Source organism: Bifidobacterium subtile, assembly GCF_000741775.1.
In the GTDB taxonomy this organism is placed as follows: domain Bacteria; phylum Actinomycetota; class Actinomycetes; order Actinomycetales; family Bifidobacteriaceae; genus Bifidobacterium; species Bifidobacterium subtile.
Window position 1 is genome coordinate 230,687 of the sequence record NZ_JGZR01000007.1, and the last position, 56,275, is coordinate 286,961.

General features: G+C 61.0%; 56 protein-coding genes, 3 tRNA genes and 2 pseudogenes (2 of these 61 cut by a window edge). 44 read left to right on the plus strand and 17 right to left on the minus strand.

The genetic code is table 11. The features are described from left to right. The 3 genes in view from BISU_RS07880 to BISU_RS07890 are tightly spaced (each overlapping or abutting the next) and all read left to right on the plus strand, a layout consistent with a single transcriptional unit that may run on beyond the window. On the plus strand, positions 1-262 hold the 3' portion of the coding sequence (locus BISU_RS07880; protein WP_024464010.1) for a GntR family transcriptional regulator. The gene continues 191 nt to the left of window position 1, outside the view; 262 of the gene's 453 nt are visible here — the last part of the coding sequence; the start codon falls outside the window, past its left edge; its stop codon occupies positions 260-262. Continuing rightward, complete coding sequence (locus tag BISU_RS07885) at positions 249-1,157, plus strand: ABC transporter ATP-binding protein (RefSeq protein ID WP_024464011.1); 909 nt, start codon at positions 249-251, stop codon at positions 1,155-1,157. Before BISU_RS07880 ends, BISU_RS07885 begins: the two co-directional genes overlap by 14 nt. After that, complete coding sequence (locus BISU_RS07890; RefSeq protein WP_024464012.1) at positions 1,154-1,849, plus strand: ABC-2 transporter permease; 696 nt, start codon at positions 1,154-1,156, stop codon at positions 1,847-1,849. Before BISU_RS07885 ends, BISU_RS07890 begins: the two co-directional genes overlap by 4 nt. A gap of 520 nt (positions 1,850-2,369) precedes the next feature. Here the strand turns inward: BISU_RS07890 and thrC are convergent. After that, complete coding sequence (gene thrC, locus BISU_RS07895) at positions 2,370-3,872, minus strand: threonine synthase (RefSeq protein ID WP_024464013.1); 1,503 nt, start codon at positions 3,870-3,872, stop codon at positions 2,370-2,372. A 298-nt stretch (positions 3,873-4,170) separates the two neighbouring features. Here thrC and BISU_RS07900 point away from each other — a divergent pair, with 298 nt between their 5' ends. From BISU_RS07900 to BISU_RS07940, 9 genes are all read left to right on the plus strand, one after another. Next, positions 4,171-5,523, plus strand: coding sequence for a glutamate-5-semialdehyde dehydrogenase (locus BISU_RS07900; RefSeq protein WP_081672763.1), 1,353 nt, complete (start codon positions 4,171-4,173; stop codon positions 5,521-5,523). A 38-nt stretch (positions 5,524-5,561) separates the two neighbouring features. Further along, a complete protein-coding gene (locus BISU_RS07905) occupies positions 5,562-6,140 on the plus strand; it encodes a hypothetical protein (protein WP_024464015.1) in 579 nt (192 codons plus the stop codon). A gap of 104 nt (positions 6,141-6,244) precedes the next feature. Then, positions 6,245-6,904, plus strand: a complete 660-nt coding sequence (gene nadD / locus BISU_RS07910) for a nicotinate-nucleotide adenylyltransferase (RefSeq protein ID WP_024464016.1) — start codon at positions 6,245-6,247, stop codon at positions 6,902-6,904. A 109-nt stretch (positions 6,905-7,013) separates the two neighbouring features. Beyond that, positions 7,014-8,033, plus strand: a complete 1,020-nt coding sequence (locus tag BISU_RS07915; protein WP_024464017.1) for a ribose-phosphate diphosphokinase — start codon at positions 7,014-7,016, stop codon at positions 8,031-8,033. A 161-nt stretch (positions 8,034-8,194) separates the two neighbouring features. Further along, a tRNA-Gln gene (locus BISU_RS07920) sits at positions 8,195-8,265 on the plus strand. A 97-nt stretch (positions 8,266-8,362) separates the two neighbouring features. Beyond that, positions 8,363-9,748, plus strand: coding sequence for a bifunctional UDP-N-acetylglucosamine diphosphorylase/glucosamine-1-phosphate N-acetyltransferase GlmU (gene glmU / locus BISU_RS07925; protein ID WP_024464018.1), 1,386 nt, complete (start codon positions 8,363-8,365; stop codon positions 9,746-9,748). Between the two features lie 109 nt (positions 9,749-9,857). Next, a complete protein-coding gene (gene rsfS, locus BISU_RS07930; protein WP_024464019.1) occupies positions 9,858-10,274 on the plus strand; it encodes a ribosome silencing factor in 417 nt (138 codons plus the stop codon). Positions 10,275-10,331: 57 nt separating this feature from the next. Continuing rightward, positions 10,332-11,045, plus strand: a complete 714-nt coding sequence (locus tag BISU_RS07935) for a histidine phosphatase family protein (RefSeq protein WP_033502475.1) — start codon at positions 10,332-10,334, stop codon at positions 11,043-11,045. A gap of 277 nt (positions 11,046-11,322) precedes the next feature. Continuing rightward, a complete protein-coding gene (locus BISU_RS07940; RefSeq protein WP_024464021.1) occupies positions 11,323-11,559 on the plus strand; it encodes a DUF883 family protein in 237 nt (78 codons plus the stop codon). 132 nt (positions 11,560-11,691) lie between these two features. Here BISU_RS07940 and BISU_RS07945 read toward each other — a convergent pair whose 3' ends face one another. Continuing rightward, on the minus strand, positions 11,692-11,991 hold the full coding sequence (locus BISU_RS07945) for a hypothetical protein (protein WP_024464022.1): 300 nt from the start codon (positions 11,989-11,991) through the stop codon (positions 11,692-11,694). A 6-nt stretch (positions 11,992-11,997) separates the two neighbouring features. Between BISU_RS07945 and BISU_RS07950 the strand changes: the two genes are divergently transcribed. Further along, a complete protein-coding gene (locus tag BISU_RS07950) occupies positions 11,998-14,280 on the plus strand; it encodes a sulfatase-like hydrolase/transferase (protein ID WP_024464023.1) in 2,283 nt (760 codons plus the stop codon). Between the two features lie 274 nt (positions 14,281-14,554). Here BISU_RS07950 and BISU_RS07955 read toward each other — a convergent pair whose 3' ends face one another. Together BISU_RS07955 and BISU_RS07960 are read right to left on the minus strand one after the other, a co-directional pair. After that, the gene (locus tag BISU_RS07955; RefSeq protein ID WP_024464024.1) at positions 14,555-15,307 is read right to left on the minus strand and encodes a TIGR03943 family putative permease subunit; all 753 of its coding nucleotides are present in this window, start codon (positions 15,305-15,307) and stop codon (positions 14,555-14,557) included. Further along, positions 15,304-16,410, minus strand: a complete 1,107-nt coding sequence (locus BISU_RS07960; RefSeq protein WP_161787725.1) for a permease — start codon at positions 16,408-16,410, stop codon at positions 15,304-15,306. Before BISU_RS07960 ends, BISU_RS07955 begins: the two co-directional genes overlap by 4 nt. A 191-nt stretch (positions 16,411-16,601) precedes the next feature. Between BISU_RS07960 and BISU_RS07965 the strand changes: the two genes are divergently transcribed. Further along, positions 16,602-17,561, plus strand: a complete 960-nt coding sequence (locus tag BISU_RS07965; protein ID WP_033502476.1) for an aldo/keto reductase — start codon at positions 16,602-16,604, stop codon at positions 17,559-17,561. Between the two features lie 226 nt (positions 17,562-17,787). On the opposite strand, the gene BISU_RS07970 is transcribed toward BISU_RS07965, so the two are convergent. The 4 genes from BISU_RS07970 to BISU_RS07985 form a co-directional block, all read right to left on the minus strand. Next, a complete protein-coding gene (locus BISU_RS07970; RefSeq protein WP_024464027.1) occupies positions 17,788-18,465 on the minus strand; it encodes an HAD-IA family hydrolase in 678 nt (225 codons plus the stop codon). Positions 18,466-19,569: 1,104 nt separating this feature from the next. Further along, positions 19,570-20,361: an SOS response-associated peptidase gene (locus tag BISU_RS07975; RefSeq protein WP_024464028.1), complete on the minus strand. Its 792-nt coding sequence runs from the start codon at positions 20,359-20,361 to the stop codon at positions 19,570-19,572. Between the two features lie 463 nt (positions 20,362-20,824). Continuing rightward, positions 20,825-21,229 carry a pyridoxamine 5'-phosphate oxidase family protein gene (locus BISU_RS07980; RefSeq protein WP_024464029.1) on the minus strand — a complete coding sequence of 135 codons (405 nt, stop codon included), beginning with the start codon at positions 21,227-21,229 and terminating at the stop codon, positions 20,825-20,827. Positions 21,230-21,416: 187 nt separating this feature from the next. After that, positions 21,417-22,256 (minus strand): DUF1287 domain-containing protein, encoded by an 840-nt coding sequence (locus tag BISU_RS07985; RefSeq protein ID WP_081672767.1) that lies wholly within the window; start codon positions 22,254-22,256, stop codon positions 21,417-21,419. Positions 22,257-22,503: 247 nt separating this feature from the next. On the opposite strand from BISU_RS07985, the gene BISU_RS07990 reads away from it, so the two are divergent. After that, positions 22,504-23,655, plus strand: a complete 1,152-nt coding sequence (locus BISU_RS07990; protein WP_024464031.1) for a hypothetical protein — start codon at positions 22,504-22,506, stop codon at positions 23,653-23,655. Between the two features lie 225 nt (positions 23,656-23,880). After that, positions 23,881-23,953 (plus strand) — tRNA-Ala (locus BISU_RS07995). A 283-nt stretch (positions 23,954-24,236) separates the two neighbouring features. Here BISU_RS07995 and BISU_RS12110 read toward each other — a convergent pair. The 4 genes from BISU_RS12110 to BISU_RS08010 all read right to left on the minus strand — a co-directional run bounded on the left by BISU_RS12110 (position 24,237) and on the right by BISU_RS08010 (position 26,573). Continuing rightward, positions 24,237-24,410, minus strand: coding sequence for an SDR family oxidoreductase (locus BISU_RS12110; RefSeq protein ID WP_202805571.1), 174 nt, complete (start codon positions 24,408-24,410; stop codon positions 24,237-24,239). Positions 24,411-24,762: 352 nt separating this feature from the next. Next, positions 24,763-25,371 carry an HD domain-containing protein gene (locus BISU_RS08000; RefSeq protein ID WP_024464032.1) on the minus strand — a complete coding sequence of 203 codons (609 nt, stop codon included), beginning with the start codon at positions 25,369-25,371 and terminating at the stop codon, positions 24,763-24,765. Positions 25,372-25,373: 2 nt separating this feature from the next. After that, positions 25,374-25,556 (minus strand): hypothetical protein, encoded by a 183-nt coding sequence (locus BISU_RS08005; protein WP_152599033.1) that lies wholly within the window; start codon positions 25,554-25,556, stop codon positions 25,374-25,376. Positions 25,557-25,619: 63 nt separating this feature from the next. After that, a complete protein-coding gene (locus tag BISU_RS08010) occupies positions 25,620-26,573 on the minus strand; it encodes a GlxA family transcriptional regulator (protein ID WP_202805573.1) in 954 nt (317 codons plus the stop codon). A gap of 939 nt (positions 26,574-27,512) precedes the next feature. Between BISU_RS08010 and BISU_RS12950 the strand changes: the two genes are divergently transcribed. Continuing rightward, on the plus strand, positions 27,513-27,656 hold the full coding sequence (locus BISU_RS12950; RefSeq protein WP_202805574.1) for a hypothetical protein: 144 nt from the start codon (positions 27,513-27,515) through the stop codon (positions 27,654-27,656). A gap of 15 nt (positions 27,657-27,671) precedes the next feature. After that, positions 27,672-28,907: pseudogene (locus BISU_RS13200) on the plus strand (cation:dicarboxylate symporter family transporter); the annotation flags it as partial. A 368-nt stretch (positions 28,908-29,275) separates the two neighbouring features. Here BISU_RS13200 and BISU_RS08020 read toward each other — a convergent pair. Beyond that, positions 29,276-29,764, minus strand: coding sequence for an LURP-one-related/scramblase family protein (locus tag BISU_RS08020; RefSeq protein WP_024464034.1), 489 nt, complete (start codon positions 29,762-29,764; stop codon positions 29,276-29,278). Between the two features lie 139 nt (positions 29,765-29,903). Then, positions 29,904-30,911 (minus strand): CobW family GTP-binding protein, encoded by a 1,008-nt coding sequence (locus tag BISU_RS08025; protein ID WP_024464035.1) that lies wholly within the window; start codon positions 30,909-30,911, stop codon positions 29,904-29,906. 383 nt (positions 30,912-31,294) lie between these two features. Between BISU_RS08025 and BISU_RS08030 the strand changes: the two genes are divergently transcribed. The 4 genes from BISU_RS08030 to leuS all read left to right on the plus strand — a co-directional run bounded on the left by BISU_RS08030 (position 31,295) and on the right by leuS (position 37,623). Further along, positions 31,295-32,122, plus strand: coding sequence for a histidine phosphatase family protein (locus BISU_RS08030; protein WP_024464036.1), 828 nt, complete (start codon positions 31,295-31,297; stop codon positions 32,120-32,122). A gap of 574 nt (positions 32,123-32,696) precedes the next feature. Continuing rightward, positions 32,697-33,650 carry a magnesium transporter CorA family protein gene (locus BISU_RS08035; protein WP_024464037.1) on the plus strand — a complete coding sequence of 318 codons (954 nt, stop codon included), beginning with the start codon at positions 32,697-32,699 and terminating at the stop codon, positions 33,648-33,650. Between the two features lie 99 nt (positions 33,651-33,749). Next, complete coding sequence (locus BISU_RS08040; RefSeq protein WP_033502588.1) at positions 33,750-34,592, plus strand: transporter substrate-binding domain-containing protein; 843 nt, start codon at positions 33,750-33,752, stop codon at positions 34,590-34,592. Between the two features lie 61 nt (positions 34,593-34,653). Continuing rightward, a complete protein-coding gene (gene leuS / locus BISU_RS08045) occupies positions 34,654-37,623 on the plus strand; it encodes a leucine--tRNA ligase (protein ID WP_024464039.1) in 2,970 nt (989 codons plus the stop codon). Positions 37,624-37,874: 251 nt separating this feature from the next. Here the strand turns inward: leuS and BISU_RS08050 are convergent, their stop codons facing one another. Together BISU_RS08050 and BISU_RS08055 are read right to left on the minus strand one after the other, a co-directional pair. After that, complete coding sequence (locus tag BISU_RS08050) at positions 37,875-38,723, minus strand: diacylglycerol/lipid kinase family protein (RefSeq protein WP_024464040.1); 849 nt, start codon at positions 38,721-38,723, stop codon at positions 37,875-37,877. Continuing rightward, complete coding sequence (locus BISU_RS08055) at positions 38,720-39,256, minus strand: phosphatase PAP2 family protein (RefSeq protein ID WP_024464041.1); 537 nt, start codon at positions 39,254-39,256, stop codon at positions 38,720-38,722. The genes BISU_RS08050 and BISU_RS08055 overlap by 4 nt, the downstream gene beginning before the upstream one ends. An 862-nt stretch (positions 39,257-40,118) precedes the next feature. Here BISU_RS08055 and BISU_RS11670 point away from each other — a divergent pair. From BISU_RS11670 to BISU_RS08095, 8 genes and pseudogenes are all read left to right on the plus strand, one after another. Then, a complete protein-coding gene (locus BISU_RS11670) occupies positions 40,119-41,009 on the plus strand; it encodes a ComEA family DNA-binding protein (RefSeq protein WP_161787726.1) in 891 nt (296 codons plus the stop codon). A gap of 635 nt (positions 41,010-41,644) precedes the next feature. Next, complete coding sequence (locus BISU_RS11675; protein WP_161787727.1) at positions 41,645-43,120, plus strand: ComEC/Rec2 family competence protein; 1,476 nt, start codon at positions 41,645-41,647, stop codon at positions 43,118-43,120. Between the two features lie 55 nt (positions 43,121-43,175). Beyond that, complete coding sequence (holA, locus tag BISU_RS08070) at positions 43,176-44,156, plus strand: DNA polymerase III subunit delta (protein WP_024464044.1); 981 nt, start codon at positions 43,176-43,178, stop codon at positions 44,154-44,156. A gap of 35 nt (positions 44,157-44,191) precedes the next feature. Further along, on the plus strand, positions 44,192-44,890 hold the full coding sequence (gene tsaE, locus BISU_RS08075; RefSeq protein ID WP_152599057.1) for a tRNA (adenosine(37)-N6)-threonylcarbamoyltransferase complex ATPase subunit type 1 TsaE: 699 nt from the start codon (positions 44,192-44,194) through the stop codon (positions 44,888-44,890). Further along, on the plus strand, positions 44,887-45,849 hold the full coding sequence (gene tsaB, locus BISU_RS08080) for a tRNA (adenosine(37)-N6)-threonylcarbamoyltransferase complex dimerization subunit type 1 TsaB (protein WP_024464046.1): 963 nt from the start codon (positions 44,887-44,889) through the stop codon (positions 45,847-45,849). The genes tsaE and tsaB overlap by 4 nt, the downstream gene beginning before the upstream one ends. After that, positions 45,849-46,535 (plus strand): annotated as a pseudogene (gene rimI, locus BISU_RS08085) (ribosomal protein S18-alanine N-acetyltransferase); the annotation flags it as partial. The gene tsaB and the pseudogene rimI, both read left to right, overlap by 1 nt. A 146-nt stretch (positions 46,536-46,681) precedes the next feature. After that, complete coding sequence (gene tsaD / locus BISU_RS08090) at positions 46,682-47,725, plus strand: tRNA (adenosine(37)-N6)-threonylcarbamoyltransferase complex transferase subunit TsaD (protein WP_024464048.1); 1,044 nt, start codon at positions 46,682-46,684, stop codon at positions 47,723-47,725. A gap of 174 nt (positions 47,726-47,899) precedes the next feature. Next, positions 47,900-47,972, plus strand: a tRNA-Asn gene (locus tag BISU_RS08095). Here the strand turns inward: BISU_RS08095 and BISU_RS13565 are convergent. Beyond that, entirely contained in the window at positions 47,934-48,287 is a 354-nt protein-coding gene (locus BISU_RS13565; protein ID WP_081672773.1) for a helix-turn-helix domain-containing protein, read from the minus strand. The two genes, BISU_RS08095 and BISU_RS13565, sit on opposite strands and share 39 nt — an antisense overlap. A 135-nt stretch (positions 48,288-48,422) precedes the next feature. Here BISU_RS13565 and BISU_RS08100 point away from each other — a divergent pair, with 135 nt between their 5' ends. The 14 genes from BISU_RS08100 to BISU_RS08175 form a co-directional block, all read left to right on the plus strand. After that, positions 48,423-48,632, plus strand: a complete 210-nt coding sequence (locus BISU_RS08100) for a hypothetical protein (protein ID WP_033502479.1) — start codon at positions 48,423-48,425, stop codon at positions 48,630-48,632. A 172-nt stretch (positions 48,633-48,804) separates the two neighbouring features. After that, positions 48,805-49,224, plus strand: coding sequence for a hypothetical protein (locus tag BISU_RS12815; RefSeq protein WP_152599034.1), 420 nt, complete (start codon positions 48,805-48,807; stop codon positions 49,222-49,224). Next, entirely contained in the window at positions 49,221-49,481 is a 261-nt protein-coding gene (locus BISU_RS08110; RefSeq protein WP_024464051.1) for a hypothetical protein, read from the plus strand. Before BISU_RS12815 ends, BISU_RS08110 begins: the two co-directional genes overlap by 4 nt. Next, positions 49,481-49,876 carry a hypothetical protein gene (locus BISU_RS08115; RefSeq protein ID WP_024464052.1) on the plus strand — a complete coding sequence of 132 codons (396 nt, stop codon included), beginning with the start codon at positions 49,481-49,483 and terminating at the stop codon, positions 49,874-49,876. Before BISU_RS08110 ends, BISU_RS08115 begins: the two co-directional genes overlap by 1 nt. A 313-nt stretch (positions 49,877-50,189) precedes the next feature. Then, the gene (locus BISU_RS08125; protein WP_024464054.1) at positions 50,190-50,369 is read left to right on the plus strand and encodes a hypothetical protein; all 180 of its coding nucleotides are present in this window, start codon (positions 50,190-50,192) and stop codon (positions 50,367-50,369) included. A gap of 187 nt (positions 50,370-50,556) precedes the next feature. Next, positions 50,557-50,913 (plus strand): hypothetical protein, encoded by a 357-nt coding sequence (locus BISU_RS08135; protein WP_024464056.1) that lies wholly within the window; start codon positions 50,557-50,559, stop codon positions 50,911-50,913. Next, complete coding sequence (locus BISU_RS12965; RefSeq protein WP_051246206.1) at positions 50,910-52,082, plus strand: helix-turn-helix domain-containing protein; 1,173 nt, start codon at positions 50,910-50,912, stop codon at positions 52,080-52,082. Before BISU_RS08135 ends, BISU_RS12965 begins: the two co-directional genes overlap by 4 nt. Next, positions 52,082-52,606, plus strand: coding sequence for a WhiB family transcriptional regulator (locus tag BISU_RS11680; protein ID WP_024464058.1), 525 nt, complete (start codon positions 52,082-52,084; stop codon positions 52,604-52,606). Before BISU_RS12965 ends, BISU_RS11680 begins: the two co-directional genes overlap by 1 nt. A gap of 129 nt (positions 52,607-52,735) precedes the next feature. Then, positions 52,736-53,350, plus strand: coding sequence for a ParA family protein (locus BISU_RS08150; protein WP_033502599.1), 615 nt, complete (start codon positions 52,736-52,738; stop codon positions 53,348-53,350). After that, on the plus strand, positions 53,350-53,574 hold the full coding sequence (locus BISU_RS08155; RefSeq protein WP_033502595.1) for a ribbon-helix-helix protein: 225 nt from the start codon (positions 53,350-53,352) through the stop codon (positions 53,572-53,574). Before BISU_RS08150 ends, BISU_RS08155 begins: the two co-directional genes overlap by 1 nt. A gap of 53 nt (positions 53,575-53,627) precedes the next feature. Continuing rightward, positions 53,628-54,005: a hypothetical protein gene (locus tag BISU_RS08160; protein WP_152599060.1), complete on the plus strand. Its 378-nt coding sequence runs from the start codon at positions 53,628-53,630 to the stop codon at positions 54,003-54,005. Further along, positions 53,995-54,237, plus strand: coding sequence for a hypothetical protein (locus BISU_RS08165; protein WP_024464060.1), 243 nt, complete (start codon positions 53,995-53,997; stop codon positions 54,235-54,237). The genes BISU_RS08160 and BISU_RS08165 overlap by 11 nt, the downstream gene beginning before the upstream one ends. An 82-nt stretch (positions 54,238-54,319) precedes the next feature. Continuing rightward, positions 54,320-54,538, plus strand: coding sequence for a hypothetical protein (locus BISU_RS08170; RefSeq protein ID WP_152599062.1), 219 nt, complete (start codon positions 54,320-54,322; stop codon positions 54,536-54,538). A 183-nt stretch (positions 54,539-54,721) separates the two neighbouring features. Continuing rightward, positions 54,722-56,275: the 5' portion of a cadherin-like beta sandwich domain-containing protein gene (locus BISU_RS08175; RefSeq protein WP_052115685.1), read on the plus strand. The gene runs 750 nt beyond the window's last position; only the first 1,554 of its 2,304 coding nucleotides appear in the window; the start codon lies at positions 54,722-54,724; its stop codon lies beyond the right edge, outside the window.

The following is a 56,275-nucleotide window of genomic DNA, read 5'->3' on the forward strand; positions in this document are numbered from 1 at the left end:
CGTGGTGCGCAATATCCAAGGCAAAGGCACCTTCGTCATGAAGCGCGGCAACGAGGTGATGCGCGAGCAATTATCGCGGCGCATCGCCGACAGCCTGCTGCAGGTCAGCATGGCCGCCAAGGCCGCGGACGTGCCGCTGCTTGATCTGCTCGACATGCTTGAAACGGCCTACCACAATGCTCCAACGCCACTCGATGGCGGGGCGACATCAGTCGGCGCCGAGGCAAGCGAAGAAGAAGGGAACGCACATGACGGTCGATAAGCTGCAAGGCGTAATGCAAGATTCGGCGCCACTCGCGCTGAGCATTGATGGCGTCACAAAGCGCTACGATTCGGGTTTCACTTTGGAGGACGTGACTTTCGACCTGCCTGCCGGCTACATCATGGGGCTGATTGGGCCGAACGGCGCGGGCAAATCCACGCTTATCAAGCTCATCCTCAACATGATCCGGCGCGACGCAGGGTCGATATCCGTGCTCGGCATGGACAATATCCGCAGCGAAGAGGCGACCAAAGAACAGCTTGGCATCGTCTTCGATACGCATTACTTCATCGAGGCGTGGACCGTGCGTAAGGCCGGGCAGGCTATGGCACCGATGTACCCCACGTGGAACCAGCAGGCTTTCGACAGCTATCTGCGTCGGTTCGGCCTTGACGAACGCAAAAAGGTCAAAGAGCTCTCACGCGGCATGCAGATGAAGCTCATGCTCGCCGTGGCGCTAAGCCACGACGCGAAGCTGCTGATCCTCGACGAGCCGACGAGCGGCTTGGATGTGCTCGGCCGGGACGAGCTGATGGACATCCTGCACGAGTACATCGAAGACGGGGCGCACAGCGTGCTTTTCAGCACGCATATCACCGACGATCTTGAGCACGCCGCCGACTTCATCACCTACATCACCGGCGGGCGGCTGTACTACAGCGGCCCCAAGGACGAGTTCGAGGATTCCTTCCGACTGGTCAAAGGAGGTCCGGAGCAGTTCGAGTTGCTGCAAGGCCGGGCACTGGGGACTCACCATTATGCGACGGGCTTCGATGCACTGGTGTCGGTGTCTGCTGCAGAGAATCTGCGAGACGGCAACGCGCATCTGGCAATTGAGCCAGTGTCGATTGACGACATCATCAGACTTACCAACATAAAGGAGAATTCGCGATGAACGGTATCACTAAAACCATGCGTTTAGACGCTCTGCGGCTAATATCAGATGGTCTTCTGACCATAATTGCCTTGGCTGTGCTTCCTCCCTTCTTCGGTCTGCTGTTTAGGCAAATGCTCGGACAGGGGGCTTTGGATTTGCTGATGGGCGTGATTATGGCTGAGATAGCAATGGTTACCGCATCTCTTACGATGACCATGTTCGTGCGGGAGGACCAGAATGACCATCGGCGAATTAACGCAATATTGCCAGTTTCTCGTGACACTCAAGTTGCGGGACGCTATCTGCTGATGTTCATTGTGGACATAATCGCGGTAACTGAATTTGCGCTCTGCGTGCTCTTACTCGCTATACTTGGCACAGGAGCGATAACACAGGCTGCACTGATGGCTGGGGTAGGCCTCTTTGGTGCATGCATGGTTACGCAGGCCATCCTGATGCCGTTGATGTATCAATTCTCCTCCGCGAAAATCGCGCAGATTATCGTCCTGATATTCATGCTACTGATATGCGTCGCGCTTGTCGGAGGCTTCATGCTCGAAAATCAGATAGCCGCCATCATAGCGTGGCTGACGACGCACATCTTCGTCTCAACGCTGCTAACTGTGCTCATCGCTGTGGCGTTTGTCGCCGCTGTGGTCGCTGCCTCGTTGTCGATTTCGACCCGCATCAATCGCAGCAAGGAGCTGTAAGACTGCGATACGGGTGCGTTCGGCAGCGGATTCACACTAACGAAGGTGTCCGTGAACAAAGAATCGTGAAATGGCACGGACGCACTCGGGTGACGACGATTCGTCAATGGACTGTGGATGGTTCGTTGGTGTGAGATACGTATGACTCGTTGCCTGCAGCGACACTGTGACCGGATTCAGGCCCAAAACGGCGCATCTCTGCTATCTGTAGTGCATTATCGCGTTCGCGCGGGTCTATCTCCGCTATCTGTATTGTCCGTAGAAGCAGCAACGATGTTGGAGCGGCCCAAAGCAGTCATGTGAAGCCACTCAGCCATCGACTCAGCCGAATAATGCACTACAGATAGCGGAGATATACCCGCGTAGCCTCCGATAAGCACTACAGATAAGGCCGATACACTGCCCAACTGCCCGGGATGCCCTCACAATGCCGCTCATAGTGTCATGAAAGGGCTGAACATGCTGCCGCAGCCGCCATCATCGCAGCCAGCGCACTAATCGTTGTGCCATGCCGGCCATGTCACAGTTTGGCTGCAGCATCCTTGACGGCGTCGCGCATGGCGTCGATGTCGATGGCACCGTCGAAGCGGGGCTGGGCGTGCTCTAGGTCGCGCAGGGACTTTGGCGCGGTGGTGCCGGTGGCGGCGGCAAGCGTGTCCATGCAGTCGAAGTCGCTGCCGGAGGCGTCAAGCCCAAGCGATTCGTCGACGACGCGGGGGAACTTGTACGGGCTGGCGGTGCTCAGCAGCACGCGGGGAGTGGCCGGATCGCGCGGCATGCGCTGCATGACGAAGTAACCGCAGGCGGTATGCGGGTCGATAACATAGCGGTTGCGCTCCCAGCAGTCGTGGATTGCCTCGCGTACCTGGCTTTCATCGGCCCAGCCGGTGCCGAACAGCGTACGGATCTTGGCCAGCAGCGGCTCGGGCACTTCGAACGCGCCCCAGTCCTTGAGGTCGCTCATGAGCATCTGGATCAGTCGCGGATCCTTGTCGGCCATGTAGTAGAGCATGCGTTCGAGATTCGAGGAGACGAGGATGTCCATCGAGGGCGAAATCGTCTGATAGAACGGCCGCTGGCGGTTGTATGTTCCAGACGTGAGGAAGTCGAAGAGGACGTTGTTCTTGTCGCTGGCGACGATGAGATGCTTGACCGGCAGGCCCAGCAGCTTGGCATAATATCCGGCGAGCACGTCGCCGAAGTTGCCGGTCGGCACGCAGAACTCCACGCCGTCGCCCAGCGCTATCGCGCCGCGTTCGACCAGCTGCACGTAGGCCGAGAAGTAGTACACGACCTGCGGCACGAGCCTGCCGACGTTGATGGAATTCGCGGAGGAGAGCACCACATGATGCTCCTGCGCGAGTTCTTGAGCCAGCTCAGTGTCGGAGAACAGCTCCTTGACGGCGCTCTGCGCATCGTCGAAGTTGCCGCGCACCGCGCAGACGTTCACATTGGAGCCGGCCTGCGTGGTCATCTGCAGCTGCTGGATTTCGCTGACTTTGCCTTCGGGGTAGAAGACGGTGATGCCGGTTCCCGGCGCGTCGGCGAATCCGGCGAGCGCCGCCTTGCCCGTGTCGCCCGAAGTGGCGGTCAGAATCATGATCTTCTCTTGGGCGTCGCCGCCGGCAGGAGTGGTCCGAGCCATGAAGCGCGGCAAGATCTGCAAGGCCACGTCCTTGAAGGCGCAGGTGGGGCCGTTGAACAGTTCCAGCACGTAATCGTCGCCCAAGGGCTTGAGCGGCGTGATCGCCGCATCGGACCACTGCGAGCCGTACGCCTCGGCGATGCACTGCGCGAGTTCGGCCTCGTCGAAGTCGTCAAGCAATGCGCCGAGCACTGAGGCGGCGATCTCCTGATAGGACTTGCCGACCAGCGCTGCCACATCAACCGTCCGCTCGCCCAGCGCATCGGTGACGAACAGGCCGCCGTCCTCGGCCAAGCCGCGCCGGATGGCCTGCTTCGCGCTCAGCGCCTCTCCGTTGATGGCATCATTGACCCCGCGTGTGCTGTGGAAGGTGTTCACGTCTCGTCCTTGGTAACTGGGAAATCGGATTAACGTCTTCCCAGTTTAGCGGCATCACTGGTCCGGCCTTGGTTCGGCCTTGGTATGACCCGGCTCGACTGATTGATGCGCGGTTCATCGAGACGTTGCCGCTGGAATGCTGCCGCCGAGAAGTTACTGACAGAAGCTTCGCATGATGTACGCGCTTTGTGATTTCAGTGTGATTTCAGCGCCACAGGGAAACGGCTCGAAACGCAGGCCATCCTGAGGTACGCTGTGGGGTATGACTACAGGCGAGAGCACACAATCAGGCGAGCGTATGGCGACGCAAGCCGCAACAGCACAGACTGCGGCACGGTCCACAGGCGCGAAGCAGGAGCCGGACGAGCTGGATGCGCATGTCTTCGAGCAGGTCTGTGCGCTTGCCGACGCTGCAGCCGACGCCCAGCAGGAGCTTGGCCGGGCGAATGGCGAGGCGAGAAATGAACTGCTTGCAGTGCTTGCCGACGCATTGGATGCGCATGCGGATGAGATCGCCGCCGCCAATGCGCTGGACATGCAGGCCGCATTCGATTCGGGCATGGATGCCGGCAAGCTCGACCGGCTGCGCTTCGACGCCGAGCGCGTCGGGGCTGCGGCGCTGGGTGTGCGCCATGTGGCGACGCTGCCGGATCCCTTGGGCCAGACGGTGCGCGGCTACACGCTGCCCAACGGATTGCGGCTCAACCAGATTCGCGTGCCGATGGGCGTGATGGGCATGATCTACGAAGCCCGCCCGAACGTCACGGTCGATGTGGCTTCGCTGTGCCTCAAATCGGGCAATGCGGTGCTGCTGCGGGGAGGGCATGCCGCGCAGCGCACCAACGCCGCCACATTGCAGGTCGTCAGCGAAGTATTGCAATCGCATGGCTTCAAGCCGGCGCTGGTCGCTTCGGTCGATGAGTTCGGCAGAATGGGCGCTACCGCGATGATGCAGGCGCGCGGGCATATCGATGTGCTGGTGCCGCGCGGGGGAGCGGGACTCATCCGCGCGGTGGTCGAGCAGTCCAAAGTTCCGGTCATCGAAACCGGCGCAGGCAACGTGCATATCTACGTCGATCGCGCGGCTGACCTAAGCAAAGCCGTGCCCATTATCATCAACGCGAAAACCCAGCGCGTCGGCGTGTGCAACGCGGCGGAGAAGCTGCTCGTGCACCGCGATGTCGCGCAGACCTTCCTGCCGGTTGCCGCCCAGGCGCTCGCCCAGGCCGGAGTGACGCTGCGGGTCGATGAACGCTCGTACGAGATTGTCTCGAAGGGCGACATTCAGGGGCTGCAACTGGAACGCGCAACCGCCGAGGACTGGGACACGGAGTATCTGGCGCTCATCATGGGCGTCAAGGTCGTGGATTCGCTGGACGAGGCGATCGCGCATATCAATGCGCATTCGACCGGGCATACCGAATCCATACTCACCGAGGACTACGGCGCGGTGGGGGAGTTCACCGAGCGCATCGATTCGGCGGTGGTCATGGTAAACGCCTCCACGAGATTCACCGACGGCGGCGTGTTCGGCTTCGGCGCCGAACTGGGCATCTCCACGCAGAAGATGCATGCGCGCGGGCCCATGGGCTTGCAGGAGATGACGACCACCAAGTGGATCGGCTACGGCAACGGGCAGGTACGTCGATGAGCGAGGGAATCGGGGAAGCGGCAGAAGCGCAGGCTGGTATGACGGATTTGAGCGTCTCCGAGCAGCTGGCCGTCAAACGCGGCGTTGACCTGAACGACCAGCGACTATGGCTCAAAATCGCTTCGGAACGCCTCAGCATCGTACGCTACGTGTTCCTCGTGCAGGTGGAGGACGGCATCGCCTCCGCCTCGCAGCGCGCCGCGCTCGAATACGCTGATGCGGTGCTCATCGGCTGGCCCGACAACGATTCGCCCGAAGTGCGCGACTTGGAGGATCACGAGTTCGACACGGTCAGAAACCTCATGGCGATCATGGAGCGGCATATCGCCGCCTTCACCGCGCAGGAGTGCGAGGGCGAGGTCGACGCCATGAGCGACATGCTGGTGCAGATCACCGATTGCGTCGCCCAAGTGCGCCGCCTGTTCCAGCCGGACTTCCCGTTGCCGACCTTTGACGAGATCAGCAAGGTCGTGCAGGAGGAATGGGATGAGGATATGGGCAAGATCGACTCTCCGGATGCGGCAGCCAGCGCCGAGGGCATCGAGCGACAGACCGAGCATGCCGACGAGCAGCGCGAAACCAGCCAGACCAGCGACGCGGAGGGACGTGCGGCATGACTCACGTCGCAGGCGGCGCGGCATCCAGGCGGTATACGGTGCAATCTCCAGGAACTGCTTCGGGAAGCAGCCCAGCCGGTTCTCCGGTCGGCGAGGAACGCCGCATGTCCGAGCTTTCGCTGCCGCAGTACAACGCCCGCCGCGCCCGGCGTTCGACGCGTGGCAACCGGCATGAACGCCCGCGCATCGGCATCATGGGCGGCACTTTCGACCCGATTCACAACGGCCACTTGGTCGCCGCCTCCGAGGTGGCATGGGTCTACGACTTGGACGAGGTCATTTTCGTGCCCACCGGCCGCCCTGTGTTCAAACTGGACAAGCAGGTCACGAACGCCGAGGACCGCTATCTGATGACGGTGATCGCCACGGCATCCAACCCCCAATTCACCGTATCCCGAGTCGATATCGACCGCCCCGGCATCACCTACACGATCGACACGCTGCGCGACCTGCACGCCGAGTACCCCGATGCGGAGCTGTTCTTCATCACCGGAGCCGACGCCGTCGCGGAGATCCTGCATTGGAAGGACGCCGACGGCATGTGGGATCTGGCGCATTTCGTGGCCGTCACCCGGCCGGGGTATTCCCAGCCGCAAACGGCTTCCATTCCGATTTCGAAGAAGGTCGATGCCTTGGAGATTCCTGCGCTGGCCATCTCCTCGACCGACGTGCGCGGCCGCGCTTCGCGCGGGGAGCCGGTGTGGTATCTCGTGCCCGACGGCGTGGTGCAGTACATCGGCAAACACGGCCTGTATCAAGGCTGAACGGCTTCTCGCAGACCTTGGCTTTGCGCCTGCCAGCCGTGTCGGGCAGGTCTGCGGACGAGATTAGTATGGGTCAAGTCCACTTCAGCGAACAACGTTTGGAGATACGGTGAGCGCTATCCTCGCAGGCAAGCCCGATAAGAACCTCATACTCGTTACCGGCAGGGCGCATCCCAAGCTGGCTGCCGATGTCGCCAGCCAGCTTGGCATCGACGTCCTGGAAACCACGGCATACGACTTCGCCAACGGCGAGATGTACGTGCGCTACACCGAATCGGTGCGTGGCGCGGACGTTTTCGTGCTGCAGAGCCACGCCGGTCAGATCAACAAGTCGATTATGGAGCAGCTCATCATGATCGACGCGCTCAAGCGCGCCTCCGCCCGCTCCATCACTGCAGTATGCCCGCTGCTGGGCTATTCGCGCCAGGACAAGAAGCATCTTGGCCGCGAGCCCATCTCGTGTCGTCTGGTCTTCGACCTGCTTAGAACCGCCGGCGCCGACCGCATCATGAGCGTGGATTTGCATGCCGCGCAGTCGCAGGGCTTCTTCGACGGCCCGGTGGATCATCTCATCGCCATGCCCGTGCTGGTCGACTACATCCGCGACCGCTTCGCCGGCAAGCTCGGCAACGTCGCCGTGGTCTCGCCGGATGCCGGTCGCATCCGCGTCGCCGAGCAATGGGCCCAGCGGCTGGGCGGCGGCCCGCTTGCTTTCGTGCACAAGACGCGCGATGTCACCCGGCCCAATCAGGCCGTCGCGCACCGCATCGTCGGCGATGTGGAGGGCAAGGACTGCGTGCTCGTCGACGATCTGATCGACACCGCCGGCACGATAGCCGGCGCATGCGGCGTACTTAAGGAGTCCGGTGCGCATTCGGTCACGGTCGTGGCCACGCACGGCGTGTTCTCGGGGCCGGCCATCGAACGGCTCAAGGAGTCCGGCGCGCGCGAAGTCGTGGTTACCGACACGGTGCCGATCGATGATTCCAAGCGCTGGGACGGGCTGACCGTCCTGTCCATCGCGCCGCTGCTGGCCAGCGCCATCCGCGCCGTGTTCGAGGACGGCTCGGTGGCCGAGCTCTTCGACACCTATCCCGAGCATCACGGGCAGGGCTTCCTGTTCGCGTGAGCCCCTCTGCAATCGCAACCGGCTGCCGGTGCGCCGCCAGCCACGATCAAAGCACTGCGACCTGCCGCGGCGTTGCGTGCAAAGCCCGCGCGACGGCATGCGGCACGCCATAAGTCGCGGGGTATGGCATAATAATCACTTGGCAAGGTAAAGCTTGCCGATCCCCCATGGTGTAATGGCAGCACACGGGTCTTTGGAACCCTTAGTCTTGGTTCGAATCCAGGTGGGGGAACGTTACGGTTCTCGAACTTGCATACCGCGCTGCTGCGCGTCAGTTCGAGACCGGTGCTCTCACGGGGTGCAAACCGAAGAATTGGAGATATAGCCATATGGTGTTGTCCGCCGCAATCATTCTCGCCGCCGGAGAAGGCACGCGCATGCATTCAGCCAAGCCCAAGGTGCTGCACGAATTCGCCGGACGCACATTCCTTGAACGCGTCATGTCCGCCGTCGCCGCCCAAAGCCCTGACGCGCTCGCCGTCGTCGTGCATTATCAGGCGCAGCGCGTGTCGCAGGCGGCGCAGGACTATAACGCAAGCGTCGAGATCGTCATGCAGGACGACGTGCCCGGTACCGGACGCGCCGTGCAGTGCGCGATGGGCCAGCTCAACGCCAACGGGCCGCTGTCGGGCCCGGTGCTGATCGCCGCATCGGACATGCCGCTGCTGGATGCCGAAACCCTGCGCAGCCTGCTCGAGTTCCATGCGAGCAGCGGCAACGATGCCACGGTGCTCACCACGACGCTTGCGGATCCGGCCGGCTACGGCCGCATCATCCGCGGCAACGATGGCGGCGTGCTGCGCGTGGTCGAGCAGAAGGACGCCAACCGCAGCGAGCTGGCGGTGCATGAGGTGAACACCTCGGTCTACGTCTTCGACGCCGCCGTGCTCACGCAGGCCGTCGCCGGCCTTGACGACAGCAACGCGCAGGGCGAGTTCTACCTGACCGATGCCTTGGAGGTCGCGCGCGAGCATGGCCGGGTCGGCGCCTACGAGGCTCCGGATCCGCTGAGCGTCGAGGGCGTCAACGACCGCGTGCAGCTGGCCTCGCTCGCCCGGCAGCACAACTCCCGTATTTGCGAGGATTGGATGCGCCGGGGCGTGACGATACTCGACCCGCAGACAACTTGGATCGAAGACGAGGTGACATTGGACACCGATGTGACCGTGCTGCCCGGCTGCTTCCTGCAAGGCCATACCGTCGTGCATGAAAACGCCGTCATCGGCCCGTACACGACGCTTATCGACGCGACCATCGACGAGGCCGCGCGAGTGGAGCGCTCGCGCGTGCAGGAGTCGCACGTCGGCGCATCCGCGAACATCGGCCCGTGGACCTATTTGCGCCCGGGCAACGACCTCGGCGAGGATTCGAAGGCCGGCGCGTACGTCGAAATGAAGAAAGCGCATATCGGCGCAGGCACCAAAGTGCCGCACCTGAGCTACGTGGGCGACGCCGATCTGGGCGAGCATACGAATATCGGCGGCGGCACCATCACGGCCAACTACGACGGTGTGCACAAGCACCACACCCGCATCGGTTCGAACGTCCATGTGGGCGCGGGCAATCTCTTCGTCGCGCCGGTCGAAGTGGGCGACAACGTGACCACGGGCGCCGGCTCGGTCGTGCGCCACGCGACTCCGGACGACGCGATGGTCTACTCGGAGAACACGCAGCATATCGTCGAAGACTGGAAGCCAAGCTGGGAACGAGAATAACAGTGGGAACGACGCAATCCATGGGACGACGCAACTCGCGAAGATTAAGGAAATCAGTAGGAATGGCACAATTGGCACAAACGGCACAGGCAATGAGAACGGTGACATCATGAGCGCGCAATCCAATTCCATCGCCGCCGTGCGCATTGCCGCCGCGGCCGCCGACCGTCTGAAGGCTACGAATATCGTCGCCTTCGATGTGAGCAATCTGCTGGGCATCACCGAGATCATGTTCATCGCGACCGCCTCGAACGAGCGGCAGGTGCTCGCCGTGGGGCAGGAGATCGAAAAGGACCTCTATCTGCATGCGGGGCAGTTGCAGCCGCGCGAGCGTGAAGGTCTGACCGAGGCGCAGTGGGTGCTGCTCGACTATGGCGATTTCGTCGTGCATATCATGCATGAGGAGGCTCGCGCATACTATGGCCTTGAACGGCTGTGGAAGGATTGCCCGCAGATCGATCTGGAGCTGCCGGCGCAAGAGCAGGAGCCGCAGGAGTCTCGGGCAGCGCAAGGGATTCACGACTAGAGCCGTTGCGCCGTATCGCCACACGCGCCATGACCGCCACGAGGAAGGGATGAGGCAATGCCTATCACACATCATGTTCGTTCGATCACGCTGGTGCGCCACGGCCGTACTGCATACAACGCCGCCAGTCGCATTCAAGGCCAGATCGACATTCCGCTTGACGAGGTCGGCCGCTGGCAGGTGCGTCAGACGGCGCAGGCGCTCCAGCGGCTTTACGTGCAGCCTGAGCCGGACATTGCAAGCCGCACGGTGGTGAGCTCCGATTTGGGCCGCGCCTGCCAGACGGCCCACGCCTTCGCCGATTCGCTGGGGCTTAAGGTGCACACCGATCAGCGTGTGCGTGAACGTGACTTCGGCGAATGGGAAGGCATGTCCGCCCAGGAGCTGGCGCAGCAATTCCCCGAGGATTACCGTTCCTGGGCGCAGATGACGGGCGGGGAACTGAGGCACGGCGCGGAAAGCAAGCAGCATGTCGGCGCGCGCGGCGCTGCGGCGCTGCTGGATTGGTCGGCCAAGGCCGGCGAGAATGCCGATTTGTTCGTTTTCTCGCATGGTGCGTGGATCGCGCAGACCCTGCAGGTCATGCTTGGTCTGGACAAGGTCGATGCCGAATTCATCGGCGTGATTTCCATGCGCAACGCCCATTGGGCCAGGCTTGTTCCCTGCGAGCACGCCGACGGCGAGCTACGCTGGCGTCTGGTCGATTACAACCACGGGCCCGCGCTTGCCGACACTGAGCAATGGCAGCATCCTGGTCTCTCGCAGCGTTGAGGAAAGCGAAAGCGAAAGGAAATGCCTATTCTCCGCACCGGCATTCCCTTTCGCACAAGGTCTTCACAGTGTTGTTCGGGACTGTACGCTGGCAGCGCATATGCGCCTGGACAGGCTGCGTGACGACTACGCGTGGGCTAGTGTGAGTCATATCGTAAAGCCGCGAAGTCCGGCTGGGCGCCAGTTCTCAAGTGGCTGGTGTCGTTTGTCGGCGACATGGCAGACGACATGGCTGCAGAGAACGATTGACAGCTACCGTCTAACCAAAGGAGGAATCATGGGAGTACTCGATGATGCAAAGGATTTCATGAAGGACGCAGGCGACAAGGTTGCCGATTCTGCCAAGGATCTCAAGGATAAGGCCGCTGATGTGTTCGATGATGTGAAGGACAGGGTTTCGGACGCTTCGGACGAGGTGAAGGCGAATGCCAACGTAGCCAAGGCCGAAGCCGAGAAGAAGGCGACCGAAACGAAGAACGACGTTAAGCAGGCTGCACGCGAGGCGAACGAGTAAGCTGCGCGTCGCCGGGGCTGCAAAACCCTTGCATGCGAGGCGTCCTGGGAGTTTCCCAGGACGCCTCGCTCATGTTGATCGCGCACGCAGCGAAGACTCAGCGAATTCCTATGTCTCGCAGGTCAGGGACAATCATGCGTTGTGTTGAAGTTTCATGGACGTCGCGACGAGGACGATAACGAGGATTACGAAGACGCCGGAGATGCCGGGTCTGCCGGTGTCGATAACGCGGGCATGGGTTTCGTGCAGCATGCACAGGAAGGAAGCGGCAGCCGGATGGATGATGCCGAAAGCCTGCAATCTGCTCAGGAGAGCAGCAGCGATGAGAGGCCTGCCGAATTTTCCGAGGGGGAGATCCCTCAGCAGACGTCGCAGAATGATGCTGCCGGGCGGCACCGGCCAAGCGGGCGTCTGCGCTTCCGGAATCGTCATACGCCTATGCATCTGAGCCCTGCGAATGCGAATGGAGAGGGCAAAGACGGCGAGAATGACCCGCATGCGCCCGCTGGACCCGCTGGCGCAACGCGTTTCTCGGCATGGACCTACGCTGTGCTCTTCCTGCTTTTCGACATCGTCGGCGTGGGCATGATGCAGTGGGGCGTGACCGTGTCCTCCTCCGGCGCCTCCCTGCCCGGACCGCTGATCGGCCTGTGGGAGTTCATTTCGACGATATGGACGCAGCAGCGCTATGTCTTCTTCCTCAATCTCGTGCTGCTGGGTCTGATATATCTGGTGGTGCTCTTCCTGATCAACCGCTTCTGGATAGCCACGCCCGTCGTCATGACGGTGTGCATGATCTTCGCCCTTGTCGAGCGTTTCAAAGTGCAGGCGCGCTACGAGACCCTGCTGCCCTCCGACCTCGACTTCCTGAATTCCAATGCCGGCGACATCGCCTCGTTCATGCCCGCTGGCGCGCAGCGGCTGATTATCGGTGCCGTGATAGGGATATTGGCCATCATCACGCTATGCATCGCAGCCAACCATTTCGATCTGCGCCGAGGCCGGATCATTTCACGGCGCAGCAGTAAGACCGTAGGAGCCGCTGCCCGCGCCGTGGGCATTCTGGTTCCCGGACTCGTCGTGGCGATGTTCATCTCCGATGTCGGCACAGTCGGCAGCTGGGCGAATTCCCTTGCCGCGCGCATGGGCGATATCCCCTCGATGTGGGACTCGGTCTACGACGCTCAGCGCAACGGCACACTGCTTGCCTTCTCTCGCCAGCTCAATCTCAAGGTGATGGACGAGCCGGAAGGCTACAGCGAGTCCGCGATGCAGGATGTGCTCAAGCGCTATGAGGCGCAGGCGAAGACAATCAATGCCACGCGCACCGCGAACCTCAACGACAGCAGCGTGGTCTTCGTCCTGTCCGAGTCCTTCTCAGACCCGCTGCGTGTGCCCGGCCTGAGCCTCAACGCGGACCCCATGCCCTATATCCGCTCGCTCAAGGATTCGACCACGAGCGGCCTTATGCTTTCCTCGGGCTACGGCGGCGGCACGGCGAACCTTGAATTCCAGGCGCTTACCGGATTGAGCATGGCCAATTTCGATCCCTCGCTCACCAGCCCGTACCAGCAGCTGATCCCTTCGCTGCAATGGACGCCGACCATCAACCAGCTGTGGAACAGCGGCAAGGATTCCGTCGCCTTCCACCCCTACCAGTCGTCGATGTACTCGCGGTCCACCGATTACAAGAAATTCGGCTTCCCGCACTTCTACACGCTCGACGGGCCGGACGTCATCAAGCACTATCAGGCGATCGACAAAAGCCCATACACAGGCGACGATGCGGCCTACTCCAACGTCAGCGAATGGCTGCAGAACACGTCGGGCAACCGCTTCGTGCAGCTGGTCACCATGCAGAATCACATGCCATACAACAACTGGTATGACGACAACCAGTTCGTCGCGACGGCAGGGCAGGGGGCAGCCGCTTTGGGCAGCGACGAAACCATGGCGATTCAGACCTACGCCAAGGGCATGAGCCTCACGGACAGTGCCACGAGTGATTTCCTCTCGTCGCTGGACAACGAGAACCGACCGATTACGGTCATGTTCTACGGCGACCACCTGCCGGGCATCTACACGACCGCAGGAGCCGACAGCGCCAATTCCATAGCGCTGCACGAGACCGACTACTTCATCTGGTCGAACCAGGCCTCCGCTTCGTCCGGCACCAAGCTTGACGATAGCGCGTATTCCTCGCCGAATTTCTTCATGGCGCAGACCGCCGAGCATATGAATGCCAGAGTCTCGCCGTATCTCGCCTTCCTGACGCTCCTGCATGGCAAGATCAGCGCCATGGAACCGCCTGTGGTCAACCAGATCCAAGGCTGGTCGCGCATCCCTGCCGGGCAGACCATATACTTGGACGCGCAAGGCAATCCTATGGACGCGCGCAGCTTCGATGCCGCCACCAAGCAGATGCTGCAGGACTACAAGCTCATCCAGTACGACATCACCACCGGCAAGCACTATCTGCAGGACACCGATTTCATGACGCTGCCGGGGAAGACCGCCGCCGGTGCAAGCGGCGAGGCCAAGCAGAGCAGCGGGTCTGCGGACAGCGCGCAATCCGGCAAAGCCTCGGCGTCGGCGCATACGTCCGCTTCGGCCTCCGTGCCCGCAGCGGCATCTGCTCTCGCCTCGCTGGACCTTGCCAAGGGTTCCGTGACGGGAGCAGCCTATCAGCGCGAAGGCCAAGTGACTCGGTCCGGACGCTGAAGCTGAAGCCTTGGCCGAGTTTTGGTCCTTAACGGTTCCTTCCGCGGCATTGGGCCCGAATTGCATGCGATGGATGGCAAGGGCCGACGTCCCAATCGGACGATAGACGGGTGATGTGGGAGCATATCGCGTAGCGTTAATTGTTGTTGCATGGTGCTACGCAACTGCCGCTGAGGACGCATAGCGCCCGTATCGTAGGGTAGCAGTGGGGAAGCGCTACAAAACAGTCGTTAGCGGAGTGTCGGCAATCGAGCAGCAGCTTGTGATCATCTGATCATCGGTAGAAGTACCCGTTGGGAGTCTCATTCGCGGCGTGAACGGACTTCGCCTTCACGATCAGCCCGTCATAGCCGTGCGAGGCCGTGCCGATGCGCCCCTTGGCAATCGTGCCGGTCACCCGCACCCATGCCTTGTCGCTGGGCAGCGCCTTGGGTATCGCCGACGTATCTGTCACCAAGCCGAAAGGCGTCATATCCAGCACGCAGCAGGTCATGAGCATGCGCGAAGTGGAGAACTGCGACGGGCCTAGGGACGAATCGCGGGAGACGAATCCTTCGACGATCACCGTGTAGCCGAGATATTGCTCGGAGTGGCGGTCGATGCGGTCGAACCAGGAGCCGAAATCGTCGTCTCGTATTGTGATGGTCTTCGCAGCGGTGTCCAGGCCCGGCAATGCGGCCGCAGTGGAAGCGTTGATGGCGATGGCGCGATTTGCCCCCGTGGTCGAAGCGTTCGCGGAATCAAGCGGCAGCGACAGCAGCAGCGTCGGCAGCACGGCCACGATCAGAATTCGGCCCAGCGAGTCCCGCGTGCATTGGAAGGCGCCAAACCAGGCCGCTATCGAAAGCGCCAGCAAGACGAGTGCCGCGAACCAGAGATAGGGCATGGTGCGTGGCGTCACAAAGGATATATAGCGTCCCGAGGTCACGAATGCCGTGACAGCCGCGGAGAATGCGAAGAGGATAAAGCCTTCGATCCGGTCGATGGCATTGGGCTTTGCGCGTCGAATCGTTTCCTCGCCGCTCACTGAACGACTCCTGCGAATAGCACTGCTGCGATGAAGACGACCACGACTGCCGTCAGCGCGAGGCGCGCCACGAAGCGCCGAGAGAACATCGACGTGAGCATGAGCACGTTCTTGACATCCATGATCGGGCCGAAAACAAGGAAGCCGAGCAATGCCGGAGTCGGGAACACCGTGGCGAAGCCGCGTGCGATCACCGCATCCGAGGAGGAGCACAGCGAACTGAGAAATGCCAGAGCCATCATGATCAGGATGGACAGCACCACGCCGTGGCGCGTGAGCCATTCGGGCGGATTCGCTCCCCACAGCACGCGAATGGAAGACGCGAGAAAGATCCCGGCAAGCATGTAGGGCACGACGCGGAAGAGATCATCGTGCGCGTGACGCAGCATTGCGACGCACCGCGTCATGACGCCAACGTCTGGTGCGGGGGCGTTCGGCGTCGGAATATCGGAGTCAGCGATATTGAGTTCCGGGGCGCTGCTCCCGCCCACTGCGTTATAGGTTCCTTCGCAGGCAGGGGAGTGGCAACCAGGCGCGTGGCCGTCAACGTCGCCGCCGTCGATTCCCGGGTGCAGAACATCGCGGCGAGGAGGGAACAGCGCAAAGCTCGCCCCTATCGCCAACGATACGGGTACGCCCAAGCCGACTCGGGAGAAGGTCAGCACGGGGCGGTCGGGGAATGCGAACCATGTCGACCAGATCACTACTGGATTGATAATCGGAGCCGCGCACAGAAACACCACGGCGCTGGGCAGCGGAATGCCTTTACGCACCATGCGGGCGAAGACCGGAACCGTCGCGCAATCGCATACCGGCATGGCGAATCCGGCGGCCAAAGACACGGCCATGCCTGCGCCGAGGGACTGCGGGAAGCGGCGTTCGATAAAATCGCGGGTGAGAAAAGCGGCGATCGCGCCGGAGACGAGCACTCCGATCAGCAGGAACGGGAAGGCCTGGGCCAGCAGCCCTACGGCGCCTTTGAGAATCGAGGTGAGCGGGAATCCTGTGGCGTCGATAAGCGGCGAAGCGGTGATGGCGGCGCCCATCAGCAGGGTCGCTACCATAACGCCCTGGAAAGTGAACTGGTGTTTTGCGCGAATCACAGAGTCATTGTAGGCCATACGACTTAAGAGCGTGCCTGTTTGCGCTTCGCGGGCAGTTCTCGCTCAGCCGAACTTCGCATCGTAACATCATTAGCGACACAATGAGGGGAAGCGATGGTGCCGAATGCGGCGATAGAATACGCGCTCACCGGTGATGGGCGTGGTCGAAACTCTGAGGAAAGGACGCGACGATGAGTACGCAACGAATGAATGTAGGCAGCAGCGATCTTGAGGTCTTCCCGCTGGCGCTGGGCGGCAATACTTTCGGATGGACGAGCGACGAAACCGCCAGCAGAGAGGTGCTGGACGGGTATGTGGCGGCCGGGGGCAATTTCATCGATACCGCCGATGTGTATTCGGCATGGGTCGAGGGCAATGCCGGCGGCGAATCCGAGACGATTCTGGGGCGCTGGCTGGCAGTGCGCGGCAATCGCGACAAGGTGGTCGTAGCGACCAAGGTCAGCCAGCATCCGCAGTATTCCGGGCTTTCGGCGGCGAATATCGCCGCAGCCGCCGACGCTTCGCTGCTGCGATTGGGCACGGACTACATCGATTTGTACTACGCCCATTTCGACGATGAAAGCACGCCGCTTGAAGAGACCGTCGAAGCTTTCGACAAGCTGGTGCGGTCGGGGAAGGTCCGCGCGATTGGACTGTCGAACTACACGGCCTCGCGCATCGAGGAATGGTTCCGCATCGCCCGCGAAGGTGGGTATGCGCTGCCAGTGGCGCTGGAGCCGCACTACAATCTGGTGGTCCGTATCAACTACGAGACCAATCTGCTGCCGGTTGCCCGCCGCGAGAATCTCGCCGTGTTCCCGTATTATTCATTGGCTTCGGGTTTCCTGACCGGCAAATACCGCTCGTCCGCCGACGCTGAGGGCAAGGCTCGCCAAGGCGATGTCGCGCCGTATCTCAACGACAAGGGCTACGCGCTGATCGACGTGTTGGACGCCATAGCCAAGGCGCATCGAGTATCCATCGCCACGGTATCGCTTGCCTGGCTGCTCAAGCGTCCGCAAGTCACCGCCCCGATCGCCTCGGCTCGCACCGCTGAGCAGCTGCCCGCGCTGATATCCGCGACCAGACTTAGCTTAAGCGACGAGGAAATGAACGCCTTGGACACTGCCTCGGCCCCGTTGATGCGGTGAGGCTGGTTCGCGGTGCATCTTCGTTATGTGTAGCGTTAATTCACTCCTGCGGAGGTCTATCTGCGTTATGTGAGGCGTTAATTCCTTGGCATCTCGAGTATCGCTGGCTGAAAATGGCGGCTTTGGAATGCCTAGTACTCGACGCTCCACGAAATAGCGCCTCACGTAATGCAGATAGACCTCCGCAGCCCTCTCATAACGCCACACATAACGCCGATGCGCCGGTTTAGGCGCGATTGCGAACCGATGCACGCTGCACTAAGGGTGGCAGGTTAGCAAGATTCGGCAGCATATAGGTCGGCCGGATGCCCGGCAACGGCTGCAGACCATCGCGGTTAATCCAGATCGAGTGCCAACCCAAGGCATGGCAGGGGACGATGTCCCACCAAAAGCCTTTGGCGACATGCAGATGGAGTTTGCCTCGCAAATCCAGCTTTTTCTGCGCGTATCGGAAGAACTCCGGCGCAGGCTTGTAGCAGTGCGTCTGCTCAGGAAGAATGACCTCCTGAAAGACATTGTCCAGCACCCGCAGGTTGTGCTTCATGATGTTGCGCGACGAATTGGACATCAGCACGAGTTCATGGCCTGATTCCTGCAATTTCCGAAGGACCGGCTTGACTTCGGAGAAAGCCTGAAGACTGCAAAATGCTTCCAACATTAAGGAATAGTGGCTCGCAAACAGCGATTCGCTGCGCAGCTCCATATCCATATAGCCCAAAGCTGTTTTGATGAGCTGCTCGTACGGAATGACCGCATCCGCATACATCAGCCGGTCCTCCCAGCTGCTAAACAGGTCGACAGCCAACGCCGAATCGATGCCATTGTCCTGCGCCATCGTCGCGATAAGTGCCCTGACTGGTGACGTATCCAGCAATGTCCCATAGCAATCAAAGGTAATGATCAAACCGTCACATCCTTCGCAATCTGAGTAATCTGAATAATCTGAACCATACGAGATTCACTGTCGTTCTTGCGCTTGATAGTATCGCGCGCCTGTTCCCTGCGTTATGCAGGCTGGTGAAGCTCTTTATGGAGTGCTGCCTGACCTGTCGCTAGTCGGCTTCATCGTTGGAAGCCGTTGTTCATCGCCATTTTAGGATGCGCCTGTGACTTTCACTAGGACTCAAGACAATAAAATCTATTAGGCACTTTTTGCGAAATATGCGCTCGAGTGCGGTAGGACGGTTGTGCGGTGGGCCGCAGAAACGGCGGTATTCTGCGAAAATGCTTATGCCGGATTCACTGTCTACTTCGGCAAGTGCCTAATAGACGAAAAAAGTGCTGAATAGATGACATGCGGGAGTTGTGCGGGAGTAATTTGTGCAAGACAGGGCGACTTGCGCGGCGCAGGCATGGTATTCGCCTGATGGTTGCGGCATCAGCGTGGCATAAGCGTTTATTAAGCACTTTTTTCATCTATTAGGCACCTGCCGAAAGTATGCGCGCATCGCGCCCTTCGCAAGACTGTTGCAATTCCGCCAATCTGAGCGACGTGGCAATGTCCTCGGAAGGGCCCATGTGGGTGTCTTTGCGAGGGAAAGTGCCTAATAGATTTCGCGAAGAGACGGGGATGGCGCATGACATCGAATAAGCGGCACGAATAAGCCTCGTCATCAGCGTCACAAGGCGAGTTTCAAACGTAGAGGCGGCTGTGGCAGCGACAGCCGTGGTTGTATGGCGCGTCGACCAGAATCAGCTCGCAGAAGGAGTAGACGTCCGAGTCCGGGAAGGATGCCAAGGCTGGCAAAAAGCTTGAGGCAGCGGCGAAAGTCACGTATGTAGTCGCCTACAGTGGAACATTGGATGTTGACATGCTGATGCCATGCGTCTGGCCGTATCTTCGTGCTTTGTTGATTATGCAGCTGCAGCTCGCCAGTCTGGGCAATGTCGGCGAATCGCTGCCCGTCGCTCTACTCGGCAAAAATACGAATCCCGTGGAATGACTCGATAGTCTTCGATTCCAAGGTGGGGAAAATGAATCGAACATCTGTTCGTATGGCCGTTCTGTTCAGTCGAACAGGCCGGAGCCTTGATGCCAGCTGGGTACCGGTTCGATGAGCTGTGGGCCGTCGCCGTGCAGTGGAGCGACCTCGTGGAAGACGAGTTGCTGAGAGAGTTCGCCACTGGCGTCGTTCGCTTCGACTAACAGTGATGCGGTGGCGTCGTTTGCCGCGGCAGGCAGCGAGGTTGCGTCGGGATTGGCATCGGCGTTGCCACTGGTGGCGTGCGGTGCGAACCAGTCATCGAGCATGTCATCGGGAAGCAGAACGGGCATGCGGTTGTGGACGCTGGACAGCGCCCCGACTGCATCACGGGTGAGGATCGTGGCGGTCAAGCGCCACGGCGAGCGTACGTTCGCACGCCACCACGAGTACAGGCCTGCCATGAATAGGGGAGCGTCGTCGGGAGCGTGGAAGTAGAACGGATGTTCGCCTTTGAACTCGTAGTAGCCGCTGGCCGGTATGACTGCGCGCATCGAGGCGGCCGAGGGCGCGTAGGTCGGCTTGCTTGCTGCGGTTTCGATGCGCGCGTTGTAGGTGGGGTAGCTCAGATCAATGGTCTGCGATGACCTCGGAATCAGCGACCAGTAGGCTGCACGCAGGTGGCGGCGGCCTTGCGCATCGCCGGCGACAACGGCAATGTCGGTTTTGGGCGTGGCATGGAAGGTGAGCGAGGGGAGTGCCGCTGCGGAATGATGAATGGTGTTATCAGTGCCGACATTCTCATTGTCAATGGCAGAGACGCCGAAATGCGCGGCAACGTCGTCCCAGTCGAGATCGGCGGCGAACGCTCGGCACATGGCGATTCACCTCCCTTGCGCAGTACGGCACAGTGTGGTGCAGTGCAGTGCATCACAGGACACTGCAGCTATCCATATTCCTGCGCGATGTGGGCCTGCATTTCGCGCATATGCAGGCGAGTTGCGTAGTCTTTTGTACGCTAACTCTTGGCTAGTGTACGTAATGATACGTTTCTGGGCCAATTTGCGTCGTCTTTTGAACGGTAGAGATTCGTTAGCGTACAAAAGGGTACGCATGGCACCGTCCACGGCATGGATAGGCCTTACGGATAAACCTTACATAGCAGAAGGCCCCGTGGGCTTCGTATGCTTCACGGGGCCTTCTGCCATCTGTTACCGCTACCTGCTATCAATCATTCGCCAGCGCAGAGTCTTAAGGCGAATCGACGTTGGTCAGGGGGCAGAGCCAGCGGTTAGGACCGGTTGCGAATCAACATTAACCGGCCGCAGAACAGCAGACCAATCAGTCCTTCGAAATCGTGGTGCCGGCCTTGGCTCCAGCGGAAAGGTCCTGAATCTCGGTGATCTCGAGCACCGGTACGGCGGCGGGCTTCTTGGTGCCTTCCTCTTCGGCGACCTTGACGCGGGCCTCGTAGATGTCGTCGTCGGTGTGCAGGGTCACGGTGCCGCGGAAGCGGTAGCCCTTCTTCTCGGCGAAGTTCACCGAGGCGATGACCAGCTTGCTGCCGTCCTTGAGGTTCTGGAAATGCTGGCCGGCGGTGCGCTCATGGTAGGCGAGGTGGTTGTCGTCGAGCACGAACATCGACATCTTCGGGCCGAGATCAGGCTCGCCGTCCTTGCTGACGGTGGCGATCCAGCACAGGTTATTGGCGAGGAAATCCTTGATCTCAGGGGTCAAAGTAACCATGATAAGCTTCCTTTCGGCTTAGTGTTTTATCGCGGTCCAGCATACAGCCGCAGGCTTCGCGACGGCAAGGACATACCCCGCAAAAGTAAGGAGAATAACACTTGCCCTGCGTCTGTTCGGACGAGCGATCGCTCCTAGCCGTCACGTGAGGCGACCCAGTTCGTCGGCGGATGTAAGCGGTAGAGTTTTAGCTGTCGTGCCAAGGCCTGAGCACGCTGGGCGGGACCTTCGAAGCGTCGAAACGGTAGTGCCCGGTGACCTGCATGTGCTTGCGGAATGACAGATAGTCGTTCTCGCGCTCGCGTTGGCCCATGTTGTGCAGCACCAGGGGTATGTTCTGCCCGTCGCGCCGGTCCGAGATGATGCCGACATGCTTGATGTTCTCGAAGATGACGATGTCTCCCTGCTGCCACGCGTCGTGGTCGGCGATGTCGGTGCTCAGACGTTGTCCGTATTTCGAGAAGAAAACATCCAATACTCCAGCGCGCCGAAAATCGATATTCGGATCGGGGCGAGCGGCGGCATTTGCATATGACGCCGGGTCCGCGGCGATATCCGCGTCGACCATATCCTTGAGGTCGTATCCTGCGTTCTTGAACGACCTCCACACCACGTCGGTGCAGGCGCCTCGATCGGCGGGCGGGTAGCCGCCCTGATAATAGCCCGAATCATAGGCGGGGTGGATCTTGACGTCCAGACGGGCGCCTTGGACGATGTCGCTGTAGTCGTCGATGCCGTCGCCGTCATGGTCCACGCTGCTGTGCAGCACAGAGGCCGGTGCAGCAGCGGATGGGCCGTTTGCGATGTATTCTCCTGATGAGGGATCGTGGTACAGCCGCGGGCGCAGCACTGCGAATGCCCCCAGCACTATGGCCGCGCATATCAGCATTGCGAGCGCGACGGCCAACGCTGTGCGCCGTCGCGCCCGCCGCTGATGGATGCCGTCCGCTCTGTGCGCTCTGTGCGCATCGCTGAGCTTTGGCGTGGCAGATCCCGTTTCGCTGAACTCCGTCATGTTGTGCCTCATATACGTCCCCTCCGACGTCGTGCAGCTTGTGAATTCAAGAGTATCCGTGGGTCATGCCAAAGGCGAGATGCCTGGTCATCGGGCGTGACGACACCATTTATCTATGCGCAAACCCTTACGCTGCAGATTTCTGTGCGAAACGCCTCGATAGGTCGGGCGTCCGCAAGTTGTGCGTGCGTTGTAAGGATTCGGCGGTTTTACTCAACGCAGAGGATATTTACAGAGGTAGATATTACCCTCGTACATTGTGAGAAATTTTTTCAAAGGCATTTCATTTACGCAGATTGGAGCGGGTGCGCTGGCAGCTGTGACGGCGTTCCTGCTGTCAGCCAAAATAGGCGTCGCCGGCTCGGTCATCGGAGTCGCGGTCGGCTCGGTGGTTTCGGCGGTGGCATCGCAGATATATCAGAACGTATTCAAAGTTTCGACTAAGAAAATCCAGACGGTCACACCTTTCATCGCCTCCGACAACGGGCGCAACCAAGAAGGCGAGAGCGGGCAGTCGGCTGAATCCGACCCCACTGCGGCGATCGGCGTGGAGCCATCGGACAGCGTGGACGCAGAAGACGCGAAGACGAATGAGACAGGCGACAAGACTGGTGTTCTGCCTGCGCAAGAGGGCGCAAAGCCGCGGATTGTCTCTTCCCAGGAGGCGCGAGCGGATGCGGGCGACTGGCACGCTGGGGAGCTTGGTAATTCCGGAGAGGATTCGCAGCATGGTGCGTTTTCCAATGCCGATCAGCATCGTCGTCGCAAAATTGCCATCATCGTGGCGGTGGTGAGCGCCCTGCTCGCTGTCGGCTTGACTTCGGCGATCATCATGCTGGTGACCGAAGGGAAGGGGACCGATAACTATGTGCGCAATATCGTAGACAGCTCCAAGGTCGACAAGACACCGGCGCCGTCCGCGAGCACAGGGACCGGGCAGACGCCAAGTCCCTCATCCGACAGCGCCGACGGGTCGACCCCCGGCAGCGGCGAATCCGGCAGCAGCGCCGATAAAACAGCCAAGCCCGACAAGGGGACCACGAACGACGGCAACGACACCACAGGCGGCAGCGGTTCATCGGACGGCTCCACGTCATCCGGCTCCGAAGGAACTTCTGGTACCGGGTCGACCGGCTCTGATTCCGATTCAGGTTCCAATAGCAATGGCTCCAATGGTTCCGGCACCACCGACGGCTCAAACAGCACGAGCGGTTCGAACGGAGGATCGAATAGCGGGTCGTCCGGTTCCAATGGATCGGGCACGAGCGGCGGCACCACTGGCTCAGGAACTTCAGGCTCCAACAAATCCGGTTCCACGACGGGTAGCGGAGCGAAGGGGTCAAATACCGGTGCTTCGGATGCCGATTCGTCCGCCCAGACGCAAGAGCTTATTCCCGATTCGTCGCGATAGGGATTCTGCGTTGATTGCCTGATTCGGGTCTGGCGCAGTATCGCTGTGCAACTAGGCCCGAACTGCAGGTGATGACAGGGCTAGACGGCAGGGTGCTACTTATGTGAAGAGGATTCCATGATCGCTGGCTGGCGTTTCCGCGTCCGCTCGACACGCCGGTTTGCCGGAACAAGAGACGTGTTGTAACCTATCAAAGGTTCAAAACGAACCACATAAGTGAAGTTCGGGGCTATGGCGCAGCTGGTAGCGCATCTCCATGGCATGGAGAGGGTCGGGGGTTCGAATCCCCCTAGCTCCACAAACCTCTAGAAACCGCAGAATCTCAATGATTCTGCGGTTTTTTCGTATCTGATAGTTTCCTATGCTAAGCAGCTTTCGGAACTTCGGTTTCGTTCCGGTCAAGTCGAGGGTTATATCCACCGAGGGTCCGTGCAGCTGCGCCGAAGGTCAACCCGGAAGGAGCAGTCGGCGGGGTCGGGCGTCTACCATCGCTGGGCGACCTTCTCGAGGTAGCCGTCGCGGGAGGTGGTGGCCCTGATGATGGCAAAGAATTCCTTGCTCCTTGGCGGGATGGCGCTCATTTATCGGGTGGTGTATGCGCCGCCGTTGAGGTGGATGGTCTGGCCGGTGATCTGCCGGGCGTCCGGCCCGGCGAGGAAGAACGCGAGGCCGGCTACGTCCTCGGGCGTGACGGCTCGTTTCGTGTGGGTCACGGCGATCAGAGCCTCACGGCGCTCACCCAATCTGAGCGCCACCAGCTCGTGGGCATGCTCAACGACTCGACCAGCGCGTCGAAAATCTTACGCATTCCGGGAAGTGACATACTACAAACCAACGAAACGGCACGCGCTGATCGATGTCGAAAGCCTGAACAAGCTCTTCCATCCGTACTGACCTGATTCCTGAGCTTATGTACTCTTAATGTAAAAGCGATAATTAGGCAGTGTAAGCTTGATCATCGGCCCTGTAACGTCTTTATTCACATACGCTATGGCCTGTGCCGGAAGGTATATCTGCCGTTTTTCACGCCTTGAAATGTTGATTCTCAGCGGATAATGCAGCGTTGCCTGAGAAGTTATTTACGTATCTTTGCCGAGTCGCCAGTTTTTATTCGCCCCACATCTCCAGGAGATGATGAGCAAGATGCCCGATGAGCCCGTTGACGATGAGCCGGTGCGCGGAAGTGGCGGGTTTTCGCTTTGATTGGTCGGCCACCGAGTCGCCGAATTCGCTGCGCAACGTGCCCCTTGGATAGGCTGAAAGAACATCATCAATGAACTCGGCCGGCAGATTCGACGCTCGTTTGCCCGAGATGTCCAGTCCGGTGGCTGCCTCCAGCAGATACCCTTCCTCATCGAATGCGGGATCGACGGAATCCCAGTTGTGCTCGATGATCACATTCAGGACTCGCTGTCGTCGGGCCGCAGGCCATCCAGCACCCGTCGTCAACGCAACCGCAACATGACCGCCTGCTTCCTCGTATGACAAGGTCGCGTTGTCAAACGCCTTGGCCAGCCCGATATCGTGCAGCATCGCCACCACATAGACAAGTTCCCGATCGTGATCGCCGCGGCCCTCAATCTCGGCGAATCCCTCGGCCCACAGCCAGGAACGCTGCACATGGTTGAGCATGGCTGGAGAATAATAGGCTTGCGCGAGCTGCAGCGCGGCAAGGGAGGCCCGCGTGCTTGGCGCTGGGAAGTCAACGGGTCGCATAGTCACATGCCACTTTCCGGATCAGGGATGACACGCAGCGCCCGAGCTTGCAGGCTGCCGAAAAGGAAAACACGCCTAGAATGATCGTGGATCAGCTGGTTGGTCATATCTCGAATCATCGCCGTGACATTACGAACGAGACCGCTGTCTGGAATGGTGATGGCTGCTATCCGTGCTGTGCTCATACATGTGAGCATCGCACTGCTGGCCCGCCAACGCACCACCGTCCGTGCCATGCATCCCACAATTTAGGACGTTTTGGGCACTCGGGGCTGTGTAATGCCGAATCGGCGCTGATATTCGCGCGGGGACACGTGCAGATATCTGATGAAGGCTCTTCGCATGGATTCCGGGGAACCGAATCCCGAGAGCTGCGCGGCCATCGTCACCGAATAGCCTGCCTCAAGACGTGATTTCGCCAATCCGATGCGTATATGCTGCACGAACCGCATTGGCGTGGTGTCGTAATCCCTGCGGAAAAGCCTCGTTAGCTGACGTGGACTGATATGCGAAAGAGCGCTCAGCCGATCAACGGAATACTCCTGTGAGGGGGCCGAACGCACGGAGTCAACCAACATCTGAAGTGCTGGCTGCGAGGGTTCCCGGTCATCCAACAGAGACGAGAACTGGGATTGTCCTCCGGAACGACGCAAATAGATCACCAGCGACTGCGCCACCTTCCTCGCTAAAGCAGCATCGTAATCCGTTTCCACCAGCGACAATGCCAAATCAATGCCAGTACTCACGCCGGCTGACGTATACAGATCGCGATCATGCACGAAAATGCGATCAGGTTCCACATGTGCCATCGGGAATCGACGCGCAAGTTCCGACGCATGCCGCCAATGCGTGGTGACCTTCCTGCCGTCGAGCAGGCCTGCCGATCCAAGCAGGAAAGCGCCGGTGCACACCGACGCCAACCGGCCTGCCCTGTCAGCCAGAAATCTCGTCGCCCGAACCAAAGCTTCCGGCTCAGGCCCCTTCGGAAAGCGGTCGTCGCCCGGAATGAAAACCGTATCCCATCGCCGGTCGTCGAATGCACCGCCATCGGCTGACATGTTCAAGCCGTTGGAGGCTCGTACGTCGCGTCCATCGACGGTCACATAGGTGATGCCATACTCCGCACCGAACGAATTCGCCTCGGTGAACACTTCGGAAGGCCCGGCGATGTCGAGCATATTCATGCCATCGAACATCAACATGCCGATTCGCCGCACCATTGAATCACCGCCACGCTAAAACCGGATACCTTAGGATCCGGCCAGACTGGAAACCTTATATCAGATTCTTGCCGGTCAACAAGACAAAACAATAGCGATATGCGAATCCTCAAAAACCGATATCTGCAAAAATGACGCTCAGAAATGAGTGTGCGAACGGGTGTGCGGAGAAAGACACCCGTCCCATGCACACGGCAAGCGTGTCTCGTGCGGTCAGATTAGCGGCCAGGTTACATGGCGGAAACCAAACCGAATTGCTTGCCGTAACGCGTGAAACGTACATTTACGTTATATTTTCGGACATCGGCATCGGGCAAACCAAGCCCATGAGACACCCATGAACGCCGAATTTCCGAACGAATGAGGCGCCGCCTGCAACTTCACAAAAGTCACCGGCGGCGCTCGTGTCCCCCCATGACTCTCATGCGATTTCGCCATCATCCATCATTCCAGCAGCGCCGAGGTTTCGGCACATTCATGAAGCTCAGTCGCCGCTGACCACGTTTCTGAGCGCTGACTCGCAGCGCACGGGATTCGACGGGCGGCGCACTGTTCGGTGCGGTCCTTGGCGCACTGACCCCGATCGGCAGCAGGACGGCAGACGTTGAGGGATATCTGATCATGTGGGTGCTATGCGCCGCGGCGTTCCTGATCAGCACCATAGGGCTGCTGACGCTGAAACGAACGATGGCTGGCGCAGCCGGCGCGGGAAGCTCCGAGCCCGCGGAGGCGTCATAGATTGGCTTGCTGGTATAGCTGCTATACCAGCAAGCCAATTTGGCAATGATGCTAGGCGTCTTCATATCCCTGTTACACGGCGGTTACAAAGCATGACCGAACTGGAAATACCGAAGCGGTTTCATCCTTTTTACTGAATGCTTGAATAATTACAGCGTTCAGACAACTCAGAGGAGAAGCATCGTGGGGAAACGAACCAAAACATCAGAAGGGCTCTTCGTAGAAGGGCAGGACAAGCAGCTTAAAGTCAAAAAGCCGATTTACAAGTCGCTGTTCTTCCAAATCATCCTAGCCATCATCGTCGGCGTTACGATAGGCGCCGTCTAGCCTGATGCCGGATCGGCGCTCAAGCCGCTGGGCGATGGCTTCATCAAGCTCATCAAGATGCTCATCGCGCCGCTTATCTTCCTCGTCATCGTAACCGGCATCGCCCACGTCGGCGATGCCAAGTCGGTCGGCAGAGTCGGCACCAAGGCGCTCGTCTACTTCCTGTCCGCTTCGGCATTCGCGCTGCTTTTCGGCCTGGTCGTGGGAAACATCGTGAAGCCCGGAGCGGGATTGAATATCAATCCCTCGACGCTCGACCCGAACGCCATCGCCAAGAAAACGGCCGGCGGCACGGAGCCGCGCGGCGCTGCGGACTTCATACTTGACATCATCCCCGACAGCGTGGTGAATGCCTTCGCCACCAACACGCTGCTGCAGGTGCTGTTCTTCGCGATCTTCGTGGGCATTGCGGTCATCGCCATCGGGCAGGAGCGCTGCAAGCCGATTCTGGACGTGTTCGATTCCTTCCTCGAGGTCATCTTCAAGATCATGGGCTGAATCATGCGCGTCGCGCCGCTCGGCGCATTGGGCGCCATGGCCTACATCATCGGCCAATACGGCCTCAAGACGCTCGGCACCTATGCCGTGCTCATCGCCTCCTGCTACGGCGCGGCGGTCATCTTCATCGCGCTGCTTTTCGGCATTGCCTGGCTGTTTGCACGCGTCCCGCTGGGGCAGTTCATCAAGTACGCGCGTCCTGAATTCGCCCTTGCCCTCGGTACCGCGTCAACCGAGGCCGTCATGCCTCGCATGATCGCCAAGCTCGAGAAATCAGGCAATCCGCGTTCGGTTACCGGCCTCGTCGTGCCGCTGGGCTATTCGTTCAATCTCGATGGCGCAGCGCTCTATCTTTCGATTTCGCTGCTGTTCCTCGCGCAGGCCTTCGGCGTCAACCTGACGTTCAGCCAGCAGCTCGCCGCGATGGGCGTGCTCATGCTCACCTCGAAGGGCATGGCCGGAGTTCCCGGCTCGTCCTTCCTCGCGCTGTCGGCCACGGCCACGGCGCTAGGAATCTTCCCCGTTGCCGGCGTCGCGCTGCTGCTTGGCGCCGATCGCATCATGGACTCGATGCGCGTGTCCGTCAACCTGCTCGGCAACTGCGTCGCGACCTTCGTCGTCTCGAGATGGGAGAAAGAGCTCGATTACGACCAGATGCGGGCGACCTTCGCCTCGAAGGACGTCGATCAGGTCGAGATTGATGCCATAGAGGAAACCAAGGCGCCGGTAGCAGCGCAGCCGGCTCTGGCGTAAGTTCGGAGGCTGCGCTTCACACATTGGGGCAATGAGTTCAACTGGTCGTTTGGGCAGCGGGTCGCAGGATTCGCTGCCCAAATTGCACCGTGAGGGCCTTGTGCTGGGATTGTTTTGTTGGGCAATGGTTGCGAGAGGACGCCAAGCGAAAATTTTCATAGGTGACGTTATTGCCTGTCGTGCGCATCGTCCTGTTCGGTCAGCTGCGAGACTGGCGTGGCGCACGAGTCGCCTTTCCACGCCTCAAGCCCTTCCTTCAATGCCATGACGGCGATGACGAGGGTCCGCCAGTGCTTGTCGGAATCTCAACAGTCGCCATGCCGAGTTGCATCTGCTCGCCTGGTGACCGCGCCCTTAGGGCTGCGTCGTCACGCGCTCGCGGAGGAGTTTTCGTCGTTTTTCACCTTGTCGATGGCGACCACCAATGCAACGATAAGCGTTTCCAAGGCGTCGTCGAACACGGTGATCTCGTAGGAGTCTCCCCAAGAGAGCCAGCGTTTGCTGATTCGGGCGACTTCGACGCCGGCGCGAGAGGCGCTGAACTCCATATCCCACCAATCGCCCTGAACATTGAGTCCGGCAGCATCGATGCGGTAGCGTGGGCGGAACAGCGAAAGCTCCTTATCGATGCTGGCGACCTGCATGCCGCCTACGAACACGCTGAAATGGGGGAGCAGGCTGAACACGGTCTTCTCCAGGCGCGCCACCTCGACGCCAAATGGGTCGGTGATGGAGAAGGACTTGGGGATGCGCAGGAAGCTGCCCTCGACCCGGTAGCGCACATTGCCTCCGGCGTCGGCGACCGTGAAATGCTCGGCCAGCGTGAACACCTGCTGTTTGATATAGAGCTGCTGCATAACCGTCCTCATCGTGATGGCTGATGACCCAAGCCTAACAGAGGAACATGCTTTCGAAGGCGGTGCTGGATTCGCTTTTTACGTGCGGCATGCAGATGGCATGGCCTTCGGCAGATGCGCTGTATTGCCATGGAATCCGCTACCGGCTCAATCGCGCATAGCGGTGCACGTGCCGCAGCCCCATCGGATCGGGCTGATCGGCTGGCGTGTGCGCGAGCGCATCGAATCGCCGGCGCGCCTCCTCAACGTCCAGATGCATGCCGATGGCGACGAGCTCGCCAGGGCGTGCAGGGCTTGCCATAGGCGCGATGTGGATCGAGCGTCCGACGAGATTGACCACGTACCCGGCTGCGCCGTTCGCCTTGCGCCGCTCGCGTATGGCCACGCGCCCTTTCAGGCGATAGGCTCCGGCCGGAGGATTCTCCAACAACTCGATAAGCGCTGAAGGGCTGACCGCTTCGGTCAGCTCCTGCGATACGGAATGCGCGTGATGATGCTCGTGCGTTTCGGACTCGGGGGTGCTGTCGCGAATGAGTTGCGCGATGGGCAGCTCATCGACCGGGTCTTCGTCCGAGGCCACGTCGAACACCAGATCGGAATCAATGCGTTCTCGGTCCGCTATGACGAATTGGGCGTCGGGATTGCGCATACGGACGCGCTGCCTGATGCGCGAGATAATTGCCTCACGCTGCGATTCGGCAAGCAGATCGGTTTTGGTGATGACGATGAGATTCGTAGCGGCATATCTGGCGGGCGGCTCGTCGGATACGTCGACCGAATGGAAATGCTCGACGGCGTCAACCAGCTCCACGATGCCGCCGGGACGAATATGCGGGGCGCTGCTGAAATGTATGATGCGGGCCAAAGCGATCGGATCGGCGATGCCGCTGGCCTCGATGATGATCGCGTCGAGCCGCAGCTTCGGTCGTGCAAGGCTTTTCAACGCGTCATCCAATCCACCGCCGTCCGGCATGCAGCACAGGCATCCTCCTGAAATCGAGGCGGCTTCATCCACTTGCCCGGTGACCAGCGCGGCGTCGACGTTAATCTTGCCGAAGTCGTTGATGATGACGCCGATGCGTGCGCCCGGCCTGCGCAGCAGATGATTGAGCAGCGTCGTTTTGCCGGCTCCCAGGTAGCCGGTCAAGGTGATAACAGGAGCTTTCCATGCATTGGTATGAGTTGTACGAGTTAAATGGCATCCTCCTCGTATACATGATAATCATTCTTGATAAATGTATGCGGACTTTGGTTAGGCGCAAGGCGTAACGAACCGCGTGCCGCGCACGCTCGGCGCCTGTCGCCGCTGGCTGGTGTCTTCGCTAGGATGAGTGCTGGAAAAAGCAAACGCGATTGTCGTGCCGCGAACAGGACACGCTCGGCGATTGGCTGGCGTGCAGACAGAGCCGGTTCGAGACGAAATTCGAAGACATGGCGTCGACGGCGGGTCTTTCTGCGAAGGAGACCCAGCGCGACGGTCCGGTGACAATGGCCCGGTGAAATACCTGGCGAAGAGAGAAGGATGGGCTTGTGATCGATGAAGTAGTGCTCCTACGGCATGGACGCACCTCGTTTAATCTGGCACGTCGCATGCAGGGGCAGATTGATGTGCCGCTGGACATCATCGGGCAATGGCAGGTTGATCAGAGCGCTTTGGAGCTGGCCAGAAACTATTACTGGGCCAAGATCTCCGGAGTCGCGCATAATCCCGGCATGCTGCCGCAGCCGGGGCCGGAGGCCATCAAACGCAGCGACATCGAAGAGTATCGCGAGGCTCCCGCGGCAGGGCGCACCATGCACGTGGTCGCCTCCGACCTGTTCCGGGCCCGGCAGACCGCTCACGCCTTCGCCGATATTCTCAGGCTTCCGGTGGCTTACGACAAGCGGCTGCGCGAGCGCAGCTTCGGGCAGTGGGAGGGCTTGAACCGCGAGGAGATCAAACGGATGGATGCCGAGGTCCACGACGAGTGGGAAACGAATTATGCGGGCGGGGAGCGCTATGGCGTCGAATCGCTCAAGGCTCTCGGCAAGCGCGGTGCCGACGCCGTCAGCGACCTGGTCAGCCAAGAGAGCGGGCGGGCGACTCCGGGCACATTGATGATCGTGGGCCATGGATCCTGGATTCTGGCAACCATCCACACCCTGCTTGGCGAAGACCCGGAATCCTCCGCGAGTCTGGACTCCGTGCGCAACGCCTTCTGGTCGCGCATGACGCCGCAGTATGGTAGGCAGACCAGCAGCTTGGCTTGGAAGCTCGAGGAATTCAATCACGGACCCGCCATCGCCTCGCATATGGACTGGGAGAACGGCCCAGCCGAGCTGCGCGGACCGCATATGCCGATGTGGAAAGCGCTCTAACCGCTTCCAGACTGTCTTTGACAGACCGCCTTTGAACCGTCTGCGCAATAGGCCCTGCGCCGTACCCGCGAATTCCATTAGGCAGATTTGGGCGAATCGCGCGGGTTCCTGCGCGTTGCCGCCTATGACCTAGAGCCTAGGAACGGCGGTATTCCGCCAAAGCGCAGCGGACGAAACATGCGGTCTACTTTGCGAAGTGCCTAATAAGCGAAAAAGCACCTCATAAACGCCGCAAGGGCCGCTGCGAGCGCAAGCGACTCGCCATGCTCCGTATGAGGGTCTATTCTTGATACGGTTCGTGCGGGGCGTCGCGTGTGTCAGGCGTCGCATCGCATGCCGCATGGAAACTGGCATATTCCGGTTCCGACGCGTAAGCCCTATAATCACCAATCCGATAACTATAAATAAACGCAAGCAAACGTAAAGCCGCGATTCGACGATGCAGATATGCGCATGCAGGTCGCGGCGCGGCTGGCAGCCGACGGTGCCGTGAACGAGAGCGGCAGGGCAGTGCCATATCATGCGGCAGTGCCGAACCGAGTGCCATACCACGAATGGAAGGCGGGTGAAAGACATGTTGAGGATGTTCAACACCATCAACGGCAGTGTGGAGCAGATCGAGAAAATCGAAAGCGGGGCCTGGCTGTGTCTTTCCGAACCCACCGACGTGGAGCTGGCGACGGTGGCCCAGCAGACCGGCATCGATCTGGCCGATCTGCGCGCCCCGCTCGATGACGAGGAGCGTTCGCGCGTCGATGCCGAGGACGACTACACGATGATCATCGTGGACATTCCCACCGTCGAGGAACGCGGTGGCCGTGACTGGTACGAGACGATCCCGTTGTCGATCATCATCACTCAGAATATGATCATCACCGTGTGCATGCAGGACACGCCGGTGCTCCATCCTTTCATGGAGGGGCGCATTCGTGGGTTCAACACGTATATGAAGTCCCGATTCATCCTGCAGATCCTCTACCGCAACGCGACTATGTACCTGCGCTATCTGCGCATCATCGACCGCGAAAGCGACAGGCTCGAGCTGCGGCTGCGCCATTCCATGCAGAACCGCGAGATTCTGATGCTGCTCGAACTGAGCAAGACCTTGGTCTATTTCACCACGAGTTTGAAATCGAACGAGATCGTGATGGAGAAGCTCAATTCGATCACGCGCTTCAAGCAGTATCCGGAGGATGAGGACCTGCTCGACGACGTCATCACCGAAAACAAGCAGGCCATCGAGATGGCCAACATCTACAGCGGGGTTCTGGCCAACATGACGGACGCCTTCGCCTCGATCGTCTCGAACAACCTGAACAACGTCATGCGCATCTTCACCATCATTTCGATCACGCTGTCCATACCCACGCTGATCTTCTCGATGTATGGCATGAATTTCCAGCAAGGCGGCATGCTGGGAATGCCGCTGACCGCCGACAGATGGGGCTTTGTGATTGTCGTCGTGATCTCGATCGCGCTCTCCATAGTGGTGACATGGTTCCTGACGCGCTCCAGACTGTTCAAATAGGCGCTCAGCGGCTGTACTTGGATAGGATGCGGAGCTGAATGCCGACGCAGGATATGGAACTGGGACGACAAACACGGATTGGGTAAGGCGGTGAACGGCATGGTGCACAGATGGCGGCGACAGCGGCGGCTGAGGCGCATGGCCTGCGCGATGCTTGTTTTGGCGATGACATCGTCGGCGGCCGGCTGCGGCGTCGTTGCGGGAGCTTCCGGGGAGCCGGACGGGCCGACGATCTCCATCGGAGTGGCCCTTGACGAGCCCGGCGTGGGCTGGCTGCATGACGGCGAGTACTCCGGATTCGACATCACAGTGGCGCGGTATGTGGCCCAGGCATTGGGCTACGCGCGCAAGCAGGTGAACTTCACGCAGATCAGGCCCGGCGACGCTCCGGCCGCACTGCACAGCGGCGAAGCGCAGATGCTGGTCACCAGCATGCCGATGGATGGAACGCAGCCGAGCGGCGTGCAAAGCACGAAGCCCTACCTGCTCACGCAGCAGGATCTGCTGGTGCGCGCTGGAGACAAGCCTGCCATAATCGCGCCGTCGGATCTCAACGGCAAGATCGTCTGCTCGGCGCAGGGCGGCGGCGCGGCGGCGCGCCTTAGGCAGCAAGCCCCCGGCTCCGTCATCCGCGAACGGCAGAGCTATCAGCAATGCGTAACGGCGCTGCTGGTCGGCGAGGCCGACGCGGTCAGCGCGGATGACGCGGTGCTTTCCGGTTTGACGTTCTCCACGGGCAAGGGCTATCTCAGGCTTGTCGGGCAGCCTCTGGGAGAGGTGCTGCACAGCGTGCAGGTCAGGGCCGGCGAAGACGAGCTGGTGAAGAAAATCGACGTCGTGCTCGACACGATGCGTGAGGACGGCGGTCTGGCCCATGCGCTGGATGCGATGCAGGACGCCACGGGGTATCGCGGGGGCAGCGTGCCCGGAATGGGACGGTGAGGCACGCCCGCAGACCTGCATGCAGGGGCCGTGTCCAGTTGCGCCACAATAATTCTTGTTTATGAGTCTCAATACGAAGAACGAAGCGACCTTAGGCGAATCCGACGAGCCGGCGTATCGCTATAACGCGCAGCTGGCGCAAAGCATCGAAGAGAAATGGCAGCAGATCTGGGATGAGCGCGGGACCTTCTGGGCCGCGAACGCCTCCGGCGACCTCAAGGATGCGCAAGGCAGGAACGCCGAAGGACGGCCTTCGTACTTCGCGATGGACATGTTCCCCTACCCTTCGGGCAAAGGCCTGCACGTCGGCCATCCGCTGGGGTATCTGGCCACCGATGTGGTCAGCCGCTACCATCGCATGAAGGGCGAGAACGTCCTGCACGCGATGGGCTACGACGCCTTCGGCCTGCCGGCCGAGCAGTACGCCGTGCAGACCGGGCAGCACCCGCGCGTCACCACCGAGGCGAATATCGCCAACATGCGCCGGCAGCTGCACCGCATGGGCCTGAGCTTCGACAATCGCCGCAGCTTCGCCACCATCGACCCGGGGTACATGCGCTGGACGCAATGGATCTTCTCGCGCATCTACGACGCCTGGTATGACCCTGAATTCGTGCGTCCCGATGGCGGCACCGGCTCGGCGCGGCCGATTGCGACGCTGGTCGAGCAGTTCGAATCCGGCGCCCGTTTGATTCCCGGGCATTCAGGCGCTTCGTGGGCTTCGCTGAGCGCGGCCGAACAGGCCGAGGTGCTCAACGATTTCCGGCTCGCCTACATTTCCAAGTCGCCGGTCAACTGGTGCCCGGGGCTCGGCACCGTGCTGGCCAACGAGGAGGTCACCGCCGAAGGCCGCTCCGAGCGCGGCAATTTCCCTGTCTTCCAGCGCGAGCTGCGCCAGTGGTCGATGCGCATCACCGCGTATGGCCACCGGCTCATTGCGGATCTTGACGTCATCGACTGGCCTGAGAAGGTCAGGCTCATGCAGCGCAACTGGATCGGCGAATCGCACGGCGCGTCCGTGCACTTCGCGGTCGAAGCGCCGGACGGAGCGCAGGACATGGAGGTCTACACGACCCGTCCCGACACCCTGTTCGGCACCACCTTCGCCGTGGTCTCTCCCGAGCATGAGCTGCTGCACCATGTGCCAAGCGCCTGGCCGGAGGACATTCCTGAGTCCTGGAAGGGCGGCTACGCCACGCCGGGCGAGGCCGTGGACGCCTACCGCAGCGCGGCGCAGGGCAAAACCGCCAAGGACCGCGTGGACGAGGCCGGCGAGAAGACCGGTCTGTTCACCGGCCTGTACGCCATCAACCCGATCACCGGTGCCAAGCTGCCGCTGTTCACTGCGGATTACGTGCTCATGGACTACGGCACCGGCGCGATCATGGCCGTGCCGGGCGGCGACCAGCGCGATTACGATTTCGCCACGGCGTACGGTCTGCCGGTCATCTACACCGTGCGGCCGTTGGATGATTCCAGCGATGAGCTGGCGAATTACGAAGGCAAGGCGCCCTTCGTTTCGCACGATGGCATCGTCATCAACTCCTCCGTCGAGGCCACGCAGGCGCGCGGCGATGCGCTGAGCCTCGACGGCCTGCGCGTCGACGAAGCGATCGCCAAAGTCAACGAATGGCTGGAAGCGGCCGGGGCGGGCAAGGCCGAGACGAGCTATCGGCTGCGCGACTGGCTCTTCTCGCGCCAGCGCTACTGGGGCGAGCCCTTCCCGATCGTCTACGACGAGGAGGGCACGGCGCACTTGGTGCCGGACGACCAGCTGCCGATCAACCTGCCCGAGGTGCCGGACTACAGCCCCAAGACCTTCGACCCCGAGGACGCGCAGTCCAACCCCGAGGCGCCGCTGGGTCGCAACAAGGAGTGGGTCAAGGTCACGCTCGATCTGGGCGACGGGCCGAAGACCTACTACCGCGACACGAACACCATGCCGAACTGGGCCGGATCCTGCTGGTACTACATGCGCTACCTCGACCCGAGCAACACCGAGCATATGGTCGACAGGGGCGAATACGACTACTGGATCGGGCCGGACCACAACGGGTATTCCGGGCATTCCGGCGGCGTGGACCTCTACGTCGGCGGCGTCGAGCACGCGGTGCTGCACCTGCTCTACTCGCGCTTCTGGCACAAGGTGCTCTACGATCTGGGCTTCGTGGACTCGCCCGAACCCTTCCACAAGCTCTTCAACCAGGGCATGATCCAAGCCTACGCCTACACCGACGAGCGCGGACAGTACGTGCCGGCCGACGAAGTCGAAGAGGGGCCGCTTGACGCGCAGGGCGAGGCCACGTACACCTGGCACGGGCAGCGGGTCAACCGCGAGTTCGGCAAGATGGGCAAGAGCCTGAAGAACATCACGACGCCTGACTTCATGTACGAGAACTACGGCGCCGACACCTTCCGGCTCTACGAGATGAGCATGGGCCCGCTTGACGAATCGCGCCCGTGGAACACGCGCAACGTCATCGGCGGCATGCGCTTCCTGCAGCGCCTGTGGCGCAACGTCGTGGACGAGAGCACCGGCGAGCTGACGGTTTCGGACGACGCGCCCGATCTGCCCACGCTCAAGCTGCTCAACAACACCATCGCCGCAGTGAGCAAGGAGATGGAGGCGATGCGGCCGAACACCTCCATCGCCAAGCTCATCGTGCTCAACAACCACCTCACGTCGTTGGCCTCGGTGCCGCGCGCCGCCGTGGAGCCGCTGATCCTCATGCTTGCGCCCATCGCGCCGCATATCTGCGAGGAGCTGTGGAGCCGCTTGGGGCACACCGAGTCGCTGGCGCATGAGCCGTGGCCCAAGGCTGACGAACGCTATGTGGGCCAGGACACCGTCACTGCGGTCGTGCAGATCAAGGGCAAGGTGCGCGCCAAGCTCGAAGTCAGCCCCGACATCGACCCGGCCGAACTCGAAGCGAAGGCGCTGGCTGCAGTCGAATCGCGCTTGGGCGGCAAGAAGCCGCGCAAGGTGATCGTCAAGGCCCCGAAGATCGTTTCGGTGGTGCCTGCGGAGTAGAGACCTGCTTTTTGACACGATGCCGAGGCGACTCGGAGACGGCAATGTCTGACGAGCCGCCTCGCGCGGTCTCAGTGAGCGCTGGCAGAGCTGAACGCCTATGTCAGCAGGTCTGGCGGAGTGGCTTACCGATCGTAGCGCTAGCGAGAATCTCGTTTCTCGGTCTCACTGGCCCTCGGCAGTAGGCAAGGAAGGGGCAGGCTACGCTGCGCGCTTATCGCCTTGTGAAGAAGGCGATAAGCGCGTGATGCCTATCCGAGTATGGTGAGCGCCTTTGGCTGCATGGCGTATCGCAGCGGAGTCGTGAGTTTTGAAACTTCGCCATCATGCGAGACCGAGAGCTCAGCATGGTCGGTTTTGATGGTGAGGGTTGCAGGAAAGAATTCCTCGAACTCGTCGAGTTGTTTGTCACGACCGATGAGCGCAAAGAGTGCGATCTTGAGGAGCGTAAGGCGGGACTGGGCTTTGGCGGCATAGACAGTCAGGACGCCTTCATCGAGACGAGTGCGGTTCGTGCCGCCGGCGGCATCCAGCTCATAGCGATTATTGCCGACGAAGATAAATAAGGTTTCAAATGTTTCGTCGTCGATAGTGACGAGGTACGTTTTGAAACTGACGAATGCCCGCCAGGATGCAACGATGGCCGCCGCCCATTTGCCGAAAGCAGACTCGAGCTGCTCTCGGCTGCGCAGCGAGGTAGGGTAGAGCCCGATGCTGGAATTATTGATAAAGGGCGTGTCGTTGACCTTGGCAATGTCGATGGATCGTGGAGAAAGCGTGGCGAGACGCGCGAGCGCCTCATCGATATCCTGGGGAATATCGAGATCTTTGGTGAAGTGATTGAGCGTGCCGCCAGGAAGGGGAATCAGGGTTGCCTTGGTGTCGGCGACAAGCCCGGCGACAGCGCTGACGGTACCATCGCCCCCGATGACGGCAATGGGTTTGCCGGCTCGGATGAATGGCTTGAGTTTGCTCTCGAAGCCGTCGCCGATAGCTATGAATTCTTCTACGGTGATATCGGCGGCAGCGCATTTCTCACGTAGTTCCTTTCGAGAGATCGCCGAGCCGGATTGCGGATTGTCTACGAGTACTAGTTTCATGCCAGTGGCCTTAGAACGAATATGACGATGCAGAGGGCGACAGCGCCAAGCAGCCAGCCCGCGATGACATCACTCGGGAAGTGCGCGCCGAGGTAGATGCGGGAAATGCCGATGATGACGATTAGGAGAATCAACAGCACGACCGCCATGGTGCTATACGGTTGCGGGAGGAGATGCCAGGCGAGATAGGCGAGGAGCCCATAGGCGATGGTGGAGCCGCTCGTGTGCCCGCTCGGGAAGCTGTTGGTATCGAACAGCAGATGCGCCGCATAGGCGGTTTGCGGTCGCTCGCGGTCAACGATGAGCTTGATGATGGAGCCCACGCCAAGCGTCAGCCAAATGAACGCGCCTGAGCACGCCAGCCGAAGATTCGCGTGGAAATATCCCCAGCCGGCGACGACGGCACCGATAGTCATAGTGGCAACGGGGGAGCCCAGCGCAGTAACGGCGAGGAAGAAGGGGTGGAGCACCGGCGGCAGATCGGCAATACACCGCGTAACCGCGGTATCGAACTGCGCGAGGATGTGCTTCATAGCTTTTCATTGTAATTGGCTTGCGCAACAAGCCATAGCATTGCTGCGCGATAACGCCGACAGCGTCATGGGAAACGCGAAGCACGATCCGACGGTTTACGGTGTAACGCCATCCGTAGGCCTGATGCGACTGCTTTACGGCTCAGCCTCGCGTCCTTGGCAGGTGCTCGGTCTCGCTTACGGACCGACGGTCCAAAGCACCGTCCTTCGCGTCCTTCGCGCCCTTCGTGGACGCTCACCTCGCCTACGAACAGCGCACAGCGCTGTCCGCTTCACGGCTCGGTGGTGACCCCTTAGACCAAGTCCGTAGGACCGGTCGCTTAGCACTCTGACCATAGCTCAGCCTTCGGCCTCGCTCTTCGCGCCCTTCGCGGGCGCTCAGTCTCGCCTACAGGCAGCCCACAGGGCTGCCTGTTTAACGGCTCGACACGCTGAAATGTGGATAACTCGAAGCGTTCGACCACACTAGTCGTTTTTGCTGGAATATATGGGTGAGACGCTCTAGATATGAAGTATGAGCGTCTTGACAACATCGACCCCAGCCGTCTCGGCTACGGCTGCACCGAGCGGACCCGAAAGCGGAAGTCGTCGGGTCCGCTCGCTTGGGCATGACAATGAGCAGAGCGGGGCGTCGCAGGCTGCGCAGCGCCTTATCGGGCTGGAAGCCTCTGGCAATGCTGGTCAGCGGGAACGGTCCGCATATTCAGGCCAAATAAATCAGCAACGCCATCATCAGGAGCACGCGGACTTGTCCCCGATTCGGTCGACGGATCGCGCTGCGCACGAGCGTCATCCTCCGCCATCGCCGGCTGATGCTGGTTGGGTCGGCGAGATGCCGCCTGATGGCGGCTCAGACGAAAGCATGGCATATGAGACCGTTTCGCATGATGATGCTCCGTATGATGCTGCTGCATATGACGATGCAGCCCGTGCCTATGATGGCGTTTCGGATAATACATTCGACAACCGCGCGGAGAAGACGGCCGGGGCGTTTGCGCATTTGCCGGCGTCCAAGAGGGAAGGTGAAGCGCGAAAACCGGCGAAGGCATGGGGACTGGGCTATGTCGACCAGTTGGATCATGCCCGGGCGCGAGGCGATGCGGAAGGGCGACGTCGCAAATCCGGAAAACATGCGATGCGCCAGACATCAGAATCGACCATGCGGCATCACGAGTCCGAACCAGAGCATCCTGGTCGGGAGACCTTCGGCGAAGACCGTATCCTCGCTCGCCGGAAGAGACGCAGCATTCCGCGTCTTGTGGCTAAACCGTGGTATGCGGTGGCGGTCATGCTTATCCTCGCCACCGCGCTCTGCGCCAGCATGACCATGCTGGTTCGGCAATCGATGAACTACCACGCCGCCGCGGCACAGCAGGCAAACAGCAATGCCGCTTCTCCGGGCTATGACGCAAGTGTCAATGCGCCGAAAAATAGCCATTCCGACAGGTCAAAGAGCATTGCGCCCAGCGATGCGCCGACGTCTCGGGACACTGCCGAGTCGACTGGCGACACGACGTTCCCGCCTGCTGCGGCAAGCAGCCAGAGCACGGTGGAATCAGGCCTTGTGAATCTCAACACGGCCTCCTTGCAGGAGCTTGATACGCTTGCCGGAGTCGGACCAGTCACCGCGCAGCGCATCCTCGACCATCGCCAGCGCATCGGTCGTTTCACCAGCGTCGATCAGTTGCTCGATGTCAGCGGAATCGGCCCCAAGACCTTGGAGAAGCTGCGTCCGCAGGTGAGCGCATCATGACGGCCGCAAATATTGAACGCGACGAGCAAGGAAGCCGCGATTGGCGGATGCTTCCGGCTGCGATTTCAGTGTGGGCATCCTGCCTGCTTACTTGGTGGGCGTTCGATGTGACGCTGGCGTCAGACGGCTCGAATGAGGCTGCAGGGTCAACCAAGGTGCAAGGGCTGGGAGCATCCCTTCGTAGTGCGTCTAATGGCGTGACGACGCCATTGCATATGGCGGGAATCGTGGGAATCGTCGTCGCGATTGCGGCTGCAGCGGCCGCGGCAACGATGGTTGCGCAGTATGCCGCCATGTTGGTGATGCGCCTTGGGAGAGTTTCGTATGATGCCGAGTCATACGGATCTGGATCGCCCGGCAGGATGTCGTGCGACACAGGGGCATACGGCATCGAGCCAGACGATACGATGTCGCACGGCATCAAGCCACCTGGTTCGAATCTGAACGACACGGCGCCGTACGGCATCGGGTTGCCTGGCACGAGACCGCGCAGAGCTGGGTCTCACCATATTGGACCGCACGGCCTTGCATCGCGCGGCAATGAGCGACACGTTGCAAAACCGTCCGATGCGCGGTCTGATTTGCTATCGGTCTGCTTATCGCCGCGTTGGCAGTTGAAGGACGGCGCATGGCGCATGACGGGAATGATGCTGGCGTGCCTCGCCCTACTGGGGGCGACTTCGACTTGGTGCAGCGCGTACATCGCTTGGCGGGACCCTGCTATGGCGCAGGCCAGGACGAGTCCGGGGCAGCGCATCGCGTTTATGCGCGTCAATACTCCGGCTCGTACCGCCGATATTCGCCAGGCTGACTGCCAGGCCGACGCGACGCTGTCGATGATCGGCGATGGCCGCGTTATGCAGTCCAGTTCGCATGCCGTTCGCGTGTTCGCATCGGGTGAAGATTGCAGACGCATAGCGCACGGCGCGACCATGCAGGTCTTAGGCCGTCTGGAACCGTCCCGTTTCGGCAAAGTGAGCCTGTGGATGATCTGCCGCAGCGAGGAATCCGTAACGATGATCCGTGCGCCGAATCCCGTGCAATCAGCCGTCAACATTCTGCAGGAGCGATTCCTTGCCGTCACCGATAGCCTATCCGACCAAGGGCGTGTTCTGGTCCCCGGGCTGACCATCGGATTGCTGGGGCAGGAGCATGTCGTCGCGTCAGGGCATGAGGCAGTGGACGCGACCTATGCCGGATTGCTGGAAGATCGTTTCGCCCGTTCAGGCATCATGCATCTGATGGCCGTATCCGGAGGGCACTTCGTGCTGGTCGGAACGCTGGTTCGGCGCCTCGCTGCATACGCGCACGCTCCGCGCTGGGTCGCCGCCGTGATGGCGTCTGGGGCGTTTCTTCTGCTTTCCGCGCTGGTCTATCCTTCCGATTCGGTAGTACGAGCGCTCATCATGGGGTTGTTAGGAGCGGCGGCATCGCTCGCTGGCAGACGGTCGCAGGCGTTGAATGCATTGTGCTGGACAGTGGTGAGCGTGCTGATTGCCAGCCCCGCCATGGCGTACAGTTATGGGTTCGCCCTATCGTGCGCCGCCGTGCTGGGCATCGTGCTGTTCGCCCAAAGCATGGCCAGGCGGTTGCGGACGCTGCTGCCCGGAGGCATGGCCGACGCCATGGCGGTGACGATTGCCGCCCAGCTGCTGACTCTGCCGATTCAAGTCATGATGGAGCCGCAGCTGCCGTTGCTCAGCGTGCCGGCGAATCTCATCGTCAGCCCAGTGGTCGGCGGTGCCACCATGCTGGGACTTGCCGCGCTAGTCGCCGCGGCATACAGCGCCAAGCTGTCATTCGCGCTTGCTTGGGCGGCAAGCGTGCCGACCGCGATCATGGAGCGGTGCGCGCAATGGCTGGGAAGCAGTTCATGGGCCGTGATGCCCTGGGCCGAAGGCTGGCGGGGAGCGTTGCTGGTTGCCGCATGCGAAGCGCTGATTGCCTTGGCTATGGTCGTAGCAAGGCGCCGCCGGCAGCGGCGCGGCATGAGTGTCGGCGAGACCGGGACGCCGTATCACCGACGATGGCTTGATCCTATCGCGCTGTGGGTGCGCCAAGTTCCCGAAGCCTTCGGGAGCGGCGGGCACGGTACGTTTCGCGGCTCGTGACGGCGAACGGACTTGTCGTTCGCCCCTTGTCCACCGATGCGGCGAAATTGAAAGTATGGCAAGATCAACGGCGGCATCCACGCCCTTCACCATCGTGATGGGCGGCGATTCCTATCTCAATGAGCAGACCGTGCGCGACTTGCGCGACCGTGCGCAGCGTCATGATCCCGCTGCGGAACTCATCGAGCTGGAGGCGGGGGAGAGCGACCAATACGCGTTCGACGAGGCAGTGAGTCCTTCCCTGCTCAGCGACAGTGCGATCGTTCTAGTCCGCAACCTGCAGAATGCCGATGATCGGCTTGGCGATGCCATGGTCAATTACTGCCGTGGCGCGAATGCGGGCGAGCCTTCGGCGGGCGTCGTCATTGCGCAGCATGAAGGCGGCGTGAAAGCCAAGCGTCTCATCGATCAACTGGTCAAGGCGGGCGCACAGCAGAAGAAGATCCCCGATCTCAAACGCCCTGAGGCCAGAATCAACTTCGTCATGCAGCGCTTCGAACGCGAAGGGCGCAGGGTCGACCCCGTGGCGGCTCAGCAGCTTGTGTCGGTTCTTGGCGACAAGACCGGGGAACTGGCGGCGATGTGCTCGCAGTTGTGCTTCGATTTCGAAGATGACCCGATAGGGCTGGATAAGGTCAACCAGTACTTGACCGCAAACCCGCAGGTCACTGGATTCGCAGTCGCCGACGCTGCCGTGGAAGGCCGCACGGCTGAGGCCATCATGTCGATGCGCGCCGCACTGCAGCAGGGCATCGACCCCATTGCGCTCATCGGCGCACTCGCCATGAAACTGCGCACCATCGCCAAAGCCTCGGCGGTGCGTTCGGGAAAGATATCACGCGCAGAGACGAAAACGAATCCTTGGGTATTGAATAATGCGATGCGCCAGCTTTCCGGCTGGACATCGCCCGGACTCGGCACATGCATACGAATGCTGGCTTGGGCCGACGAGCAGAGCAAAAGCAGCGGCGGAGACCCGGTGTATGCTCTTGAACGATCGATCGAAACCATCAGCAGCAAAGGACGAAGCCTGTGAGCGCCGTTGAAGCGAACGACAAGGACGCCATGGATATGGACGGTGGTGAATCTCAGCCCATAACGCTCCGGGTCCCCACGCCCGAAAGCATGCGGGCACTGGGGCAATACGTCGCTGGCATGACGCACGGCGGCGATGTCATATTGCTGTCCGGGCCGTTGGGCGCCGGCAAAACAACTTTTGCGCAGGGCTTCGGCGCAGGTTTGGGCGTAACGGGGCCCGTCGTGTCGCCGACCTTCACCATCGCCCGCGAAATGGAGGGCCATTTCGCCGATGGCAGCGCGGCGCACTGCGTGCATGTCGATGCGTATCGCCTCGGCGGCGCGAGCTTCGCCCCCGGCCAGAACAGCGTCGACGCGCTGCTGGACGAGCTGGAATCGCTGGGGCTCGACGAGGAGCTTGAAGATCCGGGCGAGCGTACGGTGGTGCTCATGGAGTGGGGCGAGCAGATGGTCGCAGCGCTGGCACCGGAACGCTTGGAAATCCATATCGAACGCGGCAACGGCGCAGAGTCAAGTGCGGATTCATATCCCGCCGATGCCGCGGAACGCCGAAATCCTGCGGATTCGCAGGAGCTGAGCGAGAATGGCGAGCGTGCTGTCACGCTCACGCCGGTCGGCGAACGCTGGAATGCCGAAGGAATCGGCGTTGCGATTGACGGTTTCACGCGTTCCAGTGCCGGTTGTACGCTCGTCGGTGGCAATGCCACGGGTGCTATGAAGGAACGGCTATGACGAATACTTTGGTGATCGACACCTCGTACGGTTCGACAGTGGGCGTCGTCGGCCATGAGCCTGTTGTCGAACGTGATTCGCGCACTCATGTGGAACGTCTGCAGGTCGACATCGCCGATGCAATCGAGGAAGCGGGGCTGCACTCGTCCGATATCGAGCGCATCGTCGTGGGAATAGGACCGGCTCCGTTCACCGGATTGCGCGCAGGCATCGTAACGGCCAAGGCGCTCGCCTTCTCGACGGGCGCCGAGCTGCTCGGCCAGGATGCATTGAGTGCGCAGGCAAGTATGATGGCCGCATACCATCGCGGCGAATTCCCGTTCCCCGAATCCGTTGGAGTCGCCAGGATCTCTGAAGCCTCAGGCGTGCGAGACGAAACGACCGAGTCTCCGGCAAAGCCGACAGCCGTCTCGCATGTGACGCTGGCCGTCAACGATGCCCGTCGCAAGCAGCTGTATTTCACACTGATAGCCGATGCTGACGACGCTTCATCCGGCCAATCGCATGGCAATGGCTATGGCAACCACAAGGTGCTGATCGACATGGATATCGACTATCCGCAGCGCATCGCCGAGCGGGTCAATGCGGCCATCGCGCAGCACGATAGTCTTTCGGGCACGCATACGGTGGTCGACGTCGTCGGTCATGGCGCTGCAAAATACGCCGAAAGCTGGTCAACGCTGTCGCAGCTTGGCGTAGTGCTTGATGCCTCCGTGCTGGACATGGGGTCGCAGGGCTTGACATGGTATGCCGAGCATGCTCATGCGAACAGGGGGATGACGCAGACCGGCAGCGATGGCAATGCCGATGGTGGCGCACTCGCAGATTCCTATACGAATAACCGTGCGATTTCCCCGACTGACGCGATTGAGCCGCTGTATCTGCGCCGCCCGGACGTCTCGGTGCCCAGCCCGCTCAAGCATGTGCTCCACCATGCCGGTGCCGACAGGGCCGAGTGATGATAGCCGATATCGATGCGTTCGACCGCGATACGGTAATAGGGCGCATCGCGCAGCTGGAACGCAAACTGTTCGGACGCGGCGCATGGAGCGAGAAAGCCGTGCGCGAAGAGCTGAGTGCCCCCGCTCGCACCTATATCATTGATATTCCTGATGAAGCTGTGCCCATGACGATGGCAGATGTCTCAGACGCAGAGTTGCACAACGCTATAGACACGGCGGTAGCTGCTGCGGACGCTGGGCAAAGCACGCCGACGCCGACAGAGCAGGTCATAGCATCGACTTCGCAGCCAGCACCGGCGGTGCTGGCAAGGGCTGGCGTGCGGGCGCCCGCACTCCCGACCATTCGCGGCTACGCAGGCTACTGGTATGACGGCGACGATGCCGAACTCATGACCATTGGGGTAGGCGAAGCATACCAACGGCAAGGCATCGCCCGCGCCATGCTCTGCTGGTTGATCGATGATGCACGCAAGCGAGGTGCTCAGCGCATGCTGCTCGAAGTCCGCGTCGACAATGAACCAGCCTTGTCGCTGTATCGTCGGCTCGGATTCACAAGACTAGGCTTGCGGAGACGTTACTATCAACCTGAAAATATTGACGCATATACGATGAGCTTAGAGCTACGGCCGCCTATCGTGGGATTCCAAACGATGCAGTCAGCACATGTGAATGCGGATAGCATCGGGAACATCATGCCCGGCAGCCGCGGCAACCTTGATAGTTGCAGAGCCACAGAGCAAGCGATGGCAGCAACCGCAATCAGCGTGCGCACGATGAACCGAAAAACGAACCGGCTTGCAATAGACCAAACGCAGAAAGAGGAAGAACGATGAGCGAACCCGTGGTGCTGGGCATCGAGTCCACATGCGACGAAACGGCTGCGGCCGTCGTGCAGGGCCGCACGCTGGTCTCCAACGTCGTGGCCTCCTCGATGGACGAGCATGCGCGCTACGGCGGCGTGATTCCTGAAATCGCCTCACGTGCGCACGCCGAAGCCCTCGTGCCGGTCGTCTCCAAGGCGCTGGCCGATGCTGATATGACATTGTCGGATATTGATGCGATCGCCGTATCCGCAGGCCCTGGCCTCGCCGGGTGCCTCGCGGTGGGCGTGTCGGGTGCCAAGGCGCTGGCGTGGGCTGCACACAAGCCGATCTACGGCATCAACCACGTCATCGGGCATATTGCTGTAACGCAGCTGCAATTCGGAAATTTCCCGCCCGATGTGCTCGCGCTGATTGTTTCGGGCGGGCATACCTCGCTGCTGCACGTCGCTGATGTAGCGCGGCATGTGGATGTGGTAGGCACCACGCTGGACGACGCGGCGGGGGAGTGCTTCGACAAAGTAGCCCGGCTGATCGGCTTCCCCTACCCAGGCGGCCCGCACATCGACAAACATGCACAAAGCGGCGACCCCAAGGCCATTAAGGTGCCGCAAGGCCTGACGCAAGGCAGGTCGGGGCGTGAGCATCCATACGATTTCAGCTTCTCCGGCGTCAAAACCGCCGTGGCCCGTTGGATCGAGCAGCAACAGGATGCAGGGCGCGAGATTCCAGTAGACGACGTGTGCGCGTCCCTGGCCGATTCGGTCGCCACCGTGCTGGCGAATAAGGCGATTCGCGGCTGCGAGCAGTACGGCTCCGGCACGCTGATTGTAGGCGGCGGGTTCTCTGCGAACTCGCAGCTGCGCGCCAAGCTGCTCGAAGTCGGGACCGAGCATGGCATCGACGTGCGCATACCGCAGCTGAAACTGTGCACCGACAACGGAGCGATGGTCGCCATGCTCGGCGTCAACCTCGTTGAGGCGGGCGTAGCTCCTTCCGCACCTGATTTCCCCATCGATTCGTCCATGCCCATGGATGTCATCAGCGTGTGAGGCATGCGATGGAGTGGAATGCGATGGAGTGGGATGCGGAATCTGGAATACGATCCGCGTGGTCTGCGGTTGGCAGCAAGCGACACGCCGTGTGACCGACAAGTTGCATCATTGTGATTTATGTATAGAATAAATGTCTTGTGCGCGGCGCAAAAACTAAGCACAAGCGAGCATTCCCGCATAGCTCAGTTGGCAGAGCGTTCGACTGTTAATCGAAATGTCGCTGGTTCAAGCCCAGCTGCGGGAGCTTCACGGCCGCCGGTCCCCCGGCGGCCTTTTTCATATCTACGCCATACTTAGCCTGGGCACTTCGTAACACACTGTCGTCCAGCAGATCTTCGGGCAGCACGCCCAAGAAGTCTGCTGCATTAACCACATCTGCAACGGACCAAGCCGTATTGCCCTTCATCTTCATAGATACTGAGCTCTGCCTTATTCCAAGGGGCTCCGCTAGTGAAGATTGAGGCATGCCACGCATGGAAAGATACAACTTCACGTTACGTGAGATTGTTTCTTCATATTCTTTAACGTGCGTACTTTTCGTTGCCACTGCCAAAGTCATCTTTCTGCCTTTCTAATTTCATTCGTCTTGATTGTTCTTATTCTAGACCGCTGATTTGCATTCAGTCAAACTGAATGCTAGACTGAATTCAGTTAAACTGAAATACATCAATTTAGGCGGTAACTAGTGTCGAATATGAAGCGATGGTTGCTCGAACAGGGCATCACCAACAAAATGCTTGCAACGGATCTAAATCAATCTGCTGCAAACGTTAGCGCGAAAATCAACATGAAAACCGCATGGCAGCAAACAGACCTGCTCGAACTATATCGGCTTTTTGGTTTATCTGCTGATTTTGTATTGGGTTTTTCGAGTGATCCATACGGAAAGGAGTTGGTCGAATAGGAAGGTGTTTTCATCTTCTTTTTTGTGAAAAGAAATGCCGTTCTCAGTGTTAGGACCACTGAGAACGGCGATACAACGACGTGGAGTCAAAACGACTGAACTTTTGCGAGCATCTTCCGTTTTGTCTCCCATTAAAGAGGTCATTGCGATGTCTAACTTTAACAGGTGCACCTTGGCGTTGCCCGAAGTGCGTAATAACAACAATACGAGCTTTATGGGTTCGCAGCGCCCGCCCCTGCACGTTTCTTCGTCGGAGCTTGCCCGGCGCCGCGCTATGGCGCAGCATCCCGCGAATTGCTCTGCTCGGAAGGCCGTAAGTGAGGCTGCCTACTGGCTGGGCCGAGTGGATCGGTATGCGCGCCTCGTGGGGATGGCTGTGACCACCGGCCTGCTCATGGTTTTGGCGCTGATTATTCTCGTGCCGTTCGCCTCTCATGGGCTGCTCTTTCTGGCTGTGCTGGCCGTTGCGGCTTTCGGCCTGGCGGCATGTTCCATTCTTCTGGTGGTTTTCCTGCGTGATTTGCAGGCGTCGCGGGATTTTCTCAAGGCTGAGCTGGGTTGCTCCGTCGCTGGTTTCGGAGGTGCCCGATGAAAAATGTTTCTTCTCGTTTCGCGCTGCTTCGTGGCGTGCTGTTCTGGCTGGGAGTGCTGGCGATGTCCCTGGGCGTGTATGCGGGGATTGGCTTCCTGCTGTATTTCCTGATTGGTCTGGCTGGCGTCTGGCATCCCTCGTACCTGCTGTGTGTCGTGGCCGGCGGATTCTTCGCCATGGTCTCGACGCTCGCCTTCCTGGCTCATGAGCTGATCGTCTCGCCTGAGATGGCTGATCTCGATAAGGGGGCCAAGTGATGGAGTCAACGGTTTCACGCCTGCTCAAGCGCTTGAGCAGGACGGACGAGCAGGTGTTGGCGGCCAGCGCTGCTGACGGGTCGATGGACTGCTATGTGAGCACGGTTATCGGCGTGCCGCAGGTGATGGGTCGGCGCATTGCGCCGGCTGACGGCGGCGGGGAGGCGGTCGGAATGTTGAGCATGGTTGCGGCGCGGGTCGTGCAGGGATTCTTCGAGGTGCGTGTCCGGGACGAGTCGGCCTACGGGCTGCGCGGGCAGGTGGTGACGCTGGACGAGGCTCAGGCCAGGGCGCTGCGTGACTCCCTGACTGAGGCGCTGAGCATGGATGCGGATATTCGGGCCGAGCGTGAGCGCACGCTGCGCGGCGGCATTCCGGAAGGGGACGCGCAATGATCTTGCGGATTGTCTTGATTGTGGTGCTGGCGGCGCTTGTCCTCGGTGCTTTGTTGAGGGCGTACAGAGGCAGAGATTCGGGTGATGACGGGCCTGCGGACTACGCGCGGCTATGGCTCTTGTTCGGTCTGCTCCTGGACCTGGCTCTGGTGAGTGGGGCTCCGCTCGTTCTCGACTGGTTTGGAGGTGTGCGATGAGCTGCACTGACCAGTCCCGCGTACCGGCAGGGCCGTCAGGCTGGCAGCATCCAGCCCCTGGGCCTGGACGAAGTGCGCGAGAGCACAGGCGCACACACGCTGGCGGGAGGCACACGATGATCGCGTTGATTCTCTTGTCTACGCTGCTGATACTGCTCGTTGTTCGCGCTGTTTTGGCGTTGCGCCGCGACTGTCTGTCCTCGGAAGAAGCAAATTCTATTGACGCCTTGCTCATAGCGCTCGTGATCAGCACCATACTCGCCTTGATTTTCCTACGGCACTTCGGGGGCGCGTGATGAGTGGATTTCTCGAGCCGCTGATTGTATTGCTCTCTCCGCTGCTGTGCCTGGTCATTTTCGGTGTAGTGGCTTACTTCCTGTGCGGAAGGCGCAGCGAAGATGAAAATTTTATGGGTTTCGTGCTCATAGCGCTCGTGGCCGGCATCATACTCGTCTGGATTTGCCTATGGCTAGGAGGTGCGCGATGAAGGTTGTGGATCCTATGCGCTACGCGGATGTGGCCCAGTGGGCGTGGCGTGCGTATGACGTGGAACCGCCTGCGCAGGTCGTGCTGGTGTTCCTGGCGCATTTCGCGTCGCCCGGCCGTCTTGAGGTCAGGGCGAGCGTGTCCGACATCGCCGGCGAGCTCGCCCTGAACGAGGCCAAGGTGCGAGAAGTCCTCTCGGCCCTGATCAGAAAGAAGTACCTGGAATGCCGCGGTCGGCCGATGTGGGGCTGGCCGGGATGCGGCGGGGACTCCGATCTGCAGGAGGAGAACTGGCACCTGCTGCCAGGCAGGGAGCCTTTGCCCGACAGGCACGCGAAGGAGGCAATGCTATGAGCTGGCAATGCACGTCATGGGCGCTGCGCGAGGCTTCGTGCCCGAGCGCATCGGCTCGCCTGATTCTCATTGCCCTGGCTGACAGGTGCCAGCCGGATGGCCGGTCGGCGTGGCCGACGATTAAGACGCTGATGGCCGAGGCGCATTGCTCCGAACGCACGGTGCGCCGCTCCCTGAGCGAACTGGAGGAGTCGGGCGCCATCCGGCGCGGGAACCAGGATCTCGCGCAGCGCGATGAGCATGGCCAATACTTGGTGCCGCAGTACCGGCCTGTCGTGTGGGAGTGCTGCATAGGCGTTACGCTCGAACCGGTCGCCCAGAAGCCGGGATCGCAAGCCAGGCAGGAACGCGCGAATCGCGCCAGCGGGCAGGAGCCTGCGGAGGATCCCGGGCTCCAGACCTGCCAAAATGGCAGTGCTGGAAAACCGCAGAATTCCAACGATTCCCAGACCTGTCAAAATGGCAGTGCTGTCACTGGAAACACTCCCGGGCCTGCCGCCAGTGACATGACCGGCACTGCCACCAGTGGCAGGTCTTATAAGGAAACAAATAATCTAACAAATACCCCCTCACGGTCCCCCCACGGGGGAAGCGCGCGCCAGGCGGAGGATCAGGGCGGGCCGAGCGAATCGGCGCGCGAGCTCAACCGCATGTTTGCCGCCCTGCTCGTCGAGCACGGGCTCGAGGCTCCGCCCCGAAGCGCCAGGGGGCACGCCGCCGACCTGGCCGCGGCTTGCGCGCTGCTGGACGGCCATCCGCCGGGCGAGGTGCTGGCCGTGGCATCCTGGGCCATGTCCGACCCGTTCTGGCGCAGCAACGTGCTGACCCTGGTGGCCCTCAAACGCAACTGGGCCCAGATCGCGCTGCAGCGCTCACGCCCCGGCAAGCCGGGCAAGCCGGGCGCGGAATCCTCGTTCGGCCGCATGCCGACCGAGGCGGTCATCATGGGCGTGCTGAAGCGCATGGACTTCGACGACGGGCGCTACCCGGCCGCCAAGCGCCACGTCGTGGCCGGACTGAAGGCCGGTCTGCCAGACGCGCGGATCATCGCCAACTGGCAGGCCGGCCATCAGTGCGAGGACGCGCCGCCGGCCGAACAGCAGGCCGCCGTCATCGATGGCGGATATCACTTCGCCGGCAATCTGCGCCCTGCGGAAGGAGGCGCGTGATGGCTGATTCCAGTGGCTTCCGTCGCACGCGGCCTGCGGCTGTGGGCGATTGGCGCGAGCGTGCCGAATGCGCTCGGTTCTACGCGGCGAGCCCCGTATGGGCTGACCGGATGTGGACGTTCGAGGACGCTGCCGGCGATGACCCCGTGGACCCGGTGCCCCGGACGATGGCTCGCAGGATCTGCGAGTCGTGCCCGGTGCGCTTGGAATGCCTGGCGGACGCGACCGCCGGCGGCATCCAGTACGGCCTATTCGGCGGCTTCCGGCGCAATCAGCGCCGCGCCCTGGGCAACATGGCCGAATCGGACGGCGTGACGGTGTACTCGCGCTCCGGCGAGGACCTCGATGCCCGGATCCAGGCGTTCAGGGACTGGCTGCGCAAGCATCCCGAGGCACTCAAACGGGTCGAGAGCGAGGACCACCGGCTCAAGCAGGCGCGTCGCCGCGCGCAGCGCAGGCGCAGCGTGCCGGCCAACCGGGCGTCCGCACAGACGGCGGGCGATGTTCCCGCCCTATTCCAATAGCCGGAATTCCTTATAGATCTGCAAGCAGGAAAGGAGGCTTGCCATATTGCAAGCATTCAGACAATCAGTCAACCAAGCAAGCCAGCAATCAGACAAGCATACGAACAGGCAAACGAAATGGAGAGAACGATGAAACTGGCAGTAGCGAATATCAAGGGCGGGGTCGCCAAGACCACGAGCTCGATTTATGTGGCGGAGGCGATTGTGCATCGCGGCGGCTCGGCAATAGTGTATGACGCGGATCCTCAGTCCAGCGCCTCACTTTGGGCGGACGCGGCCCGCGACAACGGCGAGGAGCTGGGATTCGAGGTACGTCCGGCGAATCTGAGCACCCTGTCCCGTTTGGGCCGGGGCGAGAGCCCCGAAGCATGGCAGATCGTGGACGCTCCTCCGCAGGGCAAGCTGCTGCAGGCTGCCATCGAGGCGTCTGATTTCGTACTGATTCCCACGAGCGACAGTCCGATGGATCTGCAGCAGGCCTGGGCGATGATGGATGAGGCGCGGGCCTCGCGGCCGGCTGCGGTGCTGGTGGTGCGCGCCGAGCCGCACACGACCGCGTACCGGCAGACGATTAATGCGCTGGCCGAGGCGAACACGCCCCGGTTTGATACGATCATCCCCAAACGGCAGGCGATCAAAAAGGCCTTGGGTTCCAGGCCTCATCGATTGTACGAGTATCGCGACCTGCTCACCGAACTAGTGGCCATTGCGAAGGACCTGAGCGGCGGAAGGGCGGAGCGCTGATGCAGGGAGGGAACTACAAGCCATTGCAGCGCTCCAGCGCGCCGATCGACGCGGTCATGTCTGGCAGCAGGCCGGCCGCGGAATCGGGAAGGGTGATGCTTTCCCTGCGTGTGCCGCCCGATCTCAGGACGCGGTTCAAGGCCGCGTGCGTCGGGCAGGGCCTGACGATGGAGCAGGCCGGAGAGCAGGCCCTGATCGAATGGCTCGAACCGAGGAAATCATGAAAGCAGACAATCATGCAAGCCAGCAGTCAGGCAGTCAGGCGAACGGAGGAATCGTGGCGGTATTCGACAAATTGCTGTGGGCGTTGAGGCTGGGTGGATGGCATATCGGCATCGTCGATGAATGGCATGTGAAAGAAGGCTGCGCCTATATCCGCCGTCGAGGGATGCGGAAGCGCGACCGTCTTGTGTTCACGCGGCAGTCTAGCGCTGCACGGCCCGGCGATATCGTGGCTTTCGTCCCCTCCCATAACGTCCTTGATCTGACTGAGACGATTCCGGTGCCATACCACGGAGGCGCGCTGTTTGGCGTCAAGGAGCTGCCACGCCGGCTGTACCGCGAGCTGGACTGGGCTGAGAATCTGTCAGGCAGTTATGCCCGCCAGCAAGTATGCAATCCATCAAATGGAACGGAGAAGAATAATGAACGATGATGAAATGAATGAGCAGAACGTAATCGACCTGATTGGCTGGGAGAAAGCGCCCGAGGCCCGCCGCGGCAATGCCGCGTTGAAAGCGACCTCCATTGCGGCGATTGCCATAGCGTTTGCGGGGAGCGTGCTCTATCTCGTCGGGTGGCTTGACATTGGCCGGCGAATCCTTTTCATCGCTCTTGTCCCCGCTTGCGCGGCCTACGTCTGCTTCAGTTGGCATCTGACGGCGTAGGAGATGGATAGTGCGGCACCGCTTCGGGCTGCTCGACATCGCCTGCATTGCGCGAAGGGGAAAGAGGAGCGTCACGTCGGCATTGAGCGAGAGCGGGGAACATCCGATCCGCTACGTGACCAAGGATGGCTACCCCCACAAAGGCACTCTTATCGTCCAGCACAGCGGCACCGTAGTCGACGGCAACGTCCGCTATCTGGTCGCCATCCAGCGTGACGACGGCACCTACCTCGACGCTGTCGAGACGCTGGAAGCTGCTCGCTCCATTGAAGAAGGAGTGATAGCGCATGACGTTCTATGACTGGCTGGCGATCCCGCTGTTCGCTATGCTTGTCTGATTGCTGGCTTGCTGGCATGCATGACTGCATGCTTTCCTTCATCGCTTCGCCGCGCGCTCTTGGGGCGGGCGCTGGCCCGCCGGCCGGGTCTGACAATGGGCTGCGTGTCCGTCGGCCACCGGGGCGGGCGGAATGAGGAAGGAACCATGCAGATGGGAACGCACAGAACCCGGCTTCTGGCCGGGCTGGCGGCGTCGGCCGTGCTGCTGTCGGGACTGTCGGCCTCGCCGGCGATCGCGATGGCCGACACGGCCACGAAACCGCAGCAGCAACAGACGCAAACGCAAGCGAAGAAGCAGACGAAGGACCAGGAGCCGACGCCCGCCCCAAGCGACGCCGGGCCGAGCCCCGCGCCGGCCGGGGACGCGACGCCACCAGCCGCAAGCGCCAGCCTGGCGGATCTGATCGCGCAGGCTCACGACACGCTGGAGCACAAGACGGACGACTACACCAAGGCGACGCTCGACGCGCTGCGCGACGCGCTGGGCAAGGCCGAGGCATTGGACCCCTCGGCCGACGAACAGGCGACCGGCCAGGCGCAGAGCGCCCTGGACCAGGCATTGCAGGCGCTCACCGCGATCGCATGGAGCGCGGACGGCACGGCACTGGCGTGGGACGGGTCGCAGTACGCCGGCACCGCCGGCCCGCTCGACCATGAGCCGGCAGCCAGCGTGACGGCATCCAGCAACGACACGGCCCTCAAGCCCGTCGAACTGCAGGCGTCGGGCAAGCCGGCCGACCCCGTGTCCACGGATCTGGGCGTCATCCGCTACCAGGGCGCGCGCGACTACACGGGCGCGAGCGGCAACGGGAACCGACCCCTCGCGTTCTCGCAGCCCTACGACTACCAGGCCGGCTCGCCCATCGAGGTGCTCAACCCGCAGGGCGACCCGGTCACCTGGCAGCCGTCGGGCCTGAGCGTGCAGGCGGCCATGACGGCCAGCCTGGACAAGGCCAACAAACCGGCCACGCAAGCCATCCAGGTGAACGGCGAGAGCATCCCGATCACCTGGGACGGCGCGGTGGACGTGCACGACACGGACACGGCCCGCACCTACACGCGCACCGGCACCGCAAGCGGCACGCTGAGCATCAACGGCGTCGAGCAGGCCTGGTCGGTGAGCCTGGTCGCCAGCCGCACCGAGGGGAAGGTCGCCTCACTGAGCGTCCTGGAGCGCACGGCCGACGGCGCTGAGAGCCAGCATCCGGTCGACGGGTTCAACCCCGCGAGCCTCGAATACTCGCTGACGCTGCCCTACGGGTCGATGACCAGCCAGTTCGCCCTGGGCTACACGAGCGCCGCGGGCGACAGCGCGTCAGTGACCGAAGGCGATCCCGTCCGCCCCGGCCTGGGCGGCGACGGGTCGAGGATCCTGGGCATCACGCTGGACGGCGTGACCTACCGGGTCACGGTGCGCTTCGCGCCCCCGACGCCTGACGCCTCCAACTCAGCCGCCCGCCTAGCGGGCATCTACGTGAACCGCGACGGCACGACCGCCAAGGGCGCGCTGATCGACGGCTGGAACCCCGACGTGCTGGACTACACGATCCGGATAGCCGCCGACGCGCCCAGCGTCTACGTGCTGCCCGAAGCGGGCGACGGGGTCAGCGTGAGCGCCGCCGACGTGACGCAGACCGCGTACGCGGTGCGCCAGACCTGGAACGTGACCGCCGCGAACGGCGAGCACCGCGTGTACACG

Excerpts from the sequence above, each read along its gene's own strand:
- BISU_RS08110 (WP_024464051.1), top strand. The coding sequence starts at position 49,221 with ATGAAAAATGTTTCTTCTCGTTTCGCGCTGCTTCGTGGCGTGCTGTTC.
- BISU_RS08035 (WP_024464037.1), top strand. The coding sequence starts at position 32,697 with ATGTTGAGGATGTTCAACACCATCAACGGCAGTGTGGAGCAGATCGAG.
- BISU_RS07975 (WP_024464028.1), bottom strand. The coding sequence starts at position 20,361 with ATGTGCCGAGCGTTCGCCGCCGATCTCGACTGGGACGACGTTGCCGCG.
- BISU_RS07900 (WP_081672763.1), top strand. The coding sequence starts at position 4,171 with ATGGCGACGCAAGCCGCAACAGCACAGACTGCGGCACGGTCCACAGGC.
- leuS (WP_024464039.1), top strand. The coding sequence starts at position 34,654 with ATGAGTCTCAATACGAAGAACGAAGCGACCTTAGGCGAATCCGACGAG.
- BISU_RS08010 (WP_202805573.1), bottom strand. The coding sequence starts at position 26,573 with ATGTTGATGTTCGATGGCATGAATATGCTCGACATCGCCGGGCCTTCC.
- BISU_RS08005 (WP_152599033.1), bottom strand. The coding sequence starts at position 25,556 with ATGAGCACAGCACGGATAGCAGCCATCACCATTCCAGACAGCGGTCTC.
- BISU_RS08165 (WP_024464060.1), top strand. The coding sequence starts at position 53,995 with ATGAACGATGATGAAATGAATGAGCAGAACGTAATCGACCTGATTGGC.
- BISU_RS07890 (WP_024464012.1), top strand. The coding sequence starts at position 1,154 with ATGAACGGTATCACTAAAACCATGCGTTTAGACGCTCTGCGGCTAATA.
- tsaB (WP_024464046.1), top strand. The coding sequence starts at position 44,887 with ATGACGAATACTTTGGTGATCGACACCTCGTACGGTTCGACAGTGGGC.
- rsfS (WP_024464019.1), top strand. The coding sequence starts at position 9,858 with ATGAGCGCGCAATCCAATTCCATCGCCGCCGTGCGCATTGCCGCCGCG.
- BISU_RS07905 (WP_024464015.1), top strand. The coding sequence starts at position 5,562 with ATGACGGATTTGAGCGTCTCCGAGCAGCTGGCCGTCAAACGCGGCGTT.
- BISU_RS08125 (WP_024464054.1), top strand. The coding sequence starts at position 50,190 with ATGATCGCGTTGATTCTCTTGTCTACGCTGCTGATACTGCTCGTTGTT.
- BISU_RS08000 (WP_024464032.1), bottom strand. The coding sequence starts at position 25,371 with ATGCGACCCGTTGACTTCCCAGCGCCAAGCACGCGGGCCTCCCTTGCC.
- BISU_RS08150 (WP_033502599.1), top strand. The coding sequence starts at position 52,736 with ATGAAACTGGCAGTAGCGAATATCAAGGGCGGGGTCGCCAAGACCACG.
- BISU_RS07985 (WP_081672767.1), bottom strand. The coding sequence starts at position 22,256 with ATGAGGCACAACATGACGGAGTTCAGCGAAACGGGATCTGCCACGCCA.
- BISU_RS07935 (WP_033502475.1), top strand. The coding sequence starts at position 10,332 with ATGCCTATCACACATCATGTTCGTTCGATCACGCTGGTGCGCCACGGC.
- BISU_RS08135 (WP_024464056.1), top strand. The coding sequence starts at position 50,557 with ATGAAGGTTGTGGATCCTATGCGCTACGCGGATGTGGCCCAGTGGGCG.
- BISU_RS08155 (WP_033502595.1), top strand. The coding sequence starts at position 53,350 with ATGCAGGGAGGGAACTACAAGCCATTGCAGCGCTCCAGCGCGCCGATC.
- BISU_RS08055 (WP_024464041.1), bottom strand. The coding sequence starts at position 39,256 with ATGAAGCACATCCTCGCGCAGTTCGATACCGCGGTTACGCGGTGTATT.
- BISU_RS07940 (WP_024464021.1), top strand. The coding sequence starts at position 11,323 with ATGGGAGTACTCGATGATGCAAAGGATTTCATGAAGGACGCAGGCGAC.
- nadD (WP_024464016.1), top strand. The coding sequence starts at position 6,245 with ATGTCCGAGCTTTCGCTGCCGCAGTACAACGCCCGCCGCGCCCGGCGT.
- tsaE (WP_152599057.1), top strand. The coding sequence starts at position 44,192 with ATGGACGGTGGTGAATCTCAGCCCATAACGCTCCGGGTCCCCACGCCC.
- BISU_RS08050 (WP_024464040.1), bottom strand. The coding sequence starts at position 38,723 with ATGAAACTAGTACTCGTAGACAATCCGCAATCCGGCTCGGCGATCTCT.
- BISU_RS11670 (WP_161787726.1), top strand. The coding sequence starts at position 40,119 with ATGGCATATGAGACCGTTTCGCATGATGATGCTCCGTATGATGCTGCT.
- glmU (WP_024464018.1), top strand. The coding sequence starts at position 8,363 with ATGGTGTTGTCCGCCGCAATCATTCTCGCCGCCGGAGAAGGCACGCGC.
- BISU_RS07885 (WP_024464011.1), top strand. The coding sequence starts at position 249 with ATGACGGTCGATAAGCTGCAAGGCGTAATGCAAGATTCGGCGCCACTC.
- tsaD (WP_024464048.1), top strand. The coding sequence starts at position 46,682 with ATGAGCGAACCCGTGGTGCTGGGCATCGAGTCCACATGCGACGAAACG.
- BISU_RS07980 (WP_024464029.1), bottom strand. The coding sequence starts at position 21,229 with ATGGTTACTTTGACCCCTGAGATCAAGGATTTCCTCGCCAATAACCTG.
- BISU_RS11675 (WP_161787727.1), top strand. The coding sequence starts at position 41,645 with ATGACGGGAATGATGCTGGCGTGCCTCGCCCTACTGGGGGCGACTTCG.
- BISU_RS08115 (WP_024464052.1), top strand. The coding sequence starts at position 49,481 with ATGGAGTCAACGGTTTCACGCCTGCTCAAGCGCTTGAGCAGGACGGAC.
- BISU_RS07950 (WP_024464023.1), top strand. The coding sequence starts at position 11,998 with ATGCATCTGAGCCCTGCGAATGCGAATGGAGAGGGCAAAGACGGCGAG.
- BISU_RS07945 (WP_024464022.1), bottom strand. The coding sequence starts at position 11,991 with ATGACGATTCCGGAAGCGCAGACGCCCGCTTGGCCGGTGCCGCCCGGC.
- BISU_RS11680 (WP_024464058.1), top strand. The coding sequence starts at position 52,082 with ATGGCTGATTCCAGTGGCTTCCGTCGCACGCGGCCTGCGGCTGTGGGC.
- BISU_RS08040 (WP_033502588.1), top strand. The coding sequence starts at position 33,750 with ATGGTGCACAGATGGCGGCGACAGCGGCGGCTGAGGCGCATGGCCTGC.
- BISU_RS07965 (WP_033502476.1), top strand. The coding sequence starts at position 16,602 with ATGAGTACGCAACGAATGAATGTAGGCAGCAGCGATCTTGAGGTCTTC.
- BISU_RS13565 (WP_081672773.1), bottom strand. The coding sequence starts at position 48,287 with ATGACTTTGGCAGTGGCAACGAAAAGTACGCACGTTAAAGAATATGAA.
- BISU_RS08100 (WP_033502479.1), top strand. The coding sequence starts at position 48,423 with ATGAAGCGATGGTTGCTCGAACAGGGCATCACCAACAAAATGCTTGCA.
- BISU_RS12965 (WP_051246206.1), top strand. The coding sequence starts at position 50,910 with ATGAGCTGGCAATGCACGTCATGGGCGCTGCGCGAGGCTTCGTGCCCG.
- BISU_RS08020 (WP_024464034.1), bottom strand. The coding sequence starts at position 29,764 with ATGCAGCAGCTCTATATCAAACAGCAGGTGTTCACGCTGGCCGAGCAT.
- holA (WP_024464044.1), top strand. The coding sequence starts at position 43,176 with ATGGCAAGATCAACGGCGGCATCCACGCCCTTCACCATCGTGATGGGC.